The 56847-nt window shown below is 61.1% G+C and carries 55 protein-coding genes and 1 pseudogene (1 of these 56 only partly in view); 16 read left to right on the top strand and 40 right to left on the bottom strand.

From position 1 onward, the window contains the following. The 9 genes and pseudogenes from ribB to hemA form a co-directional block, all read right to left on the bottom strand. Positions 1 to 121, bottom strand: the start of a protein-coding gene (ribB, locus tag Q0072_RS17515; protein WP_298332851.1) for a 3,4-dihydroxy-2-butanone-4-phosphate synthase. 1019 nt of this gene lie to the left of the window's left edge; only the first 121 of its 1140 coding nucleotides appear in the window; it begins with the start codon at positions 119 to 121; its stop codon lies beyond the left edge, outside the window. Positions 122 to 178: 57 nt separating this feature from the next. Next, positions 179 to 769 carry a riboflavin synthase gene (locus Q0072_RS17510; protein WP_298332850.1) on the bottom strand — a complete coding sequence of 197 codons (591 nt, stop codon included), beginning with the start codon at positions 767 to 769 and terminating at the stop codon, positions 179 to 181. Positions 770 to 811: 42 nt separating this feature from the next. Further along, the gene (locus tag Q0072_RS17505) at positions 812 to 1462 is read right to left on the bottom strand and encodes a RibD family protein (RefSeq protein WP_290798335.1); all 651 of its coding nucleotides are present in this window, start codon (positions 1460 to 1462) and stop codon (positions 812 to 814) included. Between the two features lie 108 nt (positions 1463 to 1570). Beyond that, positions 1571 to 2044 (bottom strand): annotated as a pseudogene (gene nrdR, locus Q0072_RS17500) (transcriptional regulator NrdR); the annotation flags it as partial. 9 nt (positions 2045 to 2053) lie between these two features. Continuing rightward, positions 2054 to 3349, bottom strand: coding sequence for a serine hydroxymethyltransferase (gene glyA / locus Q0072_RS17495; RefSeq protein WP_298332849.1), 1296 nt, complete (start codon positions 3347 to 3349; stop codon positions 2054 to 2056). Between the two features lie 118 nt (positions 3350 to 3467). Beyond that, positions 3468 to 3677 (bottom strand): hypothetical protein, encoded by a 210-nt coding sequence (locus Q0072_RS17490; protein ID WP_013480405.1) that lies wholly within the window; start codon positions 3675 to 3677, stop codon positions 3468 to 3470. 3 nt (positions 3678 to 3680) lie between these two features. Beyond that, positions 3681 to 3980, bottom strand: a complete 300-nt coding sequence (locus Q0072_RS17485) for a type II toxin-antitoxin system RelE/ParE family toxin (protein WP_298332848.1) — start codon at positions 3978 to 3980, stop codon at positions 3681 to 3683. Between the two features lie 3 nt (positions 3981 to 3983). Then, positions 3984 to 4259: an addiction module protein gene (locus Q0072_RS17480; protein ID WP_298332847.1), complete on the bottom strand. Its 276-nt coding sequence runs from the start codon at positions 4257 to 4259 to the stop codon at positions 3984 to 3986. Positions 4260 to 4298: 39 nt separating this feature from the next. Continuing rightward, a complete protein-coding gene (gene hemA, locus Q0072_RS17475) occupies positions 4299 to 5522 on the bottom strand; it encodes a 5-aminolevulinate synthase (RefSeq protein WP_013480408.1) in 1224 nt (407 codons plus the stop codon). A gap of 301 nt (positions 5523 to 5823) precedes the next feature. Here hemA and Q0072_RS17470 point away from each other — a divergent pair, with 301 nt between their 5' ends. Further along, a complete protein-coding gene (locus Q0072_RS17470) occupies positions 5824 to 6369 on the top strand; it encodes a hypothetical protein (protein WP_298332845.1) in 546 nt (181 codons plus the stop codon). Positions 6370 to 6435: 66 nt separating this feature from the next. After that, entirely contained in the window at positions 6436 to 7437 is a 1002-nt protein-coding gene (gene hemB / locus Q0072_RS17465) for a porphobilinogen synthase (RefSeq protein ID WP_298332843.1), read from the top strand. 34 nt (positions 7438 to 7471) lie between these two features. Here hemB and Q0072_RS17460 read toward each other — a convergent pair whose 3' ends face one another. Both Q0072_RS17460 and Q0072_RS17455 read right to left on the bottom strand, forming a co-directional pair. Further along, positions 7472 to 8338 carry an NAD(P)-dependent oxidoreductase gene (locus tag Q0072_RS17460; RefSeq protein WP_298332842.1) on the bottom strand — a complete coding sequence of 289 codons (867 nt, stop codon included), beginning with the start codon at positions 8336 to 8338 and terminating at the stop codon, positions 7472 to 7474. Between the two features lie 8 nt (positions 8339 to 8346). Continuing rightward, on the bottom strand, positions 8347 to 8856 hold the full coding sequence (locus Q0072_RS17455) for a flavin reductase family protein (RefSeq protein ID WP_298332840.1): 510 nt from the start codon (positions 8854 to 8856) through the stop codon (positions 8347 to 8349). A 145-nt stretch (positions 8857 to 9001) separates the two neighbouring features. Here Q0072_RS17455 and Q0072_RS17450 point away from each other — a divergent pair, with 145 nt between their 5' ends. Together Q0072_RS17450 and Q0072_RS17445 are read left to right on the top strand one after the other, a co-directional pair. Beyond that, positions 9002 to 9904, top strand: coding sequence for a flagellar motor protein MotB (locus Q0072_RS17450; protein ID WP_013480413.1), 903 nt, complete (start codon positions 9002 to 9004; stop codon positions 9902 to 9904). Between the two features lie 47 nt (positions 9905 to 9951). Beyond that, positions 9952 to 10686 carry an arginyltransferase gene (locus Q0072_RS17445; protein WP_298332835.1) on the top strand — a complete coding sequence of 245 codons (735 nt, stop codon included), beginning with the start codon at positions 9952 to 9954 and terminating at the stop codon, positions 10684 to 10686. Here the strand turns inward: Q0072_RS17445 and Q0072_RS17440 are convergent. From Q0072_RS17440 to pyrE, 10 genes are all read right to left on the bottom strand, one after another. Next, the gene (locus Q0072_RS17440; RefSeq protein WP_298332833.1) at positions 10672 to 11313 is read right to left on the bottom strand and encodes an exopolysaccharide biosynthesis protein; all 642 of its coding nucleotides are present in this window, start codon (positions 11311 to 11313) and stop codon (positions 10672 to 10674) included. The two genes, Q0072_RS17445 and Q0072_RS17440, sit on opposite strands and share 15 nt — an antisense overlap. Before the next feature lie 379 nt (positions 11314 to 11692). Then, positions 11693 to 13909, bottom strand: coding sequence for a DNA topoisomerase IV subunit A (gene parC, locus Q0072_RS17435; protein WP_298332831.1), 2217 nt, complete (start codon positions 13907 to 13909; stop codon positions 11693 to 11695). A 119-nt stretch (positions 13910 to 14028) separates the two neighbouring features. Further along, a complete protein-coding gene (locus Q0072_RS17430) occupies positions 14029 to 14496 on the bottom strand; it encodes a hypothetical protein (RefSeq protein WP_298332829.1) in 468 nt (155 codons plus the stop codon). A gap of 108 nt (positions 14497 to 14604) precedes the next feature. Continuing rightward, positions 14605 to 15324, bottom strand: a complete 720-nt coding sequence (gene recO / locus Q0072_RS17425) for a DNA repair protein RecO (protein WP_298332827.1) — start codon at positions 15322 to 15324, stop codon at positions 14605 to 14607. A 194-nt stretch (positions 15325 to 15518) separates the two neighbouring features. Continuing rightward, entirely contained in the window at positions 15519 to 16490 is a 972-nt protein-coding gene (era, locus tag Q0072_RS17420) for a GTPase Era (RefSeq protein WP_298332825.1), read from the bottom strand. Further along, positions 16487 to 17215: a ribonuclease III gene (gene rnc, locus Q0072_RS17415; protein WP_298332823.1), complete on the bottom strand. Its 729-nt coding sequence runs from the start codon at positions 17213 to 17215 to the stop codon at positions 16487 to 16489. Before rnc ends, era begins: the two co-directional genes overlap by 4 nt. Then, positions 17215 to 18033, bottom strand: a complete 819-nt coding sequence (gene lepB / locus Q0072_RS17410; RefSeq protein ID WP_298332822.1) for a signal peptidase I — start codon at positions 18031 to 18033, stop codon at positions 17215 to 17217. Before lepB ends, rnc begins: the two co-directional genes overlap by 1 nt. A gap of 93 nt (positions 18034 to 18126) precedes the next feature. Then, positions 18127 to 18522 (bottom strand): holo-ACP synthase, encoded by a 396-nt coding sequence (acpS, locus tag Q0072_RS17405; protein WP_298332820.1) that lies wholly within the window; start codon positions 18520 to 18522, stop codon positions 18127 to 18129. Further along, positions 18519 to 19268, bottom strand: a complete 750-nt coding sequence (locus Q0072_RS17400; RefSeq protein ID WP_298332818.1) for a pyridoxine 5'-phosphate synthase — start codon at positions 19266 to 19268, stop codon at positions 18519 to 18521. The genes acpS and Q0072_RS17400 overlap by 4 nt, the downstream gene beginning before the upstream one ends. Positions 19269 to 19272: 4 nt before the next feature. Beyond that, positions 19273 to 19863: an orotate phosphoribosyltransferase gene (gene pyrE / locus Q0072_RS17395; protein ID WP_126423844.1), complete on the bottom strand. Its 591-nt coding sequence runs from the start codon at positions 19861 to 19863 to the stop codon at positions 19273 to 19275. Between the two features lie 145 nt (positions 19864 to 20008). On the opposite strand from pyrE, the gene Q0072_RS17390 reads away from it, so the two are divergent. After that, positions 20009 to 20248 carry an AbrB/MazE/SpoVT family DNA-binding domain-containing protein gene (locus tag Q0072_RS17390; RefSeq protein WP_298332815.1) on the top strand — a complete coding sequence of 80 codons (240 nt, stop codon included), beginning with the start codon at positions 20009 to 20011 and terminating at the stop codon, positions 20246 to 20248. Then, positions 20245 to 20646 carry a PIN domain-containing protein gene (locus Q0072_RS17385; protein ID WP_298332813.1) on the top strand — a complete coding sequence of 134 codons (402 nt, stop codon included), beginning with the start codon at positions 20245 to 20247 and terminating at the stop codon, positions 20644 to 20646. Before Q0072_RS17390 ends, Q0072_RS17385 begins: the two co-directional genes overlap by 4 nt. Before the next feature lie 6 nt (positions 20647 to 20652). Here Q0072_RS17385 and Q0072_RS17380 read toward each other — a convergent pair whose 3' ends face one another. Continuing rightward, complete coding sequence (locus Q0072_RS17380) at positions 20653 to 22869, bottom strand: bifunctional (p)ppGpp synthetase/guanosine-3',5'-bis(diphosphate) 3'-pyrophosphohydrolase (protein ID WP_298332880.1); 2217 nt, start codon at positions 22867 to 22869, stop codon at positions 20653 to 20655. A 563-nt stretch (positions 22870 to 23432) separates the two neighbouring features. After that, positions 23433 to 23792: a DNA-directed RNA polymerase subunit omega gene (gene rpoZ / locus Q0072_RS17375; RefSeq protein ID WP_013480428.1), complete on the bottom strand. Its 360-nt coding sequence runs from the start codon at positions 23790 to 23792 to the stop codon at positions 23433 to 23435. A gap of 195 nt (positions 23793 to 23987) precedes the next feature. Here rpoZ and Q0072_RS17370 point away from each other — a divergent pair, with 195 nt between their 5' ends. After that, the gene (locus Q0072_RS17370) at positions 23988 to 24956 is read left to right on the top strand and encodes a DMT family transporter (RefSeq protein ID WP_298332811.1); all 969 of its coding nucleotides are present in this window, start codon (positions 23988 to 23990) and stop codon (positions 24954 to 24956) included. On the opposite strand, the gene folK is transcribed toward Q0072_RS17370, so the two are convergent. Continuing rightward, positions 24917 to 25468: a 2-amino-4-hydroxy-6-hydroxymethyldihydropteridine diphosphokinase gene (gene folK / locus Q0072_RS17365; RefSeq protein WP_298332809.1), complete on the bottom strand. Its 552-nt coding sequence runs from the start codon at positions 25466 to 25468 to the stop codon at positions 24917 to 24919. The two genes, Q0072_RS17370 and folK, sit on opposite strands and share 40 nt — an antisense overlap. A 34-nt stretch (positions 25469 to 25502) precedes the next feature. Here folK and Q0072_RS17360 point away from each other — a divergent pair, with 34 nt between their 5' ends. Beyond that, on the top strand, positions 25503 to 26072 hold the full coding sequence (locus tag Q0072_RS17360; protein ID WP_298332807.1) for an NYN domain-containing protein: 570 nt from the start codon (positions 25503 to 25505) through the stop codon (positions 26070 to 26072). 37 nt (positions 26073 to 26109) lie between these two features. Here Q0072_RS17360 and smpB read toward each other — a convergent pair whose 3' ends face one another. Together smpB and dapA are read right to left on the bottom strand one after the other, a co-directional pair. Next, complete coding sequence (gene smpB, locus Q0072_RS17355; protein ID WP_013480432.1) at positions 26110 to 26586, bottom strand: SsrA-binding protein SmpB; 477 nt, start codon at positions 26584 to 26586, stop codon at positions 26110 to 26112. Between the two features lies 1 nt (position 26587). Next, the gene (gene dapA / locus Q0072_RS17350; protein ID WP_298332805.1) at positions 26588 to 27481 is read right to left on the bottom strand and encodes a 4-hydroxy-tetrahydrodipicolinate synthase; all 894 of its coding nucleotides are present in this window, start codon (positions 27479 to 27481) and stop codon (positions 26588 to 26590) included. 281 nt (positions 27482 to 27762) lie between these two features. On the opposite strand from dapA, the gene Q0072_RS17345 reads away from it, so the two are divergent. Next, positions 27763 to 29922, top strand: a complete 2160-nt coding sequence (locus Q0072_RS17345; protein WP_298332803.1) for a lytic transglycosylase domain-containing protein — start codon at positions 27763 to 27765, stop codon at positions 29920 to 29922. On the opposite strand, the gene Q0072_RS17340 is transcribed toward Q0072_RS17345, so the two are convergent. Genes Q0072_RS17340 through Q0072_RS17330 form a run of 3 tightly spaced genes read right to left on the bottom strand, consistent with a single transcriptional unit; the run spans position 29885 to position 32366 of the window. Continuing rightward, positions 29885 to 30664 carry an ABC transporter ATP-binding protein gene (locus Q0072_RS17340; RefSeq protein ID WP_298332801.1) on the bottom strand — a complete coding sequence of 260 codons (780 nt, stop codon included), beginning with the start codon at positions 30662 to 30664 and terminating at the stop codon, positions 29885 to 29887. The genes Q0072_RS17345 and Q0072_RS17340 overlap by 38 nt on opposite strands. Then, positions 30661 to 31641 carry an iron ABC transporter permease gene (locus Q0072_RS17335; RefSeq protein ID WP_298332799.1) on the bottom strand — a complete coding sequence of 327 codons (981 nt, stop codon included), beginning with the start codon at positions 31639 to 31641 and terminating at the stop codon, positions 30661 to 30663. Before Q0072_RS17335 ends, Q0072_RS17340 begins: the two co-directional genes overlap by 4 nt. Further along, positions 31638 to 32366, bottom strand: coding sequence for an iron ABC transporter substrate-binding protein (locus tag Q0072_RS17330; protein WP_298332797.1), 729 nt, complete (start codon positions 32364 to 32366; stop codon positions 31638 to 31640). Before Q0072_RS17330 ends, Q0072_RS17335 begins: the two co-directional genes overlap by 4 nt. A 151-nt stretch (positions 32367 to 32517) precedes the next feature. Here Q0072_RS17330 and Q0072_RS17325 point away from each other — a divergent pair, with 151 nt between their 5' ends. The 5 genes from Q0072_RS17325 (at position 32518) to Q0072_RS17305 (ending at position 36359) form a co-directional block, all read left to right on the top strand. Beyond that, positions 32518 to 33975: a glycosyltransferase family 2 protein gene (locus tag Q0072_RS17325; RefSeq protein WP_298332795.1), complete on the top strand. Its 1458-nt coding sequence runs from the start codon at positions 32518 to 32520 to the stop codon at positions 33973 to 33975. A 50-nt stretch (positions 33976 to 34025) separates the two neighbouring features. After that, positions 34026 to 34958: a class I SAM-dependent methyltransferase gene (locus Q0072_RS17320; RefSeq protein ID WP_298332793.1), complete on the top strand. Its 933-nt coding sequence runs from the start codon at positions 34026 to 34028 to the stop codon at positions 34956 to 34958. Between the two features lie 4 nt (positions 34959 to 34962). Next, positions 34963 to 35757: an RNA methyltransferase gene (locus Q0072_RS17315; protein WP_126423859.1), complete on the top strand. Its 795-nt coding sequence runs from the start codon at positions 34963 to 34965 to the stop codon at positions 35755 to 35757. A gap of 278 nt (positions 35758 to 36035) precedes the next feature. Continuing rightward, positions 36036 to 36176 carry a hypothetical protein gene (locus Q0072_RS17310; protein WP_298332791.1) on the top strand — a complete coding sequence of 47 codons (141 nt, stop codon included), beginning with the start codon at positions 36036 to 36038 and terminating at the stop codon, positions 36174 to 36176. Between the two features lie 39 nt (positions 36177 to 36215). Continuing rightward, positions 36216 to 36359, top strand: coding sequence for a hypothetical protein (locus Q0072_RS17305; RefSeq protein WP_013480441.1), 144 nt, complete (start codon positions 36216 to 36218; stop codon positions 36357 to 36359). Here Q0072_RS17305 and Q0072_RS17300 read toward each other — a convergent pair. From Q0072_RS17300 to Q0072_RS17290, 3 genes are all read right to left on the bottom strand, one after another. Beyond that, positions 36350 to 37006, bottom strand: coding sequence for a glutathione S-transferase (locus Q0072_RS17300; RefSeq protein ID WP_298332787.1), 657 nt, complete (start codon positions 37004 to 37006; stop codon positions 36350 to 36352). The genes Q0072_RS17305 and Q0072_RS17300 overlap by 10 nt on opposite strands. 42 nt (positions 37007 to 37048) lie before the next feature. Then, positions 37049 to 39526, bottom strand: a complete 2478-nt coding sequence (gene hrpB / locus Q0072_RS17295) for an ATP-dependent helicase HrpB (protein WP_298332879.1) — start codon at positions 39524 to 39526, stop codon at positions 37049 to 37051. A 77-nt stretch (positions 39527 to 39603) separates the two neighbouring features. Further along, complete coding sequence (locus tag Q0072_RS17290) at positions 39604 to 41187, bottom strand: amino acid permease (protein WP_298332785.1); 1584 nt, start codon at positions 41185 to 41187, stop codon at positions 39604 to 39606. A 212-nt stretch (positions 41188 to 41399) separates the two neighbouring features. On the opposite strand from Q0072_RS17290, the gene Q0072_RS17285 reads away from it, so the two are divergent. Beyond that, positions 41400 to 42089, top strand: coding sequence for an MBL fold metallo-hydrolase (locus Q0072_RS17285; protein WP_298332783.1), 690 nt, complete (start codon positions 41400 to 41402; stop codon positions 42087 to 42089). A 36-nt stretch (positions 42090 to 42125) separates the two neighbouring features. Here the strand turns inward: Q0072_RS17285 and Q0072_RS17280 are convergent, their stop codons facing one another. Next, positions 42126 to 42431, bottom strand: a complete 306-nt coding sequence (locus Q0072_RS17280; protein WP_013480446.1) for an SCP2 sterol-binding domain-containing protein — start codon at positions 42429 to 42431, stop codon at positions 42126 to 42128. 126 nt (positions 42432 to 42557) lie between these two features. Here Q0072_RS17280 and Q0072_RS17275 point away from each other — a divergent pair, with 126 nt between their 5' ends. Next, entirely contained in the window at positions 42558 to 43742 is a 1185-nt protein-coding gene (locus tag Q0072_RS17275) for an NAD(P)/FAD-dependent oxidoreductase (RefSeq protein ID WP_298332781.1), read from the top strand. Between the two features lie 4 nt (positions 43743 to 43746). Here the strand turns inward: Q0072_RS17275 and Q0072_RS17270 are convergent, their stop codons facing one another. The 7 genes from Q0072_RS17270 to Q0072_RS17240 form a co-directional block, all read right to left on the bottom strand. Beyond that, the gene (locus Q0072_RS17270) at positions 43747 to 44406 is read right to left on the bottom strand and encodes a hypothetical protein (protein WP_298332779.1); all 660 of its coding nucleotides are present in this window, start codon (positions 44404 to 44406) and stop codon (positions 43747 to 43749) included. 127 nt (positions 44407 to 44533) lie between these two features. After that, entirely contained in the window at positions 44534 to 48718 is a 4185-nt protein-coding gene (rpoC, locus tag Q0072_RS17265) for a DNA-directed RNA polymerase subunit beta' (RefSeq protein ID WP_298332777.1), read from the bottom strand. 121 nt (positions 48719 to 48839) lie between these two features. Then, positions 48840 to 52913, bottom strand: a complete 4074-nt coding sequence (rpoB, locus tag Q0072_RS17260) for a DNA-directed RNA polymerase subunit beta (protein WP_298332775.1) — start codon at positions 52911 to 52913, stop codon at positions 48840 to 48842. Between the two features lie 403 nt (positions 52914 to 53316). Further along, positions 53317 to 54546, bottom strand: a complete 1230-nt coding sequence (locus tag Q0072_RS17255; protein ID WP_298332773.1) for a right-handed parallel beta-helix repeat-containing protein — start codon at positions 54544 to 54546, stop codon at positions 53317 to 53319. Positions 54547 to 54589: 43 nt separating this feature from the next. Next, on the bottom strand, positions 54590 to 55027 hold the full coding sequence (locus tag Q0072_RS17250) for a hypothetical protein (protein WP_298332771.1): 438 nt from the start codon (positions 55025 to 55027) through the stop codon (positions 54590 to 54592). 57 nt (positions 55028 to 55084) lie between these two features. Next, positions 55085 to 56207 (bottom strand): peptide chain release factor 2 gene (prfB, locus tag Q0072_RS17245; RefSeq protein ID WP_013480453.1). Its coding sequence is split into 2 segments (ribosomal slippage): positions 55085 to 56137 and positions 56139 to 56207, totalling 1122 coding nucleotides; the frame shifts between segments, so codons are not numbered across the junction. Between the two features lie 91 nt (positions 56208 to 56298). Beyond that, positions 56299 to 56847 (bottom strand): penicillin-binding transpeptidase domain-containing protein (locus Q0072_RS17240; protein WP_298332768.1); only part of this gene is annotated, 549 nt, incomplete at its 5' end.

Raw genomic sequence — 56847 nt, 5'->3', positions numbered from 1 at the left:
CGGCATCGACAAGGATATAGGGGCGGCCATTGCGGGCGTCCTCCAGAATATCCTCGATGGTCGAGATGGGGCTTTCGGAGCTGACCGGATTGAGGTCGGTGGCGATACGGTTGAAGGTCATGGCTATCTCTTACGAGTACGCCCCCTCACAGGAGCGTAGGAACAGGGTGCGCGGAGTTTAGACTGTCTCGCGCCAGCGCGCGGCATAGCGTGCCATCAGGTCGATCTCAAGGTTTAACTTGTCGCCCACCCTGCGGTCACTGAGGGTGGTGTGCGTCCAGGTGTGCGGAATGATGGCCACGCCGAACACATCGTCTTCGACCCCATTGACCGTGAGCGAGATACCATCCAGCGCTATCGAACCCTTGTGCGCGATATAGCGGTGCAGCGGGCGCGGCACACGCACCTTCAGACGATAGGCGTCACCGTCTTCGGTGAGGCTGATCAGTTCCCCCACCCCATCCACGTGACCCGACACGATATGACCGCCCAGTTCGTCGCCGACCTTCAGCGCCCGCTCCAGGTTCACGCGGTCGCCAACGCGCCAGTTATCGAGCGTGGTAACGGCCAGAGTCTCGTTCGACAAATCCAGCGTGTAGCGGTCACCACGCTTTTCCACCACGGTCAGGCAGCAGCCGGAATGAGCGATCGAGGCCCCGATATCGACGGTCGAAAGGTCATAGGCAGTCTGCACCTCAAAGCGCGCCCCGCCCTCGTGGCGGTCAATGGCGGTCAGGGTGCCTTTATCGGTGATGATGCCTGTAAACATACTGCGTCCTTACTTGCCTCTCTCCGTCAAACGGAGACGGCGCTACTCCAACTCGTAGCTTTCCCACAAATCGTCGCCTACCGCTTGAACGCCCACGCGGGTGAAACGGATCACCCGGTTGATGTCCGCAATGTCGAGAAAACCGATCACGGCGCGACCGTCACCGCCCAATATAGTGGGCGCGCGGAACCATTCCAGTCGGTCCACCGCACCCAGCTTGACAAAGGCCGTGGCGATCTGCCCGCCGCCTTCGACAAACAGGCGGTCGATCCCGGCGGCATTCAGTGCTTCCAGCGCCGCGATCAGGTCCACGCGCTGATGCCGTGAAGCGACCTTCAATGGCCGCACCCCCAGCGAGACCAGCTCAGGATTGAGGTCGTGCGTCGTCACCACATAGGTCGGGATGACGCGTGCCGTCTGCACCAGCTTGGAGTGCAGCGGGATGCGCCCGCGCGAATCCAGAACGACTCGCGCCGGCTGATAGCCCTCATAGCCCTGCAAACGCACGGTCAGTTCGGGATCGTCTTTCAGGACGGTTTCGATGCCGACCAGCACAGCATCATGCGAGGCCCGCAGTTCGTGCACGGCGCGGCGGGCGGGCTCACCGGTGATCCAGCGGCTTTCGCCCGTATGGGTGGCGATGCGCCCGTCGAGGGTGGTGGCCAGTTTGAGCGTGACGAACGGACGGATCATAATGCCCCGGCTTCACGCATCATCGGTGGCAGAGAGGTCCTGCTCGCCCAGCCCCTGACGGATGGGCGACGGGTCCTTGGGGTCGGGATTGCCGGCCGGAGCGGGCGTCAGCGGGACGTCTATACCCTCGCTGTCAAAGCCCTCCGCCCCCAGAAATTTCGCGAAATCAGAGGTTTCCTGAAAGTCCCGATAGACCGAGGCATAGCGCACATAGGCCACGGAATCGAGCGAGCGCAGGGCCTTCATGATCAGTTCGCCGACCACTTCAGAGCCGATTTCGGTCTCGCCCAGGCTTTCGAGCTGACGCACAATGCCCGACACCATGCGGTCAATGCGCTCCGGGTCGATCTGTCGCTTGCGTGTTGCAAGCGAAATCGAGCGTTCCAGCTTTTCACGGTCAAACGGCGTGCGGCGGCCCGAACGTTTGACAATAATCAGTTCGCGCAACTGCACCCGCTCAAAGGTGGTGAATCGCCCGCCGCATTCGCTGCACGAGCGGCGACGACGAATGGCTGCCCCATCCTCGGAGGGACGGGAGTCCTTGACCTGGGTTTCCGGGTTTCCGCAGAAGGGGCAGCGCATGACCGCACCTTAGCCGTAGATCGGGAAGCGCTGGGTCAGGGTCTTGACCTGCGCGCGCACCTTCGCCGTCACGGCCTCATCCGGCGCGCCGGAGTTCGAGGCCATGCCATCGACCACATCAGCGATCAGGTTGCCGATCAGGCGGAACTCTTCCTCGCGGAAGCCGCGGGTCGTGCCTGCCGGGGTGCCCAGACGCACACCGGAGGTGATGGTGAAGGGTTGCGGATCGAACGGGATGCCGTTCTTGTTGCAGGTGATGAAGGCCTCTTCCAGCGCGTGCTCGGTCGCCTTGCCGGTCTGGCCCTTGGGGCGCAGATCGACCGACATCACGTGGCTGTCGGTGCCGCCGGAGACGACGCCCAGACCGCGCGCCATCAGGGTTTCGGCCAGCACGCGGGCATTGGCCACGACCTGCGCCGCATAGGCCTTGAATTCCGGTTGCAGCGCCTCACCAAAGGCCACGGCCTTGGCGGCGATAACGTGCATCAGCGGGCCGCCCTGAAGGCCGGGGAAGACCGCCGAATTGATCTTTTTGCCCAGCGCTTCGTCATTGGAGAGGATCAGGCCGCCGCGCGGACCGCGCAGGGTCTTGTGCGTGGTGGTGGTGACGACGTGGGCGTGCGGCAGCGGGTCCGGATAGACGCCGCCGGCGACCAGACCGGCATAGTGGGCCATATCGACAAACAGATAGGCCCCGACGCTGTCGGCGATCTGACGGAAGCGGGCAAAGTCGATGTGGCGGCTGTAGTTGGAGGCCCCGGCGATGATCAGCTTCGGCTGATGTTCCTTGGCCAGCGCTTCGACCTTATCATAGTCGATCAGGTGGTTGTCTTCGCGCACGCCATAGGGGACGACCTTGAACCACTTGCCCGACTGGTTGGCGGGCGAACCGTGCGTCAGGTGACCGCCACAAGCCAGATCCATACCCATATAGGTGTCGCCCGGTTGCAGCAGCGAGAAGAAGACCGCCTGATTGGCATTGGCCCCAGAATGCGGCTGCACATTGGCAAAAGCGCAGTTAAACAGTTGCTTGGCGCGCTCGATGGCCAGCTTTTCGACTTCGTCGGCATATTCGCACCCGCCATAATAGCGGCGGCCCGGATAGCCTTCGGCGTATTTGTTGGTCAGGACCGAGCCCTGCGCCTCCAGCACGGCCTTGGAGACGATGTTTTCCGAAGCGATCAGCTCGATCTGATCCTGCTGACGGGTCAGTTCGCCCTTGATCGCCGCCAGAACGGCCGGGTCGGCATGGGCCAGGTCGCTGTTGAAATAGCCTTGCGGGATGAAGGAAGCGGGAGCGTTCACGAGCTTTATCCTGTCGTCTGGAGGAAGGTCGGCACTATATATAGCGCATCGTCCGAAATTGCGCGTCTGTTAAACCTTTGAGACAGCGAATCCAAGCGAAAACGTCTGATCCTGGGGTTTAGCAAATAATGCCGCCACGTCCGCGGTTCAAAGGTTGCGGCTTGAGCGCTTCGAGGCGGTTTTTCAGCTTCTGCACCGCCAGCCGTTTGACTGCTTCCGGGTCCGTGGCGGGCCCCAGTGTCGAGACTTCCTCACCCGACACCGGATCGACCGCCGTAACCTTCAGATAGGCCCCGTTGCGCTGAAGTTCGAGGAGAAATTCGGACATGGGTTACTCCCTGAAACGGCTTTGCCAGCGATCGGGGCTTTGCCGATCATGAAAAATGCCCAGAACTTCAATCTCATTTTCGCTAAAGCGGTAGTACAACGTGTACGAATGCCGCCGCAATTTAATGCGTCGAATATTCTCGGCAATCAAAACGTACCGCTGCGGATGTTTTCTTACACTTTTCAGCGCCCAATCAAACGCCTCAAGCCAGAGCCGCACAACCTCCGGACGTTCGCTCTCATACCATCTGCACACGGCATCGACATCAGCTTGCGCGGCAGGCCCGATGCGGATGTCGTGCATTCGTCAAAAGCCGTATTTATTTGCGAGTTGCTCTCGGAAAACGTCCCAAGGCACGGAATCCGCTTTGTCTTGCTCAAAGGTTTCCATGCGACGTTCTAATTCAGCCAGATGGGACGGGGGCACAGGGCCGTCGATCACCGCCAGATGACGATCACGTTTTTCCATTTGAGCCGGAGACAAATCCGTGTCGTCCTCAAGACTATCCCACAACGCCTCGATCAGCTCGAGGCGTTCCTCAACCGTCAGATCAGAGATCGCAATTTTGGACACAGCATTCATGGATTCAGGATACTCCCAAACCCCTGATCTGCCAAGACGTCAGGCCACCGCCGGCATACGGGCCACATTGCAGTGGCTCCACAGCTTATCCATCGCCTTGACCAGTTCGTCCATCATGTCGTCGTCATGGTCCGGCGACGGCGTGAAACGCAGGCGCTCGGTGCCCTTGGGCACGGTCGGGTAGTTGATCGGCTGCACATAGATGTTGAAATCGTTGAGCAGCATGTCCGAAATCATCTTGCAATGGACCGGATTACCGACCAGCACCGGCACGATGTGGCTGACCGACGGCAAAACCGGGATACCCAGTTCACGGAAGCGACGCATCAGGGTCTGAGCGCGTTCCTGATGGGCGATGCGGCGCTCATTGTGCGCTTTCAGCCAGCGCACGCTGGCCGCCGCACCCGCCATCACCGCCGGGGGCAGCGAGGTGGTGAAGATGAAGCCCGAGGCCCACAGGCGGATGGCGTCGCACATGGCGGCCTTACCGGCGATATAGCCGCCCATCATGCCGAAGGCCTTACCGAGCGTGCCTTCGATAATGTCAATCTGATCCATCACGCCGTCGCGCTCAGCCACTCCGGCCCCGCGCTCCCCGTAGAGGCCCACGGCGTGCACTTCGTCGATATAGGTCAGGGCGTTGTATTTTTTGGCCAGAGCGATGGTCCCGGCGATGTCGGCAATATCGCCATCCATCGAATAGACCGACTCAAAAGCGATGAGCTTGGGCGCATTGACCGGCGCCGCTGCCAGCAGTTCTTCGAGGTGCGCCAGATCGTTGTGACGGAAGACGTGACGCGCCCCGCCGCCATTGCGGATGCCCGCAATCATCGAGGCGTGGTTCAACGCATCCGAAAAGATGATCAGGCCCGGCAAAATCTTGTAGAGGGTCGTCAGGGTCGCTTCGTTGGCGACATAGCCCGACGAGAAGACCAGAGCGGCCTCTTTGTGGTGCAGATCGGCCAGTTCGGCCTCAAGCTCGTTATGATACCAGGTTGTACCGGAGATATTGCGCGTACCACCCGAGCCCGAACCGGCTTCGTCGATGGCGCGGTGCATAGCCTCAATCACCACCGGGTTCTGCCCCTGACCGAGATAGTCATTGGAACACCAGACCGTGACGTCGCGCTCGCTCCCGTCCTCGCGCTGCCAGGTGGCGCGCGGGAAGGCACCGCGATGACGCTTCAGATTGGCAAAAACACGGTAACGACCTTCCTTGCGGACGGCGTCAATGGCGGCCTCGAATGCGGCGTTGTAATCCATGTACTTATCTCAACCCCGTCTCCGCAAAAGAAACCGGGCCCTCGGTGGGTTGTTGTCAGGGTCTCAACGCCCTGTTTGACCATAGCCGGTATAGTGGGTTGTTCCGCCCGTGGCCAGTATCAATATGCCATAGGTTTCGGCCCGTGGCGCATCAAATCTGCCCCTGACGCTGGTGCATAATGACGCACCTCTTCCCAGCCCGCGTATCGGCACAATCGAACTGTGTTTGCATTATAATGAATTTTTTGCAAATATAGGGTCTCCTTGGGGTGCGCTAACAACCGTCAGCAAAGGTCCGGTCATGAACGCTTCGTCTTCCAAAGCCGTCGCCGATACTGCCTTTACCGGTCAATCCAGTGCCGCCGCCTGCGAAGAGGACGAGCGTAATCTGGCCTATGTCGTGTATGGCCTGTTGTTCGTCAGCCCGTTTTCGCTGGGTATTACGGCCCTGATCGGTGCGGCGCTGGCCTATCTGCGCAAAAAAGACTGCACCTCTTACGTTCAGACGCATTTTCGCTATCAGATCAAACACTTCTGGGCAATTTTTGCACTATGGGGCATGGCGACCTTTATCGCGGTTATCTGTACCGTCGTGCTGACCTGGACGCTCGCCAACCTCATCTGGTCGCAATACGACATCTCCGACTGGCGACGAATCGATCTCGACCTCAGCGATCTCGACATTTCCAGCATCCCAGTTTCGACCATACTCGGTGTCTCTTCGGGCTATGTGATTTCGGCGCTTCTGACCTTTATGGCCACGGTGTGGATTCTCGCCGCCTCGGTGAATGGCGTCCTCAAACTCAATCATAACAAGCCGATTGGCAAACGCTTCAGAACGGCGTAAGCCCCTGCCCCGTTGAACTGGTAATTGCGCGCCGCGGTGAGCGATGCGTTTGAACGGGGTGCTTCCATGACCTTCTCCCCTCTCGTCGGTGCCTACCCTCTGGCCCGCCCGCGCCGTCTGCGTCAGTCGGGCTGGGTGCGTGATCTGGTGGCCGAACACCACCTCAGCGTTTCGGACCTGATCTGGCCGATCTTCGTGCACGACAAGGACGTAGCGCGTGACCCCATCCGCTCGCTGGAAGGCGTTGACCGACTGAGCATTGCCGAAGCCGTCAAGGAAGCGAAGGAAGCCCACGCGCTGGGCATACCGGCTTTGGCCCTGTTTCCCAATATCGATCCGTCGCTGCGCAATGATGACGCGACGGCGGCCTATGACCCCGACGGCCTGATCGCCCGCACCTGCCGTGCCATCAAATCGGCCGTGCCGGAGATAGGCCTGATCGTCGATGTGGCGCTCGATCCCTTCACCTCGCACGGCCACGACGGCATCCTCAGCGACGGCAGGATTCACAACGAAAAAACCATCGAAATTCTCACCCGGCAGGCGCTGGTGCAGGCCGAAGCCGGGGCCGATGTGCTCGCCCCCTCGGACATGATGGACGGGCGAATCGGCGAGATTCGCAAGGCGCTGGAGGCACAAGGCCTGACCGATAAGCTGATCCTGTCCTATGCCGCCAAATACGCCTCGGCCTTCTATGGCCCGTTCCGCGACGCGGTCGGCACCTCGGCGCTGAAAGGCGACAAGAAGACCTATCAGATGGACAGCGCCAATACCGACGAGGCCCTGCGCGAAGTCGCCATGGACCTTCAGGAAGGCGCCGATATGGTGATGATAAAGCCCGGTCTGCCCTATCTCGACATCGTGCAGCGCGTATCGGAAACCTTCCGCGTGCCGACCTTCGTCTATCAGGTGTCGGGCGAATACGCGATGATCAAGGCGGCGGTCAATGCCGGTTTCATGGACCACGACAAGGGCGTGTTCGAGACGCTGCTGGCCTTTAAACGCGCCGGGGCGTCGGGGGTGCTGACCTATTTCGCCAAATACGCGGCGGAGAAGCTAAAGGGGTAGGAAGATGTGGGGTCGCAGACCCCACACCCCGTAATCAAGACTTCCGCCGTGCCTCCAGACGCGCGTGCAGCGATGAGGTGTCCCAGCGCTGGCCGCCCATGGCCTGCACTTCGGAATAGAACTGATCGACCAGTGCGGCGACGCTTAAGTGCGCGCCGTTTGAGCGGGCTTCGTCCAGGGCAATCCCCAGATCCTTGCGCATCCAGTCCACGGCAAAGCCGAAATCGTACCTGCCCTCGGCCATGGTCGCCCAGCGGTTCGACATCTGCCACGACCCGGCCGCGCCCTGTGAGATGGCCTGAAACACCAGTTCCGGGTCAATATCGGCGCATTTGGCAAAGTGCAGCGCCTCGGCAATGCCCTGCACCGCACCGGCAATGGCAATCTGGTTGCACATCTTGGCCGTCTGGCCCGCACCGGCTTCGCCGATCCGGGTCAGCGACTTGGTATAGGGCAGCGTCACCGCGCGCACGCGGGCCAGTTGCGACTCTTCGCAGCCGACCATTACCGATAAGGCGCCATTGACGGCCCCCGCCTGCCCACCAGACACCGGCGCATCGGCAAAATGCAATCCTTTACTGATACATAGGACCGAAAGCTCACGCGCCAGTCGTGCCGAAGTCGTCGTGTGGTCGATAATCAAACTGCCCACCGCCATGCGTCCTGCGGCGCGCGTCACCAGATCGCGCACATCGTCATCGCGCCCGACACACAGGACCAGCACCTCAGCATTTTCCACGGCCTCTTCAAAGTCGGTGGCAAAGGCGGCGCGGTGCGCCTCGCCCCAGGCCATCGCCTTATCTATCGAGCGGTTAAAACCCACGACCTCGAAACCGGCCTTCAACAGATGACCGGCCATGGGGGCGCCCATGACGCCCAGACCTGCAAATACGATACGCATGGAATGCCTCAAACCGGTAAAGGGTGGGTCTGGCCATAGCGGCCACGGAAATAGGTCAGGCCGTGTTCACCAAAATGGGTTTCGGACTGATCGAAGGCTTCGACCTCTCCGACGATAACCAGATGATCCCCCAGCACCTGCGTCTGATACTGACGGCATTTCAGCCACGCCAGCCCCGCTTTCAGGCGCAGCGGCTCGTCAGCAAACGACAGGTCGTCGGCTTCGCGGCAATAAGGATTTTCACGGAAAAAGCGGTCGGACAGATCGCGTTGCGCCGCGCTCAGGATATTGATGCCAAAACTCTGCGCTTCGGCAAACAGGGCATAGCGCTCGGATTTGAGGTCCAGCGACCACAGAATCAGCTTCGGCTCCAGCGACACAGAGGCGAACGAATTGATGGTCAGCCCCATGACACATGGGTGGCCTTCGCGGTCCACCACAGGAATGGTGACGACAGCCACGCCGGTGGCAAAGGTGCCCAGCGCGTGACGATAGGCCAGACGATCAGGGTCGCTCAATGGAACCTCATGGCAAGAGACAATCCCCTCCTTTGACCCCAAAAGCCTGCGGGGGTCAATCGCTGAAACTGCCTGAAAACCGCTGGCGGCTTCAACCGCCTGTTAAGATTAATGACCGATAGATTGATGAACTTCCGGAGTTCGTATGGCCAGTCGCGACGCCCCCGTTGTCATCAAGAAAGTCAAGAAGGTCGTCGGCGGCGGACACCACGGCGGCGCGTGGAAGGTCGCCTATGCCGACTTCGTGACCGCCATGATGGCCTTCTTCCTGCTGATGTGGCTGATCAACACCACCTCCCCCGAACAGAAAAAGGGCGTTGCCGACTATTTTGCCCCGGCCAGCGTGTCTCAGACGACTTCGGGCTCAGGTGGCATTCTGGCCGGCACCGCGATTGGCCGCGACGGCGTCAAGCAGGAAGGCTCGATGGCCTTTATCGAGCATATGGCCCCCGAAGCCCCGGACGTGCAGGACCGTGACGGCACCGCCAAAAATGCCGCCGACCTGTCGCAGACTCCGGAAGAGGAACTGCGCGAAGAGTTGCAAAAACGCGAGGAGGCTTCGTTCCGCTCGGCCGCCGAATCGCTGCGGCAGGCGCTTCAGGACATGCCCGAACTGGCCGAACTGTCGAAAAACATCCTTGTCGATCAGACGCCGGAAGGCCTGCGCATCCAGTTGATCGATCAGGAGGGCCGCGCCATGTTCAACGCCAACTCCACCCAGCCCAATGAACGTGCGCGCCTGTTGCTGCGCGCCGTGGCCAAGGTGGTCAATCAGTTGCCGAACCGCATATCGATCACCGGGCACACGACCGGCACCCCCGGCATGGGACAGTCGGATAAGGACTGGAAACTGTCGGCCGATCGCGCCGATGCCTCGCGCCAGGTATTGCAGGGCGCAGGTGTCGATCAGGACCGTGTGGCGCAGGTTTCAGGCAAGGCGGCGAAGGAACCTCTGTATCCGGACGACCCGACTCTGGCCGGCAACCGCCGCATTGCGATTATTTTGCTGCGCGAAGCCCCCGTTCTCCCAGAAAACCCTTCTCTTTGACGGAAAAATGGGGTCTGATGGGCTAACAGGATTGTCAGGCATCACCCATGAGCGAGCATTTTCCGGGACGAAAGCTCAGATACTATCTGACCATCCCTGGCCCATGCCCGTATCTGGATGGTCAGGAGGAACGCAAGGTGTTTGTGCACCTGCCCCCCCTCGAAGCCATCAATGTCAATGATCAGCTCTCGGCCATAGGGTTTCGTCGCTCCCAGAACATCGCCTACCGCCCGGCCTGCCCGGCCTGTCGCGCCTGTCAGTCGGTGCGCATCCCCGTCCACGGCTATCAGCACAATCGGACGGACAAGCGCATCCTGAAACGCAATGCGGGGCTGACGCGGCATTTCCGTGAGGCCGAAGCGACGCGCGAACAGTATGATCTGCTGCAAAAATACCTGAAAGCCCGCCACCCCGACGGCGGCATGATGGACATGACCTGGCCCGATCTGGTGGCGATGGTCGAAGACACGCTGGTGCGCACCCACATCATCGAATACCGGCTGGAAGGGCAACTGATCGGCTGCGTACTGGTCGATGCGCTCAATGACGGCCTGTCGCTGGTCTATAGCTTCTACGATCCGGACCTGATGAACCGCTCGCTGGGCCGCTTCGTCATTCTGGACCACATCGATCAGGCGCAGCGCGCCGGCTATGCCTATGTCTATCTCGGCTACTGGGTGAAGGGGTCGCCCAAGATGGACTATAAGGCGCGCTACCGGCCGCTGGAGGCGCTGACCGATTTCGGCTGGACCGAAATTGATCCGGATTTAACTGAAGACTGAGTTCAGTCCGCGCCCGGCGGCAAAAGCGCCATAAACAATGCCGCCGACATAAAGCGTGGCGGCCAGCGCAAACACCTGCCCCAGCAGCACAAACAGGCCATCGCGCTGTATCATGCCGACCGCCGTCAGCAGAATCGCCACCGCCGGCAGGGTGTTGGAAAATGGAATAATCCCCAGCGGCAGCATCATGATCACCGCCGCATATATCAGGACCAGCGCATTGACGCGGTTCGACACCGCGCCGCTCGTCAGCCTCAGCAGGCGTGGCTTGACGAAGCGGTCGATCTTCGACACCACGCCAACCCCGCGTTGCAGCACCGGCACCAGCTTCGCCGTCTCGATCTCACGGTCCAGTATCTTTTCCGGCAGCCACGGCAGGCGGTTGAAAAGAATAGCCACGGCAATGAGGATGATAGCGGCGCTGAACGGGATGGAAATACCCGGCACCGACACGGGGATCAGAAACGGCAGACACAGCAGCACGCAGAGCAGCAGCAGACCCTGCTCTCCCATCATTTCGATCAGTTCCCGTAGTGTTGTGTGCTTGCCCTCAATGCGCCCCACCGTATGGGTCAGCATGGCACTAAGGGTTTCCGAGGTATCGTGAAAGCCAAAAATCTTACGCATGCGGCATATGCACCGAAAGGCGCATAAGGGCGCAAGTGGAAAATCGTTTGCGTGAATGGACGTTTTTAGTGGGCAGAAAGAGGGAACCACAGATTATACAGATTTCACAGATGACGTGCGCGGTGACTATCGAGGGTTTCCACCACACACCGTGCCCGTAAAACCAGACAGTCCGGGCTGCCTACCCGGCTCTATAGCATTCGTCGGCTCAGTTGAGCCGCCGAATGGCTCTAAATTTTTTTGCTTTAACGCGCTTTTTTATCCGAAACGAAGTTCGGCGAAGCCAAAAGTGCGTCACACTTTTCGGCAAGCGCTCTAACAAAAAAAGAGACGCGCCGGGGCGCGTCTCAATCTGTGTAATCTGTGGTTCTTTAAAGTCTTACGCCGGTCGCAGCTTGCGCAGGCCGCGCGGGGCCATCTTGCCGACGCTGGCGCGCTTACCCACAAAGTCTTTCCAGTCCTTGAAGTCGCGCGCCTTGCCCGATCCGTCGTACCACTGCACCGGCCCGGCCTGATCGAAGATAGCGATGTCCTTGACGCCGCCGTCCTTATAGCCTTGCAGCTTTACGCCCTTGCCACGCGCCATTTCCGGCAGTTCTGAGACAGGATAGATCAGCACCTTGTTGTTTTCGCCCAGAATGACGACGTGGTCACCCGTCACCGGCAAAGCCACAAAGGCTTCGGTGCCATCGGCATTGAGCACCGACTTGCCGGCCTTCTTGTTACCGACGGCGTCCTCTTCGTTCATCACGAAGCCATAGCCGTTCTTCGACACCATCAGGCGCTTGGCCCCCGGCGTGAACATGAAGACATTGACGATGCGGGTGTTTTCTTCCATTTCCAGCATCAGCTGGAGCGGTTCGCCATGCCCGCGCCCGGACGGCAGCTTGTCGCAGCCGAGCGTAAAGAAGCGCCCGTCCGAGGTCATGATCAGCAACTTGTCGGTGTTATAGCCGGGCACCAGGAAGCCGAGATTGTCGCCTTCCTTGAACTTCAGTTCTGACGGATCATCGACGCGACCCTTGGTGGCGCGGATCCAGCCGCGTTCCGACAGGATGACGGTCAGGGCCTCCTTGGGCAGATAGGACTCGATGGCTGCCACCTCGACGCCTTGCGGCGCTTCGGCAAAGGTGGTGCGGCGCGCCGACAGAAGCTGCTTGCGCACCTCGGTCAACTGCTCGTCGATGCGCTTCCACTGCTTCTTTTCGGAGCCCAGCAGAGACAACAGCCCATCGCGTTCCTTCGACAGCTTGTCGTGCTCGCCCTTGATGGCCATTTCTTCCAGCCGCGCCAGTTGCCGCAGCCGCGTATCAAGGATGTAATCGACCTGAACCTCGGTCAGCTCGAAACGCGCCATCAGGGTCTGCTTCGGCGTCTCGTCCTCGCGGATAATGCGGATCACCTCATCCAGATTGAGGAAGGCGATCATCAGGCCGTCGAGGACGTGCAGACGCTTCTCGATCTTGTCCAGACGCCATTGCGACTGCCGGATCAGCACTTCGCGGCGGTGGTCAAGGAAGGAGGTCAGGATAGTCTTCAAACCCATGACGCGCGGCGTACCGGTCTTGTCCAGCACGTTCATGTTGAAGGCAAAGCGCGTTTCCAGATCGGAGATCTTGAACAGGCTTTCCATCAGCACTTCGGGGTCGATATTGCGCGTCTTAGGCTCAAGGATCAGGCGCACCTCTTCGTCGGATTCGTCGCGCACATCGCCCAGCAGCGGGGCCTTCTTCGCTTCGATCAGGTCGGCCAGTTGCTCGATCAGGCGCGACTTTTGCACCTGATACGGGATTTCAGAAACGAGGATACGCCACGCCCCGCGGCCCAGATCCTCGACCTCATAGCGGGCGCGCACCCGCACGCTGCCGCGGCCCGTCTCATAGGCCTCATAAATCGCTTCGCGGCGTTCGACGCAGATGCCGCCGGTCGGGAAGTCGGGTCCCGGAATAATGGCCATCAGGCCGTTGGTGTCGGTGTTGGGCTCGGCGATCAGCAGCTTACAGGCGTCGATCAGCTCGGCCACATTGTGCGGCGGGATGGAAGTCGCCATACCCACAGCAATGCCCGTCGCCCCATTGGCCAGCAGGTTCGGAAACGCCGCCGGCAGCACAACCGGCTCCTCATCCTGACCGTCATAGGTCGGGCGGAAATCGACGGCATTCTCGTCGATGCCGTCCAGCAGCAGCATGGCCGCCGTCGTCATCTTGCATTCGGTGTAACGCATGGCGGCGGCACTATCGCCGTCGATATTGCCGAAATTGCCCTGTCCATCGACCATGGGGTAGCGCTGAGCGAACCATTGCGCCATACGCACCAGCGCGTCGTAGATCGACTGATCGCCGTGCGGGTGGAAGTTACCCATGACTTCCCCGACGACCTTGGCCGATTTGCGCGCCGCCGCCTGCGGGTTCAGCCGCATATTGTGCATGGCGTACAAAACGCGCCGGTGCACCGGCTTCAGGCCGTCGCGCACGTCCGGCAGGGCCCGGTGCATGATGGTGGACAGCGCATAGGCCAGATAGCGCCGCGACAGGGCCTCGCCCATCGGTTCGCTGAGGATACGGCCACCTTCGTCAGGAATCACATCGTTGCTCATGCCTTATGCGTAAGGCTTTCGCGCTTTTCGCACAAGCACATATGCAGAACAGGTTGTGGAGGGAGAGGCCCAATATCCGTTGCAGAACGCCCAAGGACAGACTTGCGCACTCAGAGCGCTCAGAACAGGGCGTCCACGGCGTTTTGCAGATCGTTTTCGATGCGCTCGGCCCGCCCGTGAATATGGGCGTCCATTTCAACGACCCGAGCCTTCAGGCTGTCGAGACGCGCCGCCAGATCTTCGCGCGCCGCCTCGTCTTCGAGATTGGAACTGAGCAGAATCTGGATGCCGGACTCGAACTCTTCGAGCGCCTTTTCACAAGCCTCATCGAAGGGTTTGCGCACCGCGTCGGGTGAGGCCCGATAGGCGGCAATGACCACGTCTTTTTGCTCAAAGCCGGAATTTTCGAAATGTTCGACATAGCCGCGACGACGCCAGTCCATCAGTTCCTCGGCCATGTCCGGCATGTCGAGGCCCATTTCAAACAGCATGATCGCTTCGTTGAACAGGTTGAGGTAATCCGTCGCCAAACCCGTCTCCGGATTGACGTTGGCTGCCCGCAGTTCCTGTTCACTATACCCTGACATACCCGTCAAACTACCCGCCCGAATCGAGCCCATCGGCCTAACTTAGTGAAAACACGTTACCAAAGCATGGAGAACGATGTTTTCGCGTGCATTTTAAAAACGGAATCACTAATCCCGTACACTGTCGATAAGGCGCGTGCGGATTTCGGGCAAGGGTTGATTGAGCGGATGAAAGATATGCCGCTCCAGAAAATAGCCGGTCAGGTCCAGCCCCCGGCGCAGATCGTCCGCCTGGACGCCGCCTTGTGACGACAGCAAAAAGCCCGGCAAAGGCAGCAGCTTATCCTTATAGGGCTCGCCTTCGCGGCGGCTGACGGCACGGGCCGAACGCGGCGAGACATAGACCAGATCGTCGCGGCTGCCGCTCACGGCGCAGGCCGACAGGTCGAGACCGAACCCCACAGCCTCCAGCAGGCCCATCTCGAAGCGCACATAGACATAGGGCCAGACACCGGGCAGGCCAAAGGCATTAATCAACGTTTCAAAGGCATAAAAGGCCCCCGGATAGGCCTCGCGTTCGGGCAGGACGGCGCGCGTCATAACGCAGGCACACTGCACGCCGATCAGGGCCATAGGATCGTCGAAAAATTCAGCCGTGGCGTCGCCTTCCGGCTCAAGGGTGGCTGAGCCCAGATGGTCGGCGGTGCGCGCCCGATAGGACAGGCGTACGCGGCTGGCCGGTTGCAGATAGGGCTTAAGGCGACGTGACGCCCCACCAGGCACATGGGCGGCGATATGACCGTGTTCCAGAGTCAGAAAATGCACCACCGCACCGGTTTCCCCGTGCGGCCGGGCACTTAAGACAAAGGCATCGTCTTCGAAAGTCAAATCCTCCTCCCCTGCGCCAGCGGGGGAGGTGGCGAGCCCGCGAAGCGCGGCGAGACGGAGGGGGCCGGACGGTAATGTAAAGCCCCCTCCGACACGCCTTCGCTAGAACTCCGGCGTGCCACCTCCCCCGCTTCGCCTATGGGCTCGCAAGGGAGGAGAAAGGCGGAGCGTCTGCCGACCAGCCTCACGTGAAATTACTCCCCGAACTCCAGACCGAACTGCGCATATAGCGCCCGGTCGTCGCTCCAGCGTTCATTGACCTGAACGTGCAGGAACAGATGCACCTTGCGGTCGAGAATATCCATCAGTTCCTGACGGGCGCGCTGACCGATCCATTTCAGGGTCTGGCCGTTCTTGCCCAGCACGATGGCGCGCTGACCGTCGCGTTCGACAAAGATGGTCTGTTCGATGCGCGCGGCACCGTCTGGCGTGTCCTTGAAGTCGGTCGTCACGACGGCGCAGGCATAGGGCAGTTCCTCATGCACGCGCAGGAACAGCTTTTCGCGGGTGATTTCGGCGGCCAGAATACGCACCGGCGCATCGGCGGCCTGATCTTCCGGATACAGCCACGGTCCCGCCGGCATTTTGTCGGCCAGAGCCTCCATAAGGTCGGCAATGCCATTGCCCTTTTCGGCCGAAATCATGAAGACCTGATCGAAAACGCCCTCCTTGAACAGGCTGTCGGCCAGGGCCAGCAGGTTGTCGCGGCGCAGAAGGTCGATCTTGTTCAGCACCAGAATGGCGCGGCGGTTATTGGCTTTCAGCCCCGCAATGATGGTCTCGGCGTCTTCGACCGCCAGCTTGTCGGCACCGGTCGGCTTGGTGTCGGGGGCCGGGAAATGCACGGCCAGATGCGCCGGAGCGTCGATCAGCATGACCACGATGTCGGCGTCTTCGGCCCCACCCCAGGCCGATCTGACCATGGCACGGTCCAGACGGCGGCGCGGCTTAAAGATGCCCGGCGTATCGACCAGCACGATCTGCGCTTCACCGTGAATGGCGATACCGCGCACCGGAAAGCGCGTCGTCTGCACTTTTTGGGTGACGATGGAGACTTTGGAGCCGACCAGAGCGTTGACAAGGGTGGATTTGCCCGCATTGGGCGCGCCGATGATGGCGGCGAAACCCGCGCGCGTCGTCGCGGGAGAAGAAGAGGTAATCGTCAATTAAGACCTGCGTGTTCGATAAAGCTGAGGGCCGCCGCCTTTTCGGCCTCCTGACGAGACTTGCCGCTGGCGACGACGGGATCATAGCCTTCTAGCGTGAGCGCGACTTTAAAGATAGGGGCATGATCAGGCCCGCTGCGTTCCACTATCTCATATTTCGGTGAAGGGAGCTTTTTCTGCGCTGCCCATTCCTGAAGGTGCGACTTGGGATTCAGGTGCGAACGGGAGTGGCTGGCGCGGATATGCGGCTGCCACAGGGGCGCGAATATGCGCCGCGCCGTCTCAAAACCACCGTCAATATAGACCGCCGCGATCAGGGCCTCACAGGCATCACCGAGTATGGTCAGGTTGGAACGCCCGCCGCTTTTGGTTTCACCGGGTGCCAGACGCATGGCCGCCCCGACGCCCAGCGACATGGCCACTGCCGCGCAGGTTTCGCGACTGACCAGCCCGTGCAGGCGCTGCGACATCTCGCCTTCGGCGGCCTGCGGAAAGGCCTGCATCAGGGCTTCGGCCACCAGCAGACCCAGCACGCGATCCCCGAGAAACTCCAGCCGCTCATTGTCGCCGGAGACGGTCTTTTTGGGGCGGCCGTCGCTGACACTGGCGTGGGTAAGCGCGCTGTCGAGCAATTGTCGGTCCGAAAAGCGGTATCCGAGCTTCGCCTCCAGTTCATCCAGCACCTTTTGCCGGTGGCCGGAGGCATCCCTTTGCATACGTGTCATTATTTCAGGGACTTGAAGAAACGGTCCCAGCGCAGGTCGAGCCAGGTCCACGGCTTGAACAGCGAGGCCCCCTTGTTCCACGAGATCAGCACCATAACCGCCTTGCCCTCAAGGTTTTCGGCGGGCACGAAGCCGACACCCGGCTGGAACGGATCGGCCGGCGAGAAACGGCTGTCGAGCGAGTTGTCGCGGTTATCGCCCATCACGAAATACTGACCTTCGGGGACGGTGAATTCCTGCGTGTCGTCGGCTTCGGGCTTATTGTCTTCGAGATTTTGAGTCAGGTGATCCGCACCATCTGGCAACTGCTCTTCCTGAATGTCCGCACCCTGCGTCGCATAGGTAATGCCGGCGGAAATCGGCCCCTTGTCGATCGTGGTCACCGGCTGTTCGTTGATAAAGACCTGACCGTTCTTCACCTGAACGCGGTCGCCGGGCAGGCCGATGACGCGCTTGATGTAATCGACCTTGGTGTTGCTGGGCAGCTTGAACACCACGATGTCACCGCGTTTGGCCTGCTTTTCGAAAATACGGCCCGAAATCACCGGCGGCGAAAACTGGATGGAATGCTTGGAATAGCCATAGTCCCACTTGCGCACCACAATGTAGTCGCCCTCATAGAGGTTGGGCTCCATCGAGGCCGACGGGATAGTGAAGGGCTGGAAAAACAGCGTGCGGAAGACCAGCGTGATGATCAGGGCGATCGCCACGGTTTTGATGATATCGGACCATTCGTCCTTGATCGCCGACTTTTCGTCGTTTTCCACGGTCGCATTTTCGGTCACCGCGTCTTCAACGACCTTGTCTTCAGCGCTCATTACTCAGCCCCATATTCTCTAGCGCCTTACGTTTTAAGCGCATTCCTTCGACCTGTCTATTTTTAGATTCCGGCCAAAAATAGACGTTACATTTTATTCAGGGAGCGCCTCGATGATCACATAGGCCCCGGCCAGATCGCCCTCATCGGTCAGGCTGAGGTGGATGCGCGCTATGCTGCCCTGCGGCAGCAGCGCCTGAAGCCGGTCAAGCGCGCCGTTTTTAAGCGCCACCTCAGGCTTGCCCAGTGCATCATTGCGCACCTCTATGTCGGTGAAATGAAAGCCGCGCAACCCGCTGCCCAGCGCCTTCATCACCGCCTCCTTGGCGGCGAAACGCTTGGCCAAAGTCGGATGCACCGGCGTTTTCGATAGCGCATAGGCCTGCTCGGCGGGCGTGAACACGCGATCAAGGAACTTCTGACCAAAGCGTTCGACCGATTGCCGGATGCGCCGCGCATCGGTCAGGTCAATGCCCACGCCAATTATCATAGGCGCGCGGCGTCCATCAGGTGCCGCATGCGGCTGACCGAAGCCTCAAGCCCCACAAAGATGGCCTCACCGATCAGGAAGTGGCCGATATTCAGCTCTTTGATCTGCGGCACGCGCGAAATAAAGGTCACGGTGTCGTAGTCGATGCCGTGGCCCGCATGGACCTCGATGCCGACCTCAGCCGCCATGTGCGCCGCCCATTCGAGCTTCTTCATCTCGGATTCGACGATGGAGCGTTCGCCTTCGCGCCAGGCGTCGCACAGCGCGCCTGTGTGGAATTCGACGACGGGCGCGCCGATATTCGACGCTGCCGATACCTGAAGCGGGTCGGTGGCAATAAACAGCGAGGTACGGATACCCGCCGCATTGAGCCGCGCGACCGCGGGCCCCACGACGTCTATATTATCCGCCACATCCAGACCGCCTTCGGTGGTCCGTTCCTGACGCCGTTCGGGCACCAGACAGCAGGCGTGCGGCTTGAGATCGAGCGCAATGCCGATCATCTCATCGGTCACCGCCATCTCGAAATTCAGCGGCTTGCGAAACTCATCGCAGACGGCTTTCAGCGCCCAGACATCCTTATCGAGCACGTGGCGGCGATCTTCGCGCAGGTGCGCCGTGATGCCATCGACCCCAGCCTCCAGCACCTGCCGCGCGCCGCGCGCCGGATCAGGCGCATGGCCGCCGCGCGCATTGCGCACCGTGGCGATGTGGTCGATATTGATCCCCAGACGGATGCGGTTCATGGCATCAGGCCTTTTGCGACAGACGGCGGCTGCCGGGGTCCTGTACCGGAATGGCGGCCAGTTCCGGCGGCAGGGCGTCGGCGGGATAGGCGGGCACTTCGAGGCTGGCCAGCGAGATCAGCGGCACGCCCACATCAGCCTTCCCGCCCGACCGGTCAACGATACAGGCCGCCGCGACGACTTCACCGCCCAGCGCCTGAATGGCGGCGATACATTCGCGCGACGAGAGGCCGGTGGTCACGATGTCTTCGACCATGACCACCTTGGCGCCGGGTTCGATGTGGAAGCCGCGGCGCAGCTTGAACTCACCCTCGACACGCTCGACGTACATGGACGGGACCTTCAGGTGACGCGCCGTCTCATAGCCGGGGATGATGCCGCCCACGGCAGGCGAAATCGCCACATCGACGCTACCGGCCTGCGCCACGATCTTTTCGGCCAGCGCCTTGCACAGGCGCTCGCAGCGGTCCGCATTCATGAAGACGAGGTTTTTTTGCAGGAACAGCGGCGAATGCAGCCCGCTCGATAACACGAAATGCCCCTCTCTCAGGGCATTGGCGTCACGGAATTCATTGATCACGTCTTCAGAGGTCATGGGAGGGTCCCGGCAGTATGTGTTTTGCCGCTACATAGGCCAAATCGCCGTCTGACCCAATAAGTATTTCAGCCGCATCCGTACACTTTCGTGATTTGCTTACTCTGCTCCCTTACACTAAAGTAAGGCACTGGAGGCCAAAAAAATGAGTACCGCAACGCTTACCACCAAAGGTCAGATCACCATTCCCGCTGAGGTGCGCAAGGCCATGTCGGTCAGTCAGGGCGACCGGGTGGAATTTGTCGAGGTCGAACCCGGCAAGTTTCTGCTATGCGCCGCCACGCGCTCGATGACGGAACTCAAGGGTCGCTTTGGTAAACCATCTCGTCCCGTCAGTATTGAAGAGATGAATGAGGCCATCGCGCAGGCGGCATCCGGCGAATGATCGGGCTCGATACCAACGTCGTTGTTCGCTACATCATGCAGGACGACATGGCTCAGGCCGCTCTGGCTTCGGCTCTGATCGAAGGCCTGTCCGACGATCAGCCGGGGTTTATATCGGTCGTGACCTGTGTCGAAATCGTATGGGTATTGACGCGCAGCTACAGGCTTCCGCGCGACGCCATCATTGAGACGCTGGAGATTTTACTGAGTGCCTATCAACTTCGTTTTGAGCACAAGCCAGACCTCTATCGGGCGCTGGGCGATTACAAATCCGGCAAGGCGGACTTCGCCGATGCCCTGATCCACCGGCTGAACCTGAGCGCCGGATGCGATAAGACCGTGACCTTTGATGTAGCGGCGGCAGATCACGCAGGCATGACCCTCATCACAGCGGCTTGATCGGGCTTACCCCCTGATCCGCTCGACCCCCTCGACCGAGGGATTGGTGCGGATCGCCGCCGTAATATTGGTCAGGTGGCGGGCATCCAACACCTCGACTTCGAATTCCGCATCGAGGAAATCGACCTGTTGGTTCGACAGGCGGATATTGACGATATTGCCTTTCGCCTCACCGATCAGGGTACAGACCTGCCCCAGAACGCCCGGCTTGTTGCGCATATTGGCGCGGATACGGGCGGGCGAGACGGTGTTCTTTTCGGCGTTGAGCGTCCATTGCAGGTCGATCCACACCTCTTTTTGCCCCTCATAGGTTTCCAGTTGCTCGCATTCGATGGAATGGACGTGCACCGCCGCGCCTTCGACAATGCCAACGATGCGGTCACCCGGCACCGGGGTGCAGCAGCGTGAAAAGACGATCTTCTGCTGCGGCCGCAGGGCATGGCCGCGCACAAAGGCCGTGGCGTCTTCGCCATCCTTGATGCGGCTGAAGGAATCGGTGGTCAGGGTGGCGGGCAGTTTCAGGCCGGGGAACAGGGCCTCCAGCACCTTGGCCGGGGCGATCTTGCCGCGGCCACACAGTTCAAACAGTTCGTCCTCGCTCTGCACCTGAAAGCGCTCAAAGGCCGGACGCCAGGACATGTCGGTGAGGGTCTTTTCGACCTGCGCCGCCCCGCGTTCCAGCGCCGAGCGCCCCAGACGGATGAAATCGTCGCGCTGGGTCTGACGGATGCTGCGGCGGATGGCGGCGCGCGCCCGGCCGGTAATGGTCAGCGACTGCCAGTCCGGGTTCACGCGTGCTTCGACACCGGTGATGATTTCGACCTGATCACCGTTCTGCAAGGGCGTGCGCAGCGGCTTGTGCTCGCCATTAATGACGGCACCGATGGCCTTGTCACCCACTTCGGTATGGACGGCATAGGCGAAGTCGAGCGGCATGGCCCCGCGCGGCAAAGAGATCAGGCGGCCCTTCGGTGAGAAGCAGAAGACCTGATCGAGGAACATTTCCAGCTTGGCGTGCTCGACCCACTCATCGGAATCGCCACCATTTTCGGCGATCTGCACAATGGCGCGCAGGTTGGCGATGGGGTTGCGCTCAGCCCATTGCGTTGCCGCCGCCTCATCAAAGCCGTAGGACTGGTTCTTGTAGCCCCAGTGCGCCGCCAGCCCCTCTTCGGCCACGCGGTCCATCACCTCGGTGCGGATCTGCATTTCGATACGCGCACCCTTGTGACCAATGACGGTGGTGTGCAGGGACTGATAGTTATTGGACTTGGGCGTCGAGATAAAGTCTTTGAAGCGGTCCTGTACGCAGGGCCACTTGCGGTGCAGCACGCCCAGCGACAGGTAGCAGTCGTCCGGGCTATCGACGATGACGCGAAACGCCACAATATCCGACAGTTGCGAGAAGCCGATCGACTTGCGTTGCAGCTTGCGCCAGATCGAATAGGGCGATTTTTCCCGCCCCGACACCCGCGCCCGGATACCAGCGACCGAGAGTGTGTCCTGAATATCGCGGGCAATATCGGCGACCGCCGCGCCCTTCTGATCGCGCAGATCGGCCAGTCTTTGCAGAATGGCCGCCCGCCCGCGCGGATTGATAAAGGTGAAGGCCAGATCTTCCAGTTCGGTGGCAAAGCGGTTGCAGCCGATCTGACGGGCCAGCGGCGCATAGACCTCCAGCGTCTCGCGCGAGATGCGCTCGCGCTTGTGCTCCGGCACGTATTGCAGGGTGCGCATATTGTGCAGACGGTCGGCCAGCTTCACCAGCAGCACACGCACGTCCTTGGAAATGGCCAGAATGAATTTGCGCAGGTTTTCCGACTGCTTGGTATATTCGGACTTCAGCTCCAGCCGCGTCAGCTTGGTGACACCTTCGACCAGTTGCGCGATCTCTTCGCCGAACAGCGAAGCGATTTCCTCGCGCGTGGCGGGCGTGTCCTCTATGGTGTCGTGCAGCAGCGCCGTGACAATGGCCGCCGAGTCCAGCTTGTAATCGGTGAGAATCCCTGCCACCTCGATCGGGTGGGCGAAATAGGGGTCGCCGGAAGCGCGCAACTGCGCTCCGTGCATACGCATGGCATAGACATAGGCGCGGTTGAGCAGCGCCTCATCGACGGTCGGATCATAGGCCGCAACCCGGTCGATCAGCTCCATCTGACGCAGGAAACGGCGCTTCGGAGCGGGGGTCGGCGCAGGCTTGGGAGCCTGCGCCTTCTCCGTCATAGACGGCATTTCGGGGGGTGTCTGGATCGGAGGCGCTTCCGCCGGTGGATCGAGCGGTGGGGTTTCCACCGGATCGAGCGGCGGCGTTTCGGATGGGGGCGTCACATCCCCTTCCTTTGGCTCACCGGGCGGCACTTCCTGAGGCTTTTCTTCCGGGAAACCGGGCGGCACGGCAGGCGGTTCGTTTTCAGACGAAACCCGTGCTGTGATTACCGATTGCCCTTCAGTTGCCATGTCCAGAACCGTACTCTTCTCATACATGCAGGCTCCTTAGATAAGAGCCCCGCCACGCGAGTCAAAGAGTAACCCCGCAAACCTTTAATCGCCAATAAAAAAGCAGGGTTTATACCAAGAGGCATTGAAGATGACTCTTGGTATTCGTTTCGCGAATGTCTTATGTCTTTGATACATATGAGACATTCGCGAGTTTTTAAACAACCGGATGCGTCAGCATCTTCGGGCGTTGGTGTTATGCGCAAAGTTACGGGCAAGGTGGCGCACACATAAAAACGCCGGCCTGAGCGACAGGCCGGCGTTTCAAAGACTCGAAAGATAGCAGAGGCTTAGTAACGCTCTTCCTGACCACCATCGCGGTCGGACTGAAGCGCGCGGATCAGCTCGCTTTCCGACATCTGCTGATGCTGCGGATCGGCCAGCAGGGCCAGGGTTTCGGCCTCTTCCTCGGCCTCGGTGCGCTCATCGACGCGTTGCAGCGAGGCGATCAGGCTTTCGGTCAGGCTTTCCGGCGGCAGCTTGTCTTCGGCGATTTCACGCAGGGCCACAACCGGGTTCTTGTCGTTGTCGCGGTCGAGCAGGATCGAAGCACCCGAAGAGATGGCGCGGGCGCGATGCGCCGCCAGCAGCACCAGATTGAAACGGTTATCGACCTTCTCGACGCAATCTTCGACGGTGACGCGAGCCATGCAGAACCCTTTGCAAATAATGACAAAAACGCCGCCGCCAAGACGCATTTCGCCTTGACCGACAGCGTGAGCCGTGTTCGTTCGCTCCGTCTTTACCCAGTGTCGCTGTAAAACACAAGAATTACTTGTCATTTGCGTTCAAGCCGCTGTGCAGCGGTTGCACCGCCTGCCCGCCTCGCCTAAGAGACGCGCATCATGTCCGCTGCGTCCTCCCCTGTTGCGTCCCCCTCCGCCCTGTCGCGCTGGAGCGGCTATGCTTTGGCCCTCGCCGGGGCGTTTCTCTTCGCCACCAAGGGCATCTTCATCAAGCTGGCCTATGCCTATGAGGTCGATGCCTCGACGCTTTTGACCCTGCGGCTTCTGATCGCCACGCCCTTTTTTATCGCGGTCGGCCTGATCACCCGCTATCGCCAGCGCAAGGCCGCGCCCCTGTCGGGCAGCCTGTATCTCAAGGCGCTGGCGGTTGGCGCGTTGGGTTACTGGTTCGCCAGCTACACCGATTTCGAAGGGCTGGTGCACCTGTCGCCGCAGTTTGAACGCCTGATTCTGTTCACCTATCCTTTGTTCGTCATCCTTCTGGGGGCGTGGCTGTTCCGCCAGCCTTTGAAGATGCTGGCCCTGCCCGCCTTTGTCATTGCCTATGCGGGTCTGGCCCTCGTCTTCTGGTCGGAAGCGGGCAGCGGCGGGCCGGACGTTGCCATCGGTGCCGGCTGGGTCATGGCCTCCTCCGTCGCCTTCGCCCTCTATCTTCTGCTGGCCAAACCGCTGATCGCGCAGATGGGCGCCGCCCTGTTTACCTCGGTCGGCATGGTCGGGGCGGCCATCGCCACCTTCATCCATTTCGGCCTGACCCATCAGGCCAGCGCCATCCCGGCCGATCCGGGTCTGTGGACGCTGGCGCTCGGTCTGGCCATCGGCGCGACCGTCCTGCCCGGCTATCTGGTCAGCTTCGCTCTGGCGCGCATCAGTTCTCAGGCCAATGCCGTCATCGGCTTCATCAACCCCATCTTCACCATGGGACTGAGTGTGCTCATCCTCAAAGGAAGCCTCTCGCTCATCGACCTGATCGGCACAGTGCTGGTGCTGGGTGGCGTCGGGCTCTACACCTGGCTGGAACAGCGCCCTCAGAGGCTTAACAAGGCGGATGTATCCTCGGCCGGATAGGCGTCCGTTCCCACCGTCACCCGCGCATACAATTCTCGTGCGCTTACGCCCAACACCGGATGCCGCCAGTCCGGCGCAATCTCTGCCAGCGGCCCCATAACGAAGCCCCGCTCATGGGCGCGCGGATGCGGCAGGACCAGTCCGCCCTCACGCACCCTGTCGCCATAGGCAATCAGGTCGAGATCGAGCACACGCGGCAGATTGCTTTTTTCGCTCCGCACGCGACCGGTTTCGGCCTCCAGCGCGTGTAAGTGCGTGAGTAAATCGTCCGGTTTCAGCGTCGTGCAAACCGCCATTACGGCATTATGGTAAGGCGGACAGTCGGGGTCCGGCCACGCCTGAGAGCGCCACAGGGATGAAATCTGCGTAACCTTTATGTCATCAAGGCACAAGCGCTTGACAACCCTCGCCAAGGCCTGCAAAGGATTTAGATACTCGTGAGGCAAATTCGCGCCATAGGCAATGTAGATGTCAGGCCCATTCGCCGATAACGCTGATACTGTTTTAGACATTTTTTCTTCGATTTTTTAAACGAAAGACATTTAAATGAGTTTTTATCCAACCGACAAGATTGCTCTCTTTATTGACGGTGCCAACCTTTACTCGGCAGCCAAGGCGCTCAACTTCGATATTGATTACCGCAAGCTTCTCGATGAGTTTCGTAAGCGCGGTGTTCTGCTGCGTGCCTATTACTACACCGCTCTGGTCGAAGGCGACGACTATTCGCCGATCCGCCCGCTGGTAGATTGGCTGGACTATAACGGTTTTGCCCTGATTACCAAGACCGCCAAAGAATATACTGATGCGCAGGGGCGCAAACGCTGGCGCGGCGATATGGATATCGAAATCGCCTGCGACATGATGGAAATTGCCGAACACGCCGACCATCTGGTGCTGTTCTCCGGCGATGGCGACTTCCGTCGCCTGATCGAAGCCGTGCAGCGCAAGGGCTGTCGCGTTACGGTCGTTTCGACCGTCAAGTCGCAGCCGCCCATGACTTCGGACGAACTGCGCCGTCAGGCCGACACCTTCGTCGATCTGGCCGATCTGGCCAGTGTCGTAGGCCGCCCGCGTCAGCAACAGACGAACGCCCGCCACGACGAGTTTGAAGACTAAAAAGAAAAAGCCCCACCACCCGGCGGGGCTTTTTTGTTTAGCCGTGATCCTTGAGCAGGCGCGCCTTTTCGCGGCCCCAGTCGCGCTTGGCCTCGGTCTCGCGCTTGTCGTGCAGCTTCTTGCCCTTGGCCAGGGCGATCTCGACCTTCACCCTGCCCTTATCGTTAAAATAGAGCTTGGTCGGCACGATGGTCATGCCTTCGCGCTGCACGGCGATCATGAAGCGCGCGATCTCACGCCGGTGCATCAGCAGCTTGCGATGACGGCGCGGCTCATGGTTGAAGCGGTTGGCAAAGCCATAGTGCGGAATATCGGCATTGATCAGCACCAGCTCATCGCCATTCTCGATCGAGACGTACGATTCGGCGATGTTGGCGCGGCCCTGACGCAGCGACTTGACCTCGGTGCCGGTCAGGACGATACCCGCCTCGGTATTGTTTTCGAGGAAATAGTCGAAGCGCGCCCGCCGGTTATCGGCAATGACCTTATAATTGGATTGTTCTTTTTCGGCCAAGTCAGAGCCCCGCGGCTTTCATCGCCTCATCGACCAGCGGTCGCACAACCTCGGCGCAGGGCACGATGGGCAGGCGCACCTCGTCGGTCGTCTGACCCAGACGGCTCAGAGCGTATTTGGTGGGGGACGGAGACGCATCGGCAAACAGCACCTTGTGCAGTTTGATCAGCTTATCCTGCCATGTACGGGCGGTGGCGAAATCGCCTGCCTTCGCGGCATTATAGAGCGCCACCATCTCCGCCGGCGCAACATTGGAGGTCACCGAAATCACCCCGTGACCGCCGTGCGCCATATAGCCCAGAAGCGTCGGGTCATCGCCGGAGATAAACGAGAAGCCCGGTTCGATGGCGATGCGCAGCTGGCTCATACGTACCAGATCACCGGTGGCATCCTTGATGCCAACGATGTTGGGCAGCTTTGACAGGCGCACAATGGTGTCATTGGCAATGTCGATCACCGTGCGGCCGGGCACGTTGTACAGCATCACCGGTATCTCAACCGAATCGTTCAGTGCCTTGAAATGCTGATACAAACCTTCCTGAGACGGCTTGTTGTAATAGGGCACAACGACCAGCACGGCATCCGCGCCGACCGTTTTGGCATGACGCGCCAGTTCCAGCGCTTCGGCCGTATTGTTCGACCCGGCCCCGGCAATGACCTTGACCCGCCCGGCGGCAACTTCGACGCACAGGCGCACGATTTCCTTGTGCTCCTCCATCGACAGCGTCGAGGTTTCCCCCGTCGTGCCTACAGGCACCAGACCGTGCACACCCGCCTTGATCTGCGTCTCCACCAGCTGTTTGAACGCCGCATAGTCCACCTCACCGTTTTTGAACGGTGTCACCAGCGCGGTAATTACGCCGGAAAACAGGGGCAGGGCATCAAGGTTCGACATAGAGGTCATCATCCGGATAAGGCAGATCGAAATGTGGGGATGAGCCTTAAAACCACAATGGATTTGCTGCAACGACTTTGTAAAAAGAAAACGTCGGAATAAGGCGCGACTTGCGTCGGGCGGAAATATCCGCACCATTACGCCGTTACGTTTGCTCTGACGGTTTTTGTGATCGAAGCGTGACCACCGCACCGCGAAAATCACGGTACAAAAACCGGACACATAATTGTGCCCTCTTATACGGCCATTGTGACCGCCCGCCTACGCTTAAGGAATTTGTGATGATCAAGGCTTTTCGGACATTCAATGCGCGCTCGGTAACATCGTGGTGCCGCTGGATGAGCGGAGCGGCCCTGATTGCACTGACGGCGGGGACAGCCCTGTCTCCCGTTCTGGCGCAGGATACGACATCGGCCCCCCGTCCCTATCAGGCGGGGCTTATCACCGAAGCCGACCGCGCCACGCTGAAACAGGCGCTGGAGGCGGCGCGCAGCAAGAATTTCGCTCTGGCTGAGTCGCTGCGCGGCAGCTTAAGCGATCCGGTGGCGCGCAAGATCGTGCAGTGGGCCGTTATCAATAATGATGGCGACATCTATGGATTTGCCGCGCTCGATGGCGCACGCCGCGATCTGTGGGGCTGGCCGCGCGAGCAGAAGCGCCAGTTAGCCGCCGAAAAGCAGATCGGGAACGGAAGTCTGACGCCGCAGCAGACCATAGACTGGTTCAAGGGCGCGCCGCCCCTGTCGGTCGATGGGGCCATGGCCCTGATCAGCGCCTATGAGCGCGTGGGTCAGACAACCGAAGCCTCAGCACTGGCGCGGTCGTGGTGGCGCGATCAGGCCTTTGACGCGACCGATCAGTCGCGCTTTCAGGCCAGCTTCGGACGCTATCTGACGACAGAGGACCATAAGGCGCGCCTCACCACCCTGCTGCTGGGCACGCAAGGCCCGGCCACCAATGCCATGCTGCCGCTGGTTGATGAGACCAGCCGCAAGGTGGCCACGGCCGCTATGGCCCTGCGCTCCGGTTCGGCGGCGGGTGTCACCCTGTACGAGCAGGCGCTGGCCGTCAGCCCGCGCAACCCGGTTCTGGCCTATGAGCGCCTGCGTTCGCTGCGTCGCGCCAAGCTTGAGACACTGGGCTTTGGCCTGCTGGCCGACCTGCCTCCTGCCCCGGCTTCGGACGCCGCCATGGGCAATCTGTGGGTCGAACGCCTCTCCTATTTCCGTGCCGCGCTCAAGGCCCGCAACTATCAGGCGGCCTATGAGGCCATGAACGGCGGCGGTTTCCCTAACGGCGAAAAGAAGGCCGAGGGCGAGTTCTTCGCCGGGTGGACGGCGCTCATTCGCCTCAATCGCCCCGATCTGGCCCTGCCGCATTTTGAAAAGGTCCGCGAAGCCGGCACCTCGCCCATTACCCGCAGCCGCGCCCATTACTGGCTGGGTCGCGCCTATGAGGCCCGAGCGCACGCCGGTGACGCCGAAAAGGCCAGGGCCCATTTCGTCGAAGGCGGTCAGTTCATCTACGCCTTCTACGGACAACTGGCCGCCGAAAAGGCGGGTGTAAAGTCGATCACACTCGATAAAGACCCCGTGCCGACCGCTGCTGACCGGGCGCGTTTTGAGAACCGCGACATGGTTAAGGCTGCAAAGATTCTGGGACAAACGGGCGAGCGCGACCTGTTCAACGCCCTGATTCTGGCGCTGGACGACGTTCTGCCATCGGCAGAAGAACAAGCCCTGCTGGTCGATCTGGCCGGGACCTATGGGACGCAGGATCTGGCCATGCGCGTGGCGCGAGTCTCTCAGCAACGCGGCTTCTACCTGCCCGAACGCGCCTATCCGCTGCGCGCCCTGCCCGCCGTCAAATCGCCCGAAGGGTCTTTCGTACTGGCCATCACGCGTCAGGAATCAGGCTTTGACCCGATGGTGCGCTCGGGTGCCAATGCGCGCGGCATGATGCAGCTTATCCCCCCGACCGCAAAGGGCGTGGCTCGGCGCATGTCGCTGACCTATTCCGACTCGATGCTGTACGATCCCGACTACAATATGCAGTTGGGGGCCTATCACCTCGGTGAACTGGTGGATCGCTTCGGCGGGTCCTACGTCATGGCCGCCGCCGGCTACAATGCCGGGCCGAACCGCCCGCCACAATGGATCATCGACTGCGGCGATCCGCGCGGCGAAACAGCCGACCCCATCGCCTTTATCGAGTGCGCCCCCTTTACCGAGACGCGCAACTACATGATGCGCGTGATGGAAAACAACGCCGTCTACCGCGCCCGCCTCAATGGCGGCACCGCGCCCCTGACGCCGATGGCCGACCTGAAACGCGGCATGATCATCGCCTACACGTCGCAAACGGGCGACAGCGAAGATACGGGCAGCCTGCCGACCGGCCCGGTCAACTATAATGATCTGAAAGCGACGTCAGGGAACTGACCGGATGCGCCGCAAGGTGCAGGGCCGGGCCGTCATCACTTGCGCGGAACCCACCGTTCAGGTGGAAGACCTCAGCCAGCAAGGGCGGTGTGAAAACCTGTTCGGGCGTGCCAAAACCCGCCACGCGCCCATCGTGCATAACGTACACCGAATCGCAGAAGGCCGCCGCCAGCCCCAGATCGTGCAGGCTGGCGATCACCACGTGGCCGCGCGCCGCGGCGGCCTTCAGTACGCCCAGCCCCTGACGCTGCCACGCCGGATCGAGCGCCGTCAGGGGTTCATCAAGCAGCAGAATTGGGCAGGCCGTCGCCAGAAGCCGTGCCAGCAGCACCCGCGCCGTCTGGCCGCCGGACAGCGAAAAGACCCGCCGATGCGCCACTGCGCTTAAACCGACCTCATTCAGAGCCGCGTCGGCACGCGCCTCGGCATCGCGAAACCGCTGCGCCCCAAGTTGCACAATCTCGCGCACCGTCAGGTCCCAGCTTATGCTGCGCGTCTGCGGCAGGTAGCCAATCCGTGCCGCGCGTCCGGACAGGGACAGCGACGACAAAGCGCGATCGTCGATCTGAACCTCCCCCGCCGACGGAGCCACCAACCCCGCCAGTGCCCGCAGGAGCGTCGTCTTCCCCGACCCGTTCGGCCCGACCAGCCCGTAAAAGCGTCCCGGCTCAAAGCGCAGGGATACGTCTCGGACGGCTTCGGTGTGCGCCAGACGGACGCTGAGATTTTGTGTTTCAATCATCCCTGCACCCATTCCTTCGCGCTTTTCCACGCCAGAAGCGCAAACAGGGGCGCGCCGATCAGCGAGGTGAGCACCCCCAGTCGAATATCCGTCGAGGTCGGCAACAGGCGCACCGCGCCATCGGCCAGCAGCACCATGACCCCGCCCGCCAGTCCGGAGGGCGCAATCAGCCGATAGGGGTCGCGCACGCCCAGACCGCGCACCAGATGCGGCGCGGCCAGCCCGACAAAGCCGATCACCCCCGATACCGCGACGGCCAATCCGGCCAGCACACTGATGGCGACAACCGACAGCGCCGCCAGTTGGCGCAGATCGACGCCCTGAGAGCGCGCCGTGTCTTCGCCGAGCGTCAGCAGCCGCAGCCCCGGCCCCACCCGCCACAGCATAAGCGCCGCCAGCAGAAGCCCCCCCGCCGCCATGGCCGCATCCGTCCAGCTTCGGTTTTCGACCGACCCCATCATCCAGCCGAGAATTTCGGCGGTCGTTACCGGAGAGGGGGAGAGGTTAAAGACCAGCGCCATCAGCGCGCCGGTTAAGCTCGACAAGCCGACCCCCAGAAGGATCAGGGCCTGCCGGTCCGGAAAGCGGCTGACAAAGGCCAGAATAATCAGCGACACACCGCCGGCGAACAACAGAGCAAACCCTTCGACTGCGCCGGGCATCAGACCCAGCCCCAGCACGATGGCGATCGCGGCCCCCAGACCGGCTCCGCCCGACACGCCCATCAGACCGGGTTCGGCCAGCGGGTTGCGGAAATAACCCTGCGCCACGGCCCCGGCCACCCCCAGCATGGCCCCGACCAGCAGGGCACACAGATTACGCGGCAGGCGGATCTGCCACAGGATGTCTCCGGCCAGACTGCCGGGCGCACGCAGGGCCTCGGCATAGTCGGCGGGGCTTAGGGCCACTTCGCCCATGCCCATCAGCAGGACCAGCAAAAGGGCTGCCGAAAGGGCCAGAATGATCCATATTTTCAAGATATTGTCTCCGCCAGCTCAGGCAGGCCAAACGCCACATACCACGCGCTGCACGCCAGCATCGGGCTGGGGATGGTCACATGCGCCGCCCGCTCGATACGTGCCCGCACCAGGGGATGCCGCCCCGGTGCGCGCCGCATGGCATAGGCATCATCATAAAAGCCGAGCGCATAGACATCCGCCTTTTCGCTTAAAAACACTTCGGGCGACAGATAGTAGAAATAGGGCTGCGAGGCCACCAGCCGATGGCCCGTCGCGCCGATGATCTGCCCCACCCAGGTCGATGCCCCCGCCGAAAAGCCGGAGGGCGTATAGTAGAGGACGTTGCGCGGGCGTTGCGGCATCGGCACCCGCGCCAGAGCCGCTGCCATGTTTTGCGCTTCGCGTGCCCCGGCCTGCGGTACGCCCAGTTGCGCCGCCACGTTTTCAACCTCAGTGGCTGCCTCAGAGAAGGTTGCAATCTCATTGATCTGAATGATTTTAATACCATGCGCCTGTGCCTGCTTGATCAGTCGGGCATCGCCACCCCAGGTGCGGACGAGGGCATCGGGTTTTAGCGCCAGCAGCGCCTCCAGCGTAGGGCGACGCAGCGGGATCGCCCCGACCCGCGCGCGGTAAAAACTGTCCTGATGGCGGGCGCGTGGCGACAGGCTGAGGATACGATCAGACGGCAGGAGCGCCAGCGCATACTGATCGGCGCACATATCCAGAGATACGACACGCAAGGGTTTAGCCGCGGCGCCACACGCAAAAAGGCCCATCCAGCCAAAAATCAACCAAAAGGCGATATTTTTCACCCTGCTTACCACCTTAGATTAGTTATCCACAGGATCATTTTCGGTCTTAAGTTGCACCCCTGAGGCCATGGGGGGAAACATGCCGCCGGAACCTAAACGCATAGCCGTCGAACAAACGGCCCTCGCCGACAGCGCGCGGCCGAACCTATACGTCGTCTCCGATTCCGCAAGAGGCATTGCGGCGCTTGATCCGCGTTTTTCAGCGCAAACAGCCCCGGTCGTCTGGCAGTGGGCAGCGCTGATGATGTTAAGCCTGACGCTGATAAGTGGTCTGTGGCTGGCGTTTGAGGCGATGACGCGATTTCTTTACGGGCTGTGCTGGGCGCTATTCATGACAAATGCGACCGTGAGACTGACCGCGTCTCTCACCCCCCGCAGACCGCACACAGCCCCGCCCCTGACCGATAGCCAACTGCCCGTCTATACGGTGATTGTCGCGCTGTACAAGGAAGCGGCCATCGCGCCGCAGTTGATTGCTGCCCTCGAAGCCCTCGACTATCCACGTCACAAACTGGAAATTCTGTTTGCTCTCGAAGACGACGATGCGGAGACGCTGATTGCGTTTGAGCCGCTTCTGGATCGCGACCTCCATCCGCATCGCCACCATATGCGCGTTGTGCGGGTCGAAAGAGGCACACCACGCACCAAGCCGCGCGCCCTGAACCTTGCGCTGAACCGCGCGTGCGGTGATCTGGTGGCCATCTATGATGCCGAGGACATCCCGGCACCGTCGCAGTTGCGCGAAGCGGCCGCCGCTTTTGCCAACCTGCCCGCACACATCGCCTGTCTTCAGGCCCCGTTGAGGCCCGCCGGGTCACGCGGCTTCATCGCCCGACAGTTCGCCGCCGAATACGCCGTGCAATTCGACGTACTGCTGCCGGCCCTGCACCGCTTCGGCCTGACCTTCCCACTGGGCGGCACCAGCAACCATTTTCGCGGCACGGCGCTTAAAGCCGTTGGGGCCTGGGATGCCCACAATGTCACCGAAGACGCCGACCTGGCCTATCGTCTGGTGCGGCGTGGCTATGGCTGCGGCCTGATTGAGGCCCCGACCCGTGAAAGCCCCCCTGAGGATACCCGGACCTGGCTGCCTCAGCGCACGCGCTGGATCAAGGGCCATATGCAAACCCTGCTGGTGCACACCCGCAGCCTTAGCGATTTACCCGTCATGACCGCCCTTGGCCTGATGTTCAGTCTGGGTTTGAACGTCTTTTCGGCCCTGTGTTACGCCCCGTTTATGGCTCTGACGCTCTGTCAGGGGTTATTGCACCTGTGGCAGCCCGATCTCGGTGGCATAGGCTTGCCCGATCTGATCCTTCTGGTGTGCGGGCTGGGCTTTGCGCAAATCGCGCTCGATACCGGAGCCCGCCGCGCCGGTTTGAAACTCAGCCTGTGGGACCGTCTGGGGCTTCCTGTCTATTGGGGCCTGCAATCCTTCGGTGCGCTGTTCGCGCTTTATCAGCTTGTCGTTCGGCCTTTCCACTGGGACAAGACAGAACACGTTCCGACCGAACCCGCACCTGCCCCGGCCTCATAGACTTAACAGGAAGATTTGACGCGGACGGCGGCGGGCGGTATGGCCAGCGCATGACCGACATCAGCCCGACGCCCCTGACCCTGCGCACCCAGCCGTGGCGCGACTATGCCCTGATTGACTCCGGCAAGGGGCTGAAACTCGAACGCTATGGCGACTATCTGGTCATCCGGCCAGAGCCGCAATGCTGGTGGTCGCCGAAATATCCAGAGCTGTGGGACAAGGCCGACGCGGTTTTCGACGCCGAAAACGAGGATGAGGATGGCGGCCGCTGGTCCTTCCGCCGCCGCCCGGACGAGCAATGGGCCCTGGGCTATGACCGCGTCAAATTCTACGGACGCTTCACTGCCTTCCGTCACCTGGCCTTCTTCCCGGAACAGGCCGCCAACTGGGCGTGGCAGAAGACCGCCATCGAAGCGTGCAAGGATCAGCCGCGCGTCCTCAACCTGTTTGGCTATACCGGCGTGGCCAGCCTTGTCTGCGCCGCCGCCGGGGCGCGCGTCACCCACGTCGATGCCTCCAAAAAGTCCGTCGCCTATGCCCGCGACAATGCCGCCCTGTCTGGCATGGAGGACGCCCCCATCCGCTGGATCGTCGAAGACGCCCGCAAATACGTGCAGCGCGAAGTCAAGCGCGGTTCGAAATACGAAGGCATCATCCTCGATCCGCCGAAATACGGGCGAGGCCCGACCGGCGAGGTGTGGCGGCTGTTCGAAGACCTGCCCGAACTGCTGGACCTGTGCGCACAGCTTCTGTCAGATGACGCGGCCTTCTTCCTGCTCAACGCCTATGCGGCGCGCGTCTCAGGCCCGGCCCTGGCGCATCTGATGGCCGAAACCATTGGCCAGCGTCCCGGCCGTATCGACTATGGCGAACTGACCCTGTGCGAAGATCCGAAGACGCCGAAGGGCGCAAGGCCGTCCGACGTCGCCCCGCGTGAATTCGGCATGTCCTTCTTTGCGCGCTGGATGAAGGACCCGGTCTAAGCCCATGTCGATAAAGCAGATTACATCCCTCACCAACCAGACGATCAAGGACATCCGCGCCCTGCACATGCGCAAGGAGCGCGAGGCCACGAAGCAGTTTTTGGCCGAGGGCCTGAAGATCATTATCGACGCGCTGGATCAGGGGATCGCGCCGCAAATCCTGATCTATGGCAAGGACGCTGATCACCACCCGCTGCTCCAGCGCGCCATTGACGAGACGTTGAAAGCCCGCGGTCAGGTGCTGGAGGTCACACGCGACATTCTCGAAAAAATCTCGCGCAAGGAAAACCCGCAGATGGTGCTGGCGGTCTTTGCTCAGCGCATCCGGCGTTTGTCAGAGATCGACCCGGACAGCCATGAGGTATGGGTGGCGCTGGAGCAGGTGCGTGATCCCGGCAATCTGGGGACCATCATCCGCACGGCTGACGCCGCAGCCATCGGCGGCGTCATCCTGATCGGGGACTGCGTTGATCCGTTCAGCGTCGAAACCGTGCGCGCCACCATGGGTTCGATCTTCGCCCTGCCCATCGTCAAATGCACGCGCGAGGAATTTATCGCCGATCGCGGCCGCTGGACGGGCTCGGTCGTCGGCACGCTGCTGACGGCCAAACACGATCACCGCAGCGCGCCGTACAAGCGCCCGACACTTTTGCTTATGGGCACCGAACAGTCGGGCCTGACGCCGGAAATTGCCGATACCTGCGATCTGCACGTTAAGATCCCGATGCGGGGGCGCGCCGACAGCCTCAATCTGTCGGTGGCCACCGGCATCATGATCTACGCCGCCTGCGGCCTGTAGGTCACCTCTTATACCAACGGTCATAAGAAGGACCGTTGGTATAAGCATGTTTTCAGCTCAAGCGCCGCATGGCTCCTCGCATAGGCTCGGGCGGGCAGTCGCCCTTGCCAACAGCGATCGAGTCAAATCAATCGCTGTTGGTATGAGCCTGTCTATCGAACCGACGGGTTTCATTACATATTTGTCATTCAGTTTGCGTTCAGATTCAGGGCAGTATGCCTTAGGTGGGGCTTGGGCTGGGTGCTTGGTCCCCTGTATCACTAACGGGATCAACACCAATGAAACTGACCTTGAAACTTCTGGCGGTAGCGGCTGTGGCCGTGACGCTCTCCGGATGCCTGATGTATCTGGAAGGGAAGGCCGACGCCAACGGCAGCCTGCAACCCAAAGGTGCCCTCACCCTCAAATCGCGCGGATAAACCGCCGTTCCTTCCTCCCCTTACCCAGAAAGATCAGATATGAAATCGCTTATGCTCAAAGTGGCCGCCCTCACCGTCCTCGCCGCCAGCCTGTCGGGCTGCGTCGTCATCGTCAAGGACGATCAGTCGAAGCCCATCCACAACCACGAGACCAAGACGACCACGACCAAGACTCAGGCGTAGTCGTAAGGCCCGCCACGGGACAGGGCGCGTTGATAGGCTTCGCGGGCGTGGATACGTTCGACGAAGCCCCGCAACAGCGCGCTCTGCCCCGCCCCGGCGCGGCTCACTGCCGCCTCGACCGGGAAGCTCATCATGATGTCGGCGGCGCTTAAGGCGTTGCCCGCAAACCAGCCGGTGTCTTTCAGCGACACCTCCCAGAAGGCCAGATGCGTCTTCAGGCCCGGCGTGACCATCTTGGCCTCAAGCCCCTTGGCGATCTGACGCGCGATCGGGCGGATCAGCCCCGGCACCCTGGCCGGAAGCTGGCTGGTGATCAGTTTCAGCAGCAAAAGCGGCATGGCCGACCCTTCGGCATAGTGCAGCCAGTAGCGCATCAGAAGCCGCGCCTTGGGGTCTGCGGGTACCAGACGCCCTTGCGCATAGGTTTCCAGAATATAGTCCACAATCGCACCCGTTTCAGCGATGGTCAGGCCGTTATCCGTGATAACCGGCGACTTGCCCAGCGGATGGATGGCCTTCAGTTCGGGCGGCGCGAACATGTCGGGATCGCGCTGATAGCGCACGATCTCGTAGTCGAGCCCCAGTTCTTCCAGAAGCCACAGCACGCGCTGCGAACGCGAATTATTCAGGTGATGGACGGTGATCATGGCAACTCCTGTGGCTTATACGTGAGGTGTGAGAGGATGGTTTTACGTGCCGCGCGGCTTGGCCCGCGTCGTGGGGTCGGCATCGCGCGGGTTTTCCGGCCAGACGTGACGCGGATAGCGGCCCTTCATATCGCTGCGCACCTCCGCCCATGAGCCGTCCCAGAAGGCGGGCAGGTTTTTCGTAATCTGGATGGGCCGATGCGCTGGCGACAACAGGGCCAGCGTCAGCGGCGTGCGCTGCGGCCCGACGACAGGGTGCTGCGTCACGCCATAAAGCTCCTGCACCCGCACCTCCAGCCGCGGCCCGCCTTCGGCCCCATAGTCGATGCGGATATTCGACCCTGTCGGCATCCGCCAGTGTTCGGGGGCCAGTGCATCGAGCGCGCGTTGCTGCTCGTAATCGAGCCGCCCCAGCAGGGCCTGAGATACGTCGCTGGCGTTCAGCGACAGCAGTGGCCGCCCCGCCGCGTAGGGCCCCAGCCAGTCGGCCAGACCGCTCAGGAGGGCCTCATCCGACATATCGGGCCAGGTGGGGTCCTGTGCGTGCAGAAAATTGACGCGCGCACGCAGACTTTCGGCATTTTCGGAAAATTTGAGGACTTTCAGCCCCTTGGTGCGGATTTCCTCAGCCTCAACCTCAATCAGTAATTCCGGCGGCACGGACGGCAGGGGCTGGCTCGACAGGATCAGTTCACCGAACCGCACCTGCGCCAGCGCGCGATAGCGGCCATTGACGCGCTCCAGCACAGTGCGCTTTTCGAGCCGATCGGCAAACAGGGTCAACACCGCGGCCTCGCTCAGGGCCGCCCCCAGCAGCACGCGGTCGCGTCCGGCCCCGCCGCCCAGATCACCCACCGCCACATAGGCCGCGCGCGCCAGCGGATCATGTTCATCGACATAGATGCCGCGCCCGTTGGCCATGACAAATTCTCCGGCCTTCCCCCTCGCCTTGGCCACACGCTCCGGGAAACATTCGGCCAGCAGGGCATGGACCGATTTGACGGGGGTTTGCGCTGACAGTGCGTCCTTCGGCAGATCACGCACCAGTTGCCCGGCCAGCCGCGCCCAGGTCTGCGCCAGTTGCCGCGCCTGCGTCACCTTGTGCGAACGCTCCTTCGACAGGCCCTCCAGCCGCAGGTCGAGATCGGTCGCCTTGCCCCCCAGACCGTTTTCCGACAACAGCACGGCCAGCGCCGCCCCCTGATCGCTCAGGCCATCGCGCGCCGCCAGCAGCAGCATGTGCCCCAGACGCGGCGACATGGGCAGCCGCCCGACCAGCCGACCATGTGGCGTCACCTCTCCCTTCGCATCAAGAATGTCCAGCCCGCGCAATAACTTCTCGGCTTCCTGCAAAGCGGCCCTCGGCGGGTGGTCGAGCAGGGCCAGCCCCTCCGTCGATTTTGCGCCCCACAGGCGCAGGTCGAGTACCAGCCGCGACAGGTCGGTATCGAGGATTTCCGGCCGCGCAAAGGGGATCAGCGACCGGTCGTTTTCTTCGTCCCACAGGCGGTAGCAGTCGCCCGCCTGCGTCCGCCCGGCCCGCCCGCGTCGCTGATCGGCGGCGGCCTTCGACACGCGCTCGGTCACCATACGCACCACGCCGCGCGCCGCATCGAAGCGCCCCAGCCGTGCCACGCCGCTATCGACCACCATCGACACCTTGTCGAGCGTCAGCGAGGTTTCGGCAATGGCCGTGGCCAGCACGATGCGCGGCGTGCCGGGGGCGTTTTTGGCCAGTACCCGCGTCTGATCCCTGGCCTCCATCGCGCCATAGAGTTTGTGCACCTCGATGGCCGACGGCAGGCCCTTTTCAGCCAGCAGGGTCGTCACGCGGTGGATTTCGCCCTGCCCCGGCAGGAAGACCAGCATCGTCTCGGCGCGTTCCGGCGTCAGCCTGGCCGCGACACGTGCCACGACCTTCGCCACATCCTCTTCCAGCCGCAGCGTCTGATCGCGGCCGGTATAGTGGGTGGTCACCGGAAAAGCGCGGCCCAGAGAATGAAACACCTCGGCATCGGGCAGGACGCCCCGCACGCGCTCACCGTCCAGTGTCGCCGACATGACAAGCAGGCGCAGATCGTCACGCAGGACGCTCTGGCTGTCGCGGGCGAAGGCCAGCCCCAGATCGGCGTCGAGGCTGCGTTCGTGAAATTCATCGAAAATGACGCAGCCAATGCCGTCCAGCGCCGGATCATCGACGATCAGCCGCGAAAACACCCCTTCGGTGACGACTTCGATGCGCGTCTGTTTCGACACCCGGCTGTCGCCACGCACGCGGTAGCCGACCGTCTGGCCCACGGGTTCGCTTAAGACCTCGGCCATGCGCATGGCCGCCGCCCGCGCTGCCAGCCGGCGCGGCTCAAGCATGACGATCTTTTGCCCAGCCAGCCACGCCTCATCGAGCAGGGCCAGAGGCACGCCCGTCGTCTTGCCCGCCCCCGGCGGCGCGATCAGGATGGCGGTCGTGCGCTCAGCCAGAAAGGCCCTCAGCGGCGCAAAAATCTCTTCAATGGGCAGCACGGTCTGTTCCGACAAAAAACGCCCCGGCTCTAAAGCCGAGGCGTTCTCTGTAACCTATGCCTGTCAGCAATCAAGGCTTAGCTGATCGGCGGCACTGAGCTGGGGGGCACGTCCGAATCATCTTCATGCACCTCAATCAGGCCCTTGCCAACGTGTGAGTGGCTACGGCTATAGGCAAAATAAATGACCAGACCGATGGCACCCCAGATGGGCAGGACCAGCTTGGCTACCAGCGGCAAGTTGAGATAGAGGCCCAGCGTACCGGCAATGGCCAGAGGCGCGACGATCCACACCAGCGGCGTCTTAAACGGACGGCGACGATCCGGGTCGGTCTTACGCAGCACCAGAACGGCAATCCCCACCATGAAGAAGGCAAATAGCGTACCGGAATTGGAAATATCCGCCAGTTGGCCGACCGGGAAGAAGGCAGCGGCAATGGCAACGAAGATACCGGTAAAGATGGTGACCCTCCACGGTGTCTTCCACTTCGGGTGCACATCGGCCAGCTTTTCCGGCAGCAGCCCGTCGCGGGCCATGACGAAGAAGATGCGCGTCTGGCCATAGATCATCATCAGGATGACCGAGGGCAGAGCAATGGAGGCCGCCAGACCGACCAGATTGCCGACCTGATCAAAGCCATTGATGCGCAGGACTTCGGCGAGAGCTTCGCGCGAGCAGACGATGGGCGCATTACCCGCTGCCGCCAGCTCCTTACAGTGGGCCGCAAACGCCGCCGAATCGGGCGACAGAACAACACCGGCGGCGTCACGCAGAGGCTGAGCCCCGACCGTGCCGATCACGCCGGCGGCGACCAGGAGGTAGAAGATGGTGCAGATGGCCAGCGAGCCGATCAGGCCGATGGGCACATTGCGCTGCGGGTTCTTGGTCTCTTCGGCGGCGGTCGAAACCGCATCAAAGCCGACATAAGCGAAGAAGATCGAGGCGGCGGCCCCTATGACCCCCAGACCGTCATGACCGAACAGGCCCGTCGGCATCAGGGGCGTGAAGTTTTCGCCTTTGAGCAGCGGCAGGCTAAGAACGATAAAGGCCGTCAGCGCCGTCACCTTGATCACCACCAGAATGGCATTGACCATGGCGCTTTCCGACGTCCCCATGACCAGCAGCCAAGTCACAGCCGCCGCCACGATAATGGCGGGCAGGTTGACAATACCGTGGCTGAAATCAGCAACCGGTATATAGCCGTTCATCGACCAAGCCGGCCCGTTACTGAGAAGTTCCGGCAAAGCAAATCCCGTCGCGTGTTCGATCAGCCCCATAATATAGCCGGACCAGCCGACACAGACGGCCGACGCGGCCACCGCATATTCGAGAATGAGGGCCCAACCGACCATCCAGGCCAGCAATTCGCCCATCACCGCATAGGTGTAGGTGTAGGCCGAACCCGATACCGGCACCATCGAGGCCAGTTCAGAATAGCAAAGCGCGGCCACCGCACAGACAAAACCGGCCACGATGAAGGAAATCATCATCCCCGGTCCGGCCTTTTGAGCCGCCGCTGCGGTCAAAACGAAAATACCGGTCCCAATGATGGCCCCGATACCCAGCATGGTGAGCTGGAAAGCGCCCAGCGAGCGATGCAGAGACTTCTTTTCTGCGGTCGCTAGGATCGCATCCAGTGGCTTAATGCGCCAAGTGTTCATTTGTCACCCTTTGATGAACTCTGATCTGGTCGGGACAATCCGTTGAGGATTATCCAGACCCCCCTATCTTTTTTACTGACATCCGTTGATGCGGAGCCGAAGGTTTTGAGCCTATAATGCAAAAGTTCACTCTGCAACCAAGTTCACGCCACAGGCTTAACCATTCTGTCACGAAGTGCCACAGTGCGTGATCCCAATTCCTCCGGACCCTCATGACCGCCGAACCCCCTATCCGCCTGTTTGTCGCCCCCGTCACGCCGCTTCAGCAGAACTGCACCGTCGTCTGGTGCACGAAGACCCATAAGGCCGCCGTGATCGACCCTGGCGGCGATATCGAGCCGGTGCTGGCTGAAATAAAGCGGCGCGGCCTGACGGTCGAAAAAATCTGGGTGACGCACGGCCATGCCGACCACGCGGGCGGGACGCAGGCCCTGCACGAGGCGACGGGCGCGCCCATCGAAGGCCCGCACGAAGACGACCGCTTCTGGATCGAGCGCATCCCGGAAGACGCCAAACGCTGGGGCATTTATGACGCCCGCAGTTTCGAGCCGACGCGCTGGCTCACGCACGGTGACACGGTGACTTTGGGCGAAACCGAATGGCAGGTGATCCACTGCCCCGGCCATACGCCCGGCCATGTCATCTTCTACCACCCCGAAAGCCAGTTCGCTCAGGTAGGAGACATTCTGTTCCGCGGCTCGATCGGGCGTACCGACTTTCCGCGCGGCAACCATGCCGACCTGATCAATGCCATCACTACGCGCCTGTGGCCGCTGGGAGATGTGCAGTTCGTCTGCGGCCACGGCCCGATGTCAAGTTTCGCAGCGGAACGCGCGCACAATCCCTTCGTCGGCGACCGCGTGATCGCGCAGTCGGCCCCCAATCGGTCAGGTCCAGGGTAATAGAAAAGCCCCGTTTTGAAACGGGGCTTTCACGGTTTAGCCTTTCAGCAGCGGCACCAGTTTCTGGGCAATGCCCATGTCGCCGATGATCTTCAGCTTGCCCTGCATGAAGGCCATCATCGGATCGAGCTGACCCTGCGCCAGCGCCTTGAGGTTGTCGATGGAGACGACGACCGTGGTATCGGCGGGGCCGTCTTCGTTGGAGACGACGTTCGGCACATTGGCGGCATTGATCAGAATCTTGCCGTCGTCACCGAAGTCGAGCTTGACGATCTTGCCCAGACCGGAGTTTTCGCCCACGGCGGCGGTGATTTTTTGCGTAATGGCGGCCAGATCGGACATGGTCATTTCCTCTGAGTGTGTGTAAGGCGCTTGAGTTGACGCCGTCAGGCTTGACCTTAACGGCAATTTTTTCAGACACAAGCGTGACCAAGCGTCAGGTCGCGGTAAATTTTTCGGGATAAGTCCATGCGTAGCTTTGATGCGGTCATAATCGGGGCCGGTGCCGCCGGATTGATGTGCGGCATTGAAGCGGCGAAGCGCGGCCGCAAGGTGGTCGTCATCGACCATGCGCGCGCCCCGGCGGAGAAGATCCGCATTTCCGGTGGCGGACGCTGCAACTTTACGCACCTTGAGGCCGCGCCCAAACACTACCTGTCGCAAAACCCGCACTTCTGCAAATCGGCGCTGAAACGCTTCGGACCGTGGGATTTTCTTGACCGCGTCATCGCGCACCACATCCCCTATCATCACAAGACCGAAGGTCAGTTGTTCTGCGACAACTCGGCCAGGGACATTATCGACATGCTGCTGGGTGATCTGCGCGCCAACGGTGGCGAACTGTGGCTGCAAAGCCCGGTGCAGGGGATCGACAAGACCCCTCAGGGGTTTCGTCTGTCCCTGCCTGACGGCGTGATCGAGACGACAAAACTGGTGCTGGCCACCGGCGGGCTGTCCATCCCCAAGATGGGCGCGACGGGCTTTGCCTATGAGGTGGCGCAGCGCTTCGGGCACGGGCTGATTGCCCCGCGTGCGGGCCTCGTGCCCTTTACACTCGGCGGGCAAAAACTCGATTATATTTCAGGGCTTTCCGGCGTCTCTCTTCAGGCGCGCGCACGCATCGGCAAGACGGTGTTTGAGGATGGTTTCCTGTTTACTCATCGCGGCCTGTCGGGGCCAGCCATGTTGCAGATTTCCTCCTTCTGGACGCCGGGACAGACAGTGGAAATCGACCTCCTGCCCGGCACCGACGCCATGGCGGTTTTGAAAGAGCGCCGCCAATCCACGCCGCGTCAGCATATCGGCAATGTCCTGCCTGACCTTGTGCCGGCACGCCTCAGCGAGCGCATTCTGGAGGCGACGATCATCGCCCCTGAGACCCGCATTGCCGACCTTTCGGACAAGCGCTTAAGCGCGCTGACGGCCCTGATGCAGCCGTGGGTGCTGATCCCCGACGGCACCGAAGGCTACCGCACCGCCGAGGTGACCGTGGGGGGTGTCGATACGGCGCAAGTGTCATCGCAAACCATGGAAAGTCAGCTCTGTCCGGGCCTGTTCATCATCGGTGAAGCGCTGGACGTCACCGGCTGGCTGGGCGGCTATAATTTTCAGTGGGCATGGTCGTCGGGCTGGGCCGCGGGACAGGCGCTGTAATGCTTTAGATAAGAGTTGCTTCGCGCCGCAGGCGTCCTTTTCCTGCGCCCAAATGCTCATCAAAATAGCCCCAGATGAACTTCCGATGTAAAGAAGCACCCTCACGACGAAGCCGGTCGATATTGCGATAAGCGACATGTCGCGTTAGCTGAGCTACTGTCCATGCCTTCGGCATACCGATGGTGATATTGAGCTGGCTTACGGCATACGCGCTCACGATGAAGACCACCAAGGTCCAGAAGAGGTCAAGCCCGCTTACCGGCCACAGAATATAGGCGGCTATAAAAGCAGCCAGACAGCCAGCGTAAAAACTTAATCCGCCATCGTGGGGGCCTGTCACCCACCCTGCCCGTCGAAAATCCGTGCGAAATTTGCCGTAGTCGAAGCCTGGCAAATCGCTCAAAAGGGTATCGGGCCGGACGGTATAACCCCGAGCTGCACACCACTCTTTGATTCTCAGAAAGACCAGAAGCGTAGGGCACTTACCGCCTCGCTTTTCAGACTCCGGCAATCCGTCCCAAAGTCTGTCAAACACCTCGCCAAGGGTAAGTTCGTGGTCAGAGCGAAAAGCGTCCGCTGGCAGGATAAAGTTTGCAGCCGCTTCTATCCGGGCAACGGCATCCGCAAGGTCTTCGCTATCGACAGGTTCAATACGCGCAGCCAAGAACCCCTCCTCGTAAAACTTGTCTGCAAAATAGCACAAAAAAGCCTCCGGAGCGAACCCCGGAGGCCGATTTTACTATGGCAAGAACCGTCTGCACCCGGTTATGGGGCAGGGGCCAAGCCCCTGCTTACTCGGCGGCAGGGCCTTCGAGCAGGACTTCCGCCGGCAGCGGTTCCATCGTCTCTTCGCGCTGATGGGCCAGAGCCTCGTCGCGCTTCAGGGCGATACGTTGCAGGCGGCGCAGGTAGGCGCCGGTGCCGACCGGGATCAGACGGCCGACGATGACGTTTTCCTTCAGACCATCGAGGGTGTCGATCTTGCCTTGCACCGAGGCTTCGGTCAGGACGCGCGTCGTTTCCTGGAACGAAGCGGCCGAGAAGAAGCTCTTGGTGTTGAGCGAGGCCTTGGTGATACCGAGCAGGACCGGAGCCGTGAGGGCCGGACGACCGCCACGCTTTTCGGCCTTGAGGTTCTCGGCTTCCACTTCGCCCTTGTCGAGCTGATCGCCCTTGATGAGGCCGGTATCGCCGGGCTCCAGGATTTCGACCTTTTGCAGCATCTGACGGACCACGACTTCGATGTGCTTGTCGTTGATCGGCACGCCTTGCAGACGATAGACTTCCTGCACCTCGTTGACGAGGTATTCGGCCAGCGCCTCAACGCCCTGAATACGCAGCAGATCGTGCGGATCGGGGTTGCCGTCGATGATGTAGTCGCCCTTCTGGATGATATCGCCGTCGTGGACGGAGATATGCTTGCCCTTCGGGATCAGGAATTCGACGGGTTCGCCACCGTCCTCCGGGGTGATCTTGATGCGGCGCTTGTTCTTGTAGTCGCGGCCAAATTCAACGCGGCCATCCATTTCAGCGATGACGGCGCAATCCTTCGGACGGCGGGCTTCGAACAGTTCAGCGACGCGCGGCAGACCGCCGGTGATGTCGCGGGTCTTGGCCCCTTCGGTCGGGATACGGGCGATGATTTCACCCGGACGGACCTCGTCCCCATTGCCGACGGAGAGAATGGCCCCGACCGGCAGCAGGTAGCGGGCTTCGGCCCCGTTCGACAGACGCTTATAGGTGCCGCTGTCATCAACCAGACCGAGCGTCGGACGCAGATCCGCCGCACGCGAAGAGGCGCGGAAGTCGGTGACGACGCGGTTGGTGATGCCGGTGGCTTCGTCGGTTTCCTCACGGACTGACTGACCTTCGGTCAGGTCTTCGAAGCGGATCTTACCGCCGACTTCGGTGATGATCGGGGTGGTATAGGGGTCCCACTCCGCCAGACGCTGGCCCTTCTTGACCTCGGTGCCTTCTTCGACGCGCAGACGCGAGCCGTAGGGCACCTTATAGGTTTCGCGATCCTTGCCATCGTGGAAGATGGTGATGATCAGGTTGCGCGACATGGAGATCAGGTCGCCGTGCGAGCCGCGAACGGTCGGAGCCGCTGACAGCTTGATCACGCCGTCAGAGGTCGTCTCATAGAAGGACTGCTCGGCCACCTGAGCCGTACCGCCGATGTGGAAGGTACGCATGGTGAGCTGGGTGCCCGGTTCACCGATCGACTGCGCGGCGATGACACCGACCGCTTCACCCATATTGACGCGGGTGCCGCGGGCCAGGTCACGACCGTAACAGGCGGCGCAAGTACCCTGTTCGGCCTCACAGGTGAGGACCGAGCGCACCTTGACCGACTGAACGCCGGAGGCTTCGATCTGTTCGACGACGTTTTCATCGACATAGGTGTCGGCCGGGACAACGACTTCGCCCGAAGCGACGTCCTTGATGTCTTCGGCCGTGGTCCGACCGAGGACGCGCGCGCCCAGCGACACCAGCACGTCACCGCCTTCGACGACGGCACGCATGGTGATGCCCTTGGTCGTGCCGCAGTCCTCTTCCATGATGATGCAGTCCTGAGCCACGTCAACGAGACGACGGGTCAGGTAACCGGAGTTGGCGGTCTTAAGCGCGGTATCGGCCAGACCCTTACGGGCACCGTGGGTCGAGTTGAAGTATTCAAGAACGGTCAGACCTTCCTTGAAGTTCGAGATGATCGGCGTTTCGATGATCGAACCGTCCGGCTTGGCCATCAGGCCGCGCATCCCGCCGAGCTGCTTCATCTGGGCCTGCGAACCACGGGCACCGGAGTTGGCCATCATGTAGATCGAGTTGATCTCTTTTTCACGGCCATCGTCGGTCTTCAGCTTGCGGCTGATTTCCTTCATCATCTCGTCCGACACGCGGTCGGTCGCCTTGGACCAGGCGTCAACCACCTTGTTGTACTTTTCACCCTTGGTGATCAGACCGTCGGCGTATTGCTGCTCGTATTCTTCCACCAGCTTGCGGGTTTCCTCGACGATTCCCTTCTTGGTGTCGGGGATGACAATGTCGTCCTTACCGAACGAGATACCGGCGCGGGCGGCTTCCTTGAAGCCCAGCGCCATCATCTGGTCGGCGAAGATCACCGTCGCCTTCTGACCGCAGTGGCGATAAACCACGTCGATCAGGTTGCCGATTTCCTTCTTGGTCAGGTTCTTTTCGAGAACGCGGACGCCGATGGAGGCGTGCAGCGGCAGGAGCGCAGCGATTTTCATGCGGCCCGGCGTCGTGTCGATGACGCGGGTACGCTGAACGCCGTCCGGGTCCACTTCGGTGAAGCGGCACTTGACCTTGGCGTGCATGGAGACGACACCGGCGTCGAGCGCGGACTGGATCTCGTTGAGATCGGCGAAGATCATGCCTTCGCCCTGCTCACCGTCCTTGACCAGCGACAGGTAGTAGAGACCCAGCACGATGTCCTGCGACGGCACGATGATCGGCTTGCCGTTGGCGGGGCTGAGGATGTTGTTGGTAGACATCATCAGCACGCGCGCTTCGAGCTGCGCTTCGAGCGACAGGGGCACGTGGACGGCCATCTGGTCACCGTCGAAGTCGGCGTTAAAGGCCGAACAGACGAGCGGGTGCAGACGGATCGCCTTGCCTTCGATCAGCTTCGGCTCAAAGGCCTGAATGCCGAGGCGGTGCAGCGTCGGGGCGCGGTTGAGCAGGACCGGGTGTTCGCGGATGACCTCTTCGAGGATATCCCACACCTGCGGCTGCTCGCGCTCGACCATGCGCTTGGACTGCTTCACGGTGCCCGACAGGCCCTTGGCGTCGAGGCGCGCATAGATGAAGGGCTTGAACAGTTCCAGAGCCATCTTCTTGGGCAGGCCGCATTCGTGCAGCTTCAGTTCCGGACCGACGGTGATAACCGAACGACCGGAATAGTCCACGCGCTTACCGAGCAGGTTCTGACGGAAGCGACCCTGCTTACCCTTCAGCATGTCAGCCAGCGACTTCAACGGACGCTTGTTGGCGCCGGTGATGACGCGACCGCGACGGCCGTTGTCGAACAGGGCATCGACCGATTCCTGCAACATCCGCTTTTCGTTGCGGATGATGATGTCCGGCGCGCGCAGTTCCATCAGGCGCTTCAGACGGTTGTTGCGGTTGATGACGCGACGATAGAGGTCGTTGAGGTCCGAGGTGGCGAAACGGCCACCGTCCAGCGGCACCAGCGGGCGCAGTTCCGGCGGGATGACCGGCACGACCGTCAGCACCATCCATTCCGGACGGTTGCCGGATTCGATGAAGTTTTCGATCAGTTTCAGACGCTTGGACGCCTTCTTGGCCTTCATTTCCGACGGATTGTCGGCCAGCTCGGCGCGCAGCTTGTCGGCGACCTCGCTGAGGTCCATCGACATCAGCATGTTGCGGATGGCTTCGGCCCCGATTTCAGCGGTGAAGCTGTCGTCGCCGAACTCTTCCTGATAGCGGTAATACTCGTCTTCGCTGAGCAGCGAGTTGAGCTTCAGCGGCGTCAGGCCCGGCTCGGTGACGATGTAGTTTTCGAAGTACAGAACGCGCTCAACGTCCTTCAGCGCCATGTCGAGGAACATGGCGATACGGCTGGGGAGCGACTTCAGGAACCAGATGTGAGCGACCGGAGACGCCAGCTCGATATGGCCCATGCGCTCACGGCGAACGCGCGACAGAGTCACTTCGACGCCGCACTTTTCGCAGATAATGCCCTTGTACTTCATGCGCTTGTACTTGCCGCACAGGCATTCGTAGTCCTTGGTCGGACCGAAGATACGGGCGCAGAACAGGCCGTCACGTTCCGGCTTGAACGTGCGGTAGTTGATGGTTTCCGGCTTCTTGATCTCACCGAACGACCACGACAGGATCTTTTCGGGCGAGGCCAGGGTGATGCGGATCTGGTCGAAGGTCGGGGCGACCTGGACCGGATTGAAGATATTGAGGACTTCCTGGTTCATATGAATTCCAGCTTTCCGTCATTAGAACTTAGTGGGCAGCGATGCGGGGGCAGGCCCCCTCCACCACTTCGTGGTCCCCCTCCCCCGCTACACAGGGGAGGAGAGTAGGCGAAGGTCAGGACTATCCCTGCCCGTTTTCCAGTTCCACGTTCAGACCCAGCGAACGCATTTCCTTGATCAGGACGTTGAAGCTTTCCGGGATACCGGCTTCGAAGCTGTCGTCGCCGCGGACGATGGCTTCATACACCTTGGTCCGGCCGGCCACGTCGTCCGACTTCACGGTCAGCATTTCCTGCAGGGTATAGGCGGCACCATAGGCTTCCAGAGCCCAGACCTCCATTTCCCCGAAGCGCTGACCGCCGAACTGCGCCTTACCACCCAGCGGCTGCTGGGTGACGAGCGAGTATGGCCCGATGGAGCGTGCGTGGATCTTGTCATCGACAAGGTGGTGCAGCTTCAGCATGTAGATGATGCCGACGGTGACCGGACGCTTGAACTGCTCACCCGTCAGACCATCGTACAGGATAGACTGACCCGAACGATCGAGACCCGCAAACTCAAGCATGTTCTCGATGTCGTTGATGTGCGCACCGTCGAAGACCGGGGTCGCAATCGGCACGCCGCGCGCCAGGTTCTTCGCCAGTTCGATCAGCTCTTCTTCCGTTTCCGGCAGCTCCTGATCGGCACCATAGGCACCCTTCAGGTGGTCGATAAGCGCCTGCTTCTGACCGCCATTCTGCCACTCTTCGAGCAGGTTGGTGATCTGCTTGCCGATATTGGCGCAGGCCCAGCCGAGGTGAGTTTCGAAGATCTGACCGACGTTCATGCGCGACGGCACGCCCAGCGGGTTCAGCACGATATCGACGTGCTCACCATCGGCGAGGAACGGCATGTCTTCGACCGGGAGGATCTTGGAGATAACCCCCTTGTTGCCGTGACGCCCGGCCATCTTGTCGCCCGGCTGAAGCTTGCGCTTCACGGCCACGAAGACCTTGACCATCTTCATGACGCCTGGCGGCAGTTCGTCGCCGCGTTGCAGCTTTTCGACCTTGTCCTCGAAGCGACGGTCCAGACGCTTGCGGGCGTCTTCGAACTGGCGCTTCATGGCCTCCAGTTCGCCCATCAGTTTCTCGTCTTCGAGCGCGATCTGCCACCACAGGCCCTTCGAGATTTCGGAGAGCTTCTCTTCGGTGATTTCACCGCGACCCAGACCCTTCGGGCCCGAAACGGCGGTCTGACCGAGGATGACTTCCTTCAGGCGGCCATAGATGTTGCGCTCAAGGATCGACAGTTCGTCGTCGCGGTCCTTGCCCAGACGCTCGATTTCGGCGCGCTCGATAGCCATGGCGCGTTCGTCCTTGTCCACACCGTGACGGTTGAAGACGCGGACTTCGACGATGGTGCCGGCGACGCCGGGGGGCAGACGGAGCGAAGTATCGCGCACGTCCGAAGCCTTTTCACCGAAGATGGCGCGCAGCAGTTTTTCTTCCGGCGTCATCGGGCTTTCGCCCTTCGGCGTCACCTTACCGACGAGGATGTCGCCCGGTTGCACTTCCGCACCGATGGCCACGATACCGGCTTCGTCGAGGTTGCGCAGGGCTTCTTCGCCGACGTTCGGGATGTCGCGGGTGATTTCTTCTGGCCCAAGCTTCGTATCGCGGGCCATGACTTCAAACTCTTCCAGATGGATAGAGGTGAAGATGTCATCGCGCACGATGCGTTCGGAAATCAGGATCGAGTCTTCGAAGTTGTAGCCGTTCCACGGCATGAAGGCCACGAGGACGTTGCGGCCCAGAGCCAGATCACCGAGGTCGGTAGACGGACCGTCGGCGATGATGTCACCGGCCGACACCTTGTCACCGACGTTCACGATCGGACGCTGGTTGATACAGGTGTTCTGGTTGGAACGCTGGAACTTCGACAGGCGGTAGATATCGACGCCCGGCTTGGTGGGGTCGAGTTCATCCGTAGCGCGCACGACGATACGGGTGGCGTCCACCTGCTCGATCACGCCGGTACGGCGGGCGGCAATGGTGGCCCCGGAGTCGCGGGCGACGACCGATTCCATGCCGGTGCCGACGAAGGGCGCATCGGCCTTCACCAGCGGCACGGCCTGACGCTGCATGTTCGAACCCATGAGGGCGCGGTTGGCGTCGTCGTTTTCGAGGAACGGGATCAGGGCCGCGGCGACCGAAACGACCTGCTTCGGCGACACGTCCATGTAATCGACGGTCGGAGCCGGTTGCAGGCCCGGTTCGCCGTTGACACGGCCCGGCACGAGGTCTTCGACAATGCCTTCGTCACCCAGCTTGATATTGGCCTGAGCGATGACGTGCTTGGACTCTTCCATAGCCGACATATAGACGACTTCGTCCTGCGGCTTGCCATCGATGACCTTGCGGTACGGGCTTTCGATGAAGCCGTACTTGTTGACGCGGGCGTGGGTGGCCAGCGAGTTGATCAGACCGATGTTCGGGCCTTCCGGCGTTTCAATCGGGCAGATACGGCCATAGTGGGTCGGGTGCACGTCGCGGACTTCGAAGCCTGCGCGTTCACGCGTCAGACCGCCCGGCCCAAGGGCCGACAGGCGGCGCTTGTGCGTGATTTCCGACAGCGGGTTCGTCTGGTCCATGAACTGCGACAGCTGCGACGAGCCGAAGAATTCACGCACCGCGGCCGCCGCCGGCTTGGCGTTAATCAGGTCGTGCGGCATGACGGTGTCGATATCGACCGACGACATGCGCTCCTTGATGGCGCGTTCCATGCGCAGCAGGCCGACGCGGTACTGGTTTTCCAGCAGCTCGCCCACCGAACGCACGCGACGGTTACCGAGGTTGTCGATATCGTCGATTTCGCCGCGACCGTCGCGCAGACCGATCAGGATGCGCAGGATCTTCAGAATGTCGTCCTTACGCAGGGTGCGCTCGGAGTCGGCGACGTCCTGCTCAAGACGCATGTTCATCTTGACGCGACCCACAGCCGACAGGTCGTAGCGCTCCAGTTCGAAGAACAGGCCCTGGAACATGGCTTCGGCGGCTTCGATCGTGGGCGGCTCGCCCGGACGCATGACGCGGTAGATGTCGAACAGCGCGTCTTCACGCGAGGTGTTCTTATCGACGCGCAGCGTGTTGCGCAGGTACGCACCCACGGTCACGTGGTCGATATCGAGCACGTCGATGGTGGTGAAGCCCTGCTCTTCCAGCACCTTGATGGCCGCCGGGTCCAGCTCGTCACCGGCTTCGGCATAGATTTCGCCGGTCTCGAAATTGACGGCGTCGCGGGCCAGATACTTGCCGTTCAGGGCGTCCGGCGACAGCAGCAGCGCCTTCACCGTGTCGCCCAGCTTCTTGGCGGTACGCGCCGAAATCTTGGTCCCGGCCTGCGCGACCACTTCGCCCGAGTCAGCGTCGATCAGGTCGAATTCCGGCTTCACCCCGCGCCAGCGCTCGAACTTGTACGGCGTGATCCAGCCGGCATCGCGCTTCTCATAGGGCACGACGTCGTAGAAGGTGGTGAGGATTTCTTCACCGTCCATGCCCAGCGCCGACAGGAAGGTCGTGGCGGGCAGCTTGCGGCGGCGGTCGATACGCACATAGACGATGTCCTTGGCGTCAAACTCGAAATCGAGCCACGAGCCACGGTACGGAATGATGCGCGCGCCAAACAGGAGCTTGCCCGACGAATGGGTCTTGCCCTTGTCGTGGTCGAAGAAGACGCCCGGCGAACGGTGCATCTGCGACACGATCACGCGCTCGGTGCCGTTGACGATAAAGGTGCCCTTGTCCGTCATGAGCGGGATATCGCCCATATATACGTCCTGCTCCTTGATGTCCTTCACCGAACGGGCACCCGTGTCCTCGTCCGTTTCGAACACGATCAGGCGCAGCTTGACCTTCAGCGGGGCGGCATAGGTGATGTCGCGCTGAATGCACTCTTCGACGTCGTATTTCGGCTCTTCGAACTCGTAAGAGACGTATTCGAGGGTCGCACGCTCGTTGAAGTCCTTGACCGGGAAGACGCTCTTGAACACGGCTTCCAGACCGTCGTCAACGCGCTCCGAAGCGCGGACGAAACGTTGCAGAAATTGTTCGTAGGAGGAGCGCTGAACCTCGATCAGGTTCGGCATACGGATCGCTTCGGGGATTCGGCCAAAAGACTTCCGAATCCGCTTCTTTTCGGTGAACGATAAGGCCATCGTTGTTCCTGTAAAGCGTTTAAGACGCAGTGAATGTGTCGAGAGACCCCGAATGGGGCATTGAGAAACAGTTGGATGCGCCCGCTCTTTTATGACCGCTTGGCGGTCAAAGACGCTGTTTTTCAATAACTTTCCAAACAGAAAGTCAGGCCCCATCGCCGGTGGAAAGAGCAGAAGACCGGCATTCGGGCACTTAGCTTGCGAGCCTTTGCGGACGGAAAAGTGGGGGCCACTTTTCCTGCAAGGCTCGGTTTAAGACGCAATACGCCTTAAAAGGGAGGATGCCATAGCGCAACTGTCCCCGCTTGTCGAGGGGGTGTGGGGGATTATTTTTTGCAGATCAGCAGATACTCAATTGACCCTGCCGCTTTAACACCTCCCCCTGAAATCAGAGAGGGGCTATTTAGCGCGAACGCCCGTAATCCCCGTTCAGCAGGTTCTTAAACCCCGGATCGGCAATGGCCTCCCCGGCCCCCAGTTTCTGGCCCAGCAGAGCGGCGGCGTCCCCATCCGGCGACCAGTAGAGATTGCCGCTGTGCGTCGCCGACATAAAGCCGTGCGGATTATCCGGCCCCAGATAGATGCGGTGCGGAGCCGTGAGATAGAAGATGTTGTTGGTGATGCTCACCCCGGCGTCGCGGTCGCCGGCGCAACCGTTCCAGCAGATCGACCAGAAGATCGCGCGCAGCGACCAGAAGTCCTTGTCCGTAATGTCCAGAATCCGTGTACGGATGATGATATTGCCGTCGATCTTCAGGTTACGGATGCCATTGGTGCCGACGAACTTATCAACGTCGTCGCTGATATTGTGGGCAATAGTCACGTCGTGCGTATTGCCGGCGATTTCCAGAAAGCCGCCCTTGGTATTGCGCGACAGATTATGGTGCACAAAGGTGTGGTGCGCGTCAAAGAAACGGTCCTCCCCGTCCAGTTCGACCGCCGCTCCGTCATTGACATAGGCGCCACCGTAGAAGCCGTAGTTTTCGATGCGGTTGTGCGCCACCTCATTGTGCGGCCCGACGATGACAATGGCCATCGCGCCCCAGTATTCGGTGATGCGCGAGGCATCGTGGAAATAATTGCCCTTTACAAGTGAGCTTGCGCCACGCACGCGAACACCCACCGGCATGTTGTTGAATTCATTATTCTGTAGGGTGACATGAGAGGTGGTGGCGTCGGTATAGATACCCGCCATATCGGTCACTAATTTGTGCTGATGGCTTTCCTTCCACGGCAAGGGCGGCTCATCCGGCGGCGGGGTGGCCCCGTCATAGAGGTAGAGGTTTTCGACGGTCACATGGCTGCCGTACACCGAGACGACTCGCCCGAATTCCAGCCCGAAGCGCGGGTTCATCAGCTTCGGCGCGGGCCCCTCGCCATAGGCGCTGATGATGATGGGTTTGGTCTCGGTGCCAGACTGAGTGATCTTCAGATGCCCGACAAAGGCCGTGCCACGCGCCAGCAGCACCCGGTCACCGGGCTCAAGCGTCTGGGCATTGACGCGGCTGAGGCTACGCCACGGTTGCGCCTGGCTGCCCGGCTGGGCGTCATTACCCGTCGTCCCATTGACGTAGTAATCCGCCGCCATCGCTGGCCCGGCCAGACACCACAGCACACCGATCCATTTCCACATCGCCGCCTCCATTGCCGCTCAGTAAGGCAGGGCGCGCAGCCAATTACAAGCCCGGCATCAGTGCCAGACGCGCCCTGTCCTTCGAGCGTCCGAACAGGCGCAGTAGGGCCGCCTGTTCGCTCAGGGTCGGCACCCGCACCCCTTCGATCCACGCATCACTTTCGATTTGCAATTCATGCCATTCGCCTGTCGAAAACACCTGTAACCCGCCCATAAAGTCGATCTCCAGCCCATCGTCTGGACGATACTGGAAATAAGGGCTGGAGCGAAATCGGGCGTCGGCACGCGGCGGACTCACCGCCACGCCCAAAGCGATCCGCGCGGCCTCGATCACCTCTGAAGGGCCATAGACATCAACGTCGCGCACCGTGACCGGCTCCCCGCTCAGATACAGGGCCGCCGAGCCAATCAGCCACCATGGCTGTTCGGGCGGCATCAGACGACGGATCAGGTCCAGCGAGCGGCGAAGGTCGGGCGGCATGGGCGTCTTGGCAATGGATATAAAAAAAACCGGGGCGCAAACCCCGGCTTCTCAGTTTTACTCTTCGACGGCATCGCGGGTCGCGCCGACCCGCTGCGCCAGCGACGCCCCCATGAAGGCATCCAGATCACCGTCCAGAACCCCTTGCGAATCCGAGGTTTCCACATCGGTGCGCAGGTCCTTGACCATCTGATAGGGCTGAAGCACGTAGGAGCGAATCTGGTGCCCCCAGCCGATATCGGTCTTCTGGTCTTCCAGCGCGGCCTGTGCCGCCTCGCGCTTTTGCAGTTCCAGTTCGTACAGGCGCGCGCGCAGCATCTTCCACGCTTCGTCGCGGTTGGCGTGCTGCGAGCGTCCGGCCTGACAGGCCACGGCTATACCGGTCGGGATGTGCGTCAGACGCACCGCCGAGTCGGTCTTGTTGACGTGCTGACCGCCGGCCCCCGACGCGCGGTAGGTATCTGTGCGCACATCGGCCGGATTGATGTCGATGACGATGGTGTCATCGACCACCGGATAGACCCACACCGAAGCAAACGAGGTATGGCGGCGCGCATTGGAATCGAAGGGCGAAATACGCACCAGACGGTGCACCCCGGCCTCGGTCTTCAGCCAGCCATAGGCATTGGTGCCCTTGACCATGATGGTCGCCGACTTGATGCCCGCCTGTTCGCCGGGCGTCTCTTCTTCGATGGACACCGTCATGCCGTGCTGGGTGGCCCAGCGCGTGTACATGCGCAAAAGGATACCGGCCCAGTCGCACGACTCCGTGCCCCCGGCCCCGGAATTGATTTCGACATAGGCGTCATTGCCGTCGGCTTCACCGGACAACAGCGCCTCAAGCTCGGCGCGCGCGGCCTTTTCTTTGATGGCTTTCAGCATGGCACGGGCTTCTTCGAGCAGTTCCTCGTCGCCCTCCATATCGGCCAGTTCGGCATAGTCGAGCGCGTCCTGAAGCTCTTTGGTCAGGCTGTTGACCGCATCGACGCCACCGCTCAGCTTGGTGCGCTCGCGCATCACGGACTGCGCCTCTTCGGGCTTGTCCCACAGCGTCGGGTCTTCGACCCGCGCATTCAGTTCGTCGAGACGTCTTAGAGCGACGTCCCAGTCAAAGACGCCTCCTGAGCAATCCGATGGATTGCTCGATGTCCCTGGCCGAAGCCTCAACATCCAGTCGCATTACAATGTCCTTACGGTAAAAAAGGTAGCCGTGGGGGATAGCCCTGTTGCCGGGTAATGGCAAGAGAAACCGGGGTTAAGGATATAGGCCCTTAATAAAGGACCTCCTCCTCGATCTCATCGACGTACTTCTTCTTTTTCGGCTGTTCCTGCGGCGTCGTCTGATTGGACGGCTGCCCGGTCAGGCCATCGCGCCACACCTCGGTATAGGGTTTGGGCCCATCCACCACATCAGGTGCGCGCTCGATGGGCTTCGGCTCGGTACCCGGACGGAAGGCTTCTTCGTGGCCGCGGATGGACACATAGACCGCGTCCTTCGGCTTACGGAAGTCCTTGACCGGTTTGTTCTTCGTCGCCGCCGCCATGAAGTCGATAAAGATCGGCAGGGCCGCCGAACCACCGGTTTCCGACTCACCCAGAGAACGATTGTCGTCAAAGCCGACAAACACCCCGGCCACCAGATCGGGCGTGAAGCCGACGAACCACGCCGAGCGGTATTCATTGGTCGTGCCGGTCTTGCCGCCCAGCGGGATGCCCAGCGCGCTGGCGCGTGCCGCCGTGCCACGCTGTACCACGCCTTGCAGGAAGGAGTTGATCTGATAGGCAACGATGGGGTCCATCACCTGCTGGCCTTCGGGCGT

Origin of the sequence: Asticcacaulis sp., from assembly GCF_027484505.1 — a bacterium.
Classification (GTDB): domain Bacteria; phylum Pseudomonadota; class Alphaproteobacteria; order Caulobacterales; family Caulobacteraceae; genus Asticcacaulis.
Note: the sequence above shows the minus strand (reverse complement) of the source record. Positions and strands in the feature narration are given on the sequence as shown.

Excerpts from the sequence above, each read along its gene's own strand:
- folK (WP_298332809.1), bottom strand. The coding sequence starts at position 25,468 with ATGTCTAAAACAGTATCAGCGTTATCGGCGAATGGGCCTGACATCTAC.
- hemA (WP_013480408.1), bottom strand. The coding sequence starts at position 5,522 with ATGGATTACAACGCCGCATTCGAGGCCGCCATTGACGCCGTCCGCAAG.
- rpoB (WP_298332775.1), bottom strand. The coding sequence starts at position 52,913 with ATGGCCTTATCGTTCACCGAAAAGAAGCGGATTCGGAAGTCTTTTGGC.
- Q0072_RS17430 (WP_298332829.1), bottom strand. The coding sequence starts at position 14,496 with ATGTCAGGGTATAGTGAACAGGAACTGCGGGCAGCCAACGTCAATCCG.
- Q0072_RS17390 (WP_298332815.1), top strand. The coding sequence starts at position 20,009 with ATGAGTACCGCAACGCTTACCACCAAAGGTCAGATCACCATTCCCGCT.
- Q0072_RS17450 (WP_013480413.1), top strand. The coding sequence starts at position 9,002 with ATGGCCAGTCGCGACGCCCCCGTTGTCATCAAGAAAGTCAAGAAGGTC.
- Q0072_RS17385 (WP_298332813.1), top strand. The coding sequence starts at position 20,245 with ATGATCGGGCTCGATACCAACGTCGTTGTTCGCTACATCATGCAGGAC.
- Q0072_RS17370 (WP_298332811.1), top strand. The coding sequence starts at position 23,988 with ATGTCCGCTGCGTCCTCCCCTGTTGCGTCCCCCTCCGCCCTGTCGCGC.
- lepB (WP_298332822.1), bottom strand. The coding sequence starts at position 18,033 with ATGAGCGCTGAAGACAAGGTCGTTGAAGACGCGGTGACCGAAAATGCG.
- Q0072_RS17325 (WP_298332795.1), top strand. The coding sequence starts at position 32,518 with ATGCCGCCGGAACCTAAACGCATAGCCGTCGAACAAACGGCCCTCGCC.
- Q0072_RS17310 (WP_298332791.1), top strand. The coding sequence starts at position 36,036 with ATGAAACTGACCTTGAAACTTCTGGCGGTAGCGGCTGTGGCCGTGACG.
- parC (WP_298332831.1), bottom strand. The coding sequence starts at position 13,909 with ATGAGCAACGATGTGATTCCTGACGAAGGTGGCCGTATCCTCAGCGAA.
- Q0072_RS17275 (WP_298332781.1), top strand. The coding sequence starts at position 42,558 with ATGCGTAGCTTTGATGCGGTCATAATCGGGGCCGGTGCCGCCGGATTG.
- dapA (WP_298332805.1), bottom strand. The coding sequence starts at position 27,481 with ATGTCGAACCTTGATGCCCTGCCCCTGTTTTCCGGCGTAATTACCGCG.
- Q0072_RS17485 (WP_298332848.1), bottom strand. The coding sequence starts at position 3,980 with ATGCACGACATCCGCATCGGGCCTGCCGCGCAAGCTGATGTCGATGCC.
- Q0072_RS17285 (WP_298332783.1), top strand. The coding sequence starts at position 41,400 with ATGACCGCCGAACCCCCTATCCGCCTGTTTGTCGCCCCCGTCACGCCG.
- Q0072_RS17470 (WP_298332845.1), top strand. The coding sequence starts at position 5,824 with ATGAACGCTTCGTCTTCCAAAGCCGTCGCCGATACTGCCTTTACCGGT.
- Q0072_RS17255 (WP_298332773.1), bottom strand. The coding sequence starts at position 54,546 with ATGTGGAAATGGATCGGTGTGCTGTGGTGTCTGGCCGGGCCAGCGATG.
- Q0072_RS17505 (WP_290798335.1), bottom strand. The coding sequence starts at position 1,462 with ATGATCCGTCCGTTCGTCACGCTCAAACTGGCCACCACCCTCGACGGG.
- rpoZ (WP_013480428.1), bottom strand. The coding sequence starts at position 23,792 with ATGGCTCGCGTCACCGTCGAAGATTGCGTCGAGAAGGTCGATAACCGT.
- rnc (WP_298332823.1), bottom strand. The coding sequence starts at position 17,215 with ATGACACGTATGCAAAGGGATGCCTCCGGCCACCGGCAAAAGGTGCTG.
- Q0072_RS17360 (WP_298332807.1), top strand. The coding sequence starts at position 25,503 with ATGAGTTTTTATCCAACCGACAAGATTGCTCTCTTTATTGACGGTGCC.
- rpoC (WP_298332777.1), bottom strand. The coding sequence starts at position 48,718 with ATGAACCAGGAAGTCCTCAATATCTTCAATCCGGTCCAGGTCGCCCCG.
- Q0072_RS17300 (WP_298332787.1), bottom strand. The coding sequence starts at position 37,006 with ATGATCACCGTCCATCACCTGAATAATTCGCGTTCGCAGCGCGTGCTG.
- Q0072_RS17400 (WP_298332818.1), bottom strand. The coding sequence starts at position 19,268 with ATGAACCGCATCCGTCTGGGGATCAATATCGACCACATCGCCACGGTG.
- Q0072_RS17250 (WP_298332771.1), bottom strand. The coding sequence starts at position 55,027 with ATGCCGCCCGACCTTCGCCGCTCGCTGGACCTGATCCGTCGTCTGATG.
- Q0072_RS17460 (WP_298332842.1), bottom strand. The coding sequence starts at position 8,338 with ATGCGTATCGTATTTGCAGGTCTGGGCGTCATGGGCGCCCCCATGGCC.
- Q0072_RS17340 (WP_298332801.1), bottom strand. The coding sequence starts at position 30,664 with ATGATTGAAACACAAAATCTCAGCGTCCGTCTGGCGCACACCGAAGCC.
- Q0072_RS17380 (WP_298332880.1), bottom strand. The coding sequence starts at position 22,869 with ATGACGGAGAAGGCGCAGGCTCCCAAGCCTGCGCCGACCCCCGCTCCG.
- Q0072_RS17440 (WP_298332833.1), bottom strand. The coding sequence starts at position 11,313 with ATGCGTAAGATTTTTGGCTTTCACGATACCTCGGAAACCCTTAGTGCC.
- acpS (WP_298332820.1), bottom strand. The coding sequence starts at position 18,522 with ATGATAATTGGCGTGGGCATTGACCTGACCGATGCGCGGCGCATCCGG.
- hemB (WP_298332843.1), top strand. The coding sequence starts at position 6,436 with ATGACCTTCTCCCCTCTCGTCGGTGCCTACCCTCTGGCCCGCCCGCGC.
- Q0072_RS17320 (WP_298332793.1), top strand. The coding sequence starts at position 34,026 with ATGACCGACATCAGCCCGACGCCCCTGACCCTGCGCACCCAGCCGTGG.
- Q0072_RS17280 (WP_013480446.1), bottom strand. The coding sequence starts at position 42,431 with ATGTCCGATCTGGCCGCCATTACGCAAAAAATCACCGCCGCCGTGGGC.
- Q0072_RS17305 (WP_013480441.1), top strand. The coding sequence starts at position 36,216 with ATGAAATCGCTTATGCTCAAAGTGGCCGCCCTCACCGTCCTCGCCGCC.
- pyrE (WP_126423844.1), bottom strand. The coding sequence starts at position 19,863 with ATGACCTCTGAAGACGTGATCAATGAATTCCGTGACGCCAATGCCCTG.
- Q0072_RS17315 (WP_126423859.1), top strand. The coding sequence starts at position 34,963 with ATGTCGATAAAGCAGATTACATCCCTCACCAACCAGACGATCAAGGAC.
- Q0072_RS17345 (WP_298332803.1), top strand. The coding sequence starts at position 27,763 with ATGATCAAGGCTTTTCGGACATTCAATGCGCGCTCGGTAACATCGTGG.
- Q0072_RS17290 (WP_298332785.1), bottom strand. The coding sequence starts at position 41,187 with ATGAACACTTGGCGCATTAAGCCACTGGATGCGATCCTAGCGACCGCA.
- Q0072_RS17510 (WP_298332850.1), bottom strand. The coding sequence starts at position 769 with ATGTTTACAGGCATCATCACCGATAAAGGCACCCTGACCGCCATTGAC.
- Q0072_RS17480 (WP_298332847.1), bottom strand. The coding sequence starts at position 4,259 with ATGAATGCTGTGTCCAAAATTGCGATCTCTGATCTGACGGTTGAGGAA.
- Q0072_RS17490 (WP_013480405.1), bottom strand. The coding sequence starts at position 3,677 with ATGTCCGAATTTCTCCTCGAACTTCAGCGCAACGGGGCCTATCTGAAG.
- Q0072_RS17445 (WP_298332835.1), top strand. The coding sequence starts at position 9,952 with ATGAGCGAGCATTTTCCGGGACGAAAGCTCAGATACTATCTGACCATC.